Annotated in this window: 53 protein-coding genes and 1 pseudogene; 18 read left to right on the forward strand and 36 right to left on the reverse strand. The window is 64.8% G+C overall.

The window, feature by feature from the left end:
• The 9 genes from AC628_RS14560 to AC628_RS14600 form a co-directional block, all read right to left on the reverse strand.
• Positions 1–476, reverse strand: a 476-nt coding sequence (locus tag AC628_RS14560; RefSeq protein ID WP_143201605.1) for an NAD(P)/FAD-dependent oxidoreductase, incomplete at its 3' end; no start/stop codon positions are given.
• 2 nt (positions 477–478) lie between these two features.
• Positions 479–1,396 (reverse strand): SDR family NAD(P)-dependent oxidoreductase, encoded by a 918-nt coding sequence (locus AC628_RS14565; protein WP_074127493.1) that lies wholly within the window; start codon positions 1,394–1,396, stop codon positions 479–481.
• A gap of 255 nt (positions 1,397–1,651) precedes the next feature.
• On the reverse strand, positions 1,652–1,798 hold the full coding sequence (locus AC628_RS14570) for a hypothetical protein (RefSeq protein WP_245321174.1): 147 nt from the start codon (positions 1,796–1,798) through the stop codon (positions 1,652–1,654).
• A 261-nt stretch (positions 1,799–2,059) separates the two neighbouring features.
• The gene (locus AC628_RS14575) at positions 2,060–2,539 is read right to left on the reverse strand and encodes a MaoC family dehydratase (RefSeq protein ID WP_050418862.1); all 480 of its coding nucleotides are present in this window, start codon (positions 2,537–2,539) and stop codon (positions 2,060–2,062) included.
• Positions 2,540–2,550: 11 nt separating this feature from the next.
• Entirely contained in the window at positions 2,551–4,275 is a 1,725-nt protein-coding gene (locus AC628_RS14580; protein ID WP_074127532.1) for an AMP-binding protein, read from the reverse strand.
• A 143-nt stretch (positions 4,276–4,418) separates the two neighbouring features.
• A complete protein-coding gene (gene mmsB, locus AC628_RS14585; protein ID WP_074127494.1) occupies positions 4,419–5,306 on the reverse strand; it encodes a 3-hydroxyisobutyrate dehydrogenase in 888 nt (295 codons plus the stop codon).
• A 25-nt stretch (positions 5,307–5,331) separates the two neighbouring features.
• Complete coding sequence (locus tag AC628_RS14590) at positions 5,332–6,411, reverse strand: enoyl-CoA hydratase/isomerase family protein (RefSeq protein ID WP_074127495.1); 1,080 nt, start codon at positions 6,409–6,411, stop codon at positions 5,332–5,334.
• On the reverse strand, positions 6,408–7,553 hold the full coding sequence (locus AC628_RS14595; protein ID WP_074127496.1) for an isobutyryl-CoA dehydrogenase: 1,146 nt from the start codon (positions 7,551–7,553) through the stop codon (positions 6,408–6,410). The genes AC628_RS14590 and AC628_RS14595 overlap by 4 nt, the downstream gene beginning before the upstream one ends.
• Positions 7,554–7,678: 125 nt before the next feature.
• Positions 7,679–9,175, reverse strand: coding sequence for a CoA-acylating methylmalonate-semialdehyde dehydrogenase (locus AC628_RS14600; RefSeq protein WP_074127497.1), 1,497 nt, complete (start codon positions 9,173–9,175; stop codon positions 7,679–7,681).
• Between the two features lie 120 nt (positions 9,176–9,295).
• Between AC628_RS14600 and AC628_RS14605 the strand changes: the two genes are divergently transcribed.
• The gene (locus AC628_RS14605; RefSeq protein WP_074127498.1) at positions 9,296–10,210 is read left to right on the forward strand and encodes a LysR family transcriptional regulator; all 915 of its coding nucleotides are present in this window, start codon (positions 9,296–9,298) and stop codon (positions 10,208–10,210) included.
• Positions 10,211–10,351: 141 nt separating this feature from the next.
• Here the strand turns inward: AC628_RS14605 and AC628_RS14610 are convergent, their stop codons facing one another.
• Positions 10,352–10,963 (reverse strand): TetR/AcrR family transcriptional regulator, encoded by a 612-nt coding sequence (locus AC628_RS14610; RefSeq protein WP_074127499.1) that lies wholly within the window; start codon positions 10,961–10,963, stop codon positions 10,352–10,354.
• A 60-nt stretch (positions 10,964–11,023) separates the two neighbouring features.
• The gene (locus tag AC628_RS14615; protein ID WP_074127500.1) at positions 11,024–11,575 is read right to left on the reverse strand and encodes a PaaI family thioesterase; all 552 of its coding nucleotides are present in this window, start codon (positions 11,573–11,575) and stop codon (positions 11,024–11,026) included.
• 132 nt (positions 11,576–11,707) lie between these two features.
• Between AC628_RS14615 and AC628_RS14620 the strand changes: the two genes are divergently transcribed.
• Complete coding sequence (locus AC628_RS14620; RefSeq protein WP_074127501.1) at positions 11,708–12,478, forward strand: enoyl-CoA hydratase; 771 nt, start codon at positions 11,708–11,710, stop codon at positions 12,476–12,478.
• 72 nt (positions 12,479–12,550) lie between these two features.
• Here AC628_RS14620 and AC628_RS14625 read toward each other — a convergent pair whose 3' ends face one another.
• Complete coding sequence (locus AC628_RS14625; protein ID WP_074127502.1) at positions 12,551–14,134, reverse strand: hypothetical protein; 1,584 nt, start codon at positions 14,132–14,134, stop codon at positions 12,551–12,553.
• Positions 14,135–14,676: 542 nt separating this feature from the next.
• Here AC628_RS14625 and AC628_RS14630 point away from each other — a divergent pair.
• Positions 14,677–15,018: a molybdopterin dinucleotide binding domain-containing protein gene (locus AC628_RS14630; protein ID WP_283806578.1), complete on the forward strand. Its 342-nt coding sequence runs from the start codon at positions 14,677–14,679 to the stop codon at positions 15,016–15,018.
• Positions 15,019–15,132: 114 nt separating this feature from the next.
• Here AC628_RS14630 and AC628_RS14635 read toward each other — a convergent pair whose 3' ends face one another.
• On the reverse strand, positions 15,133–16,392 hold the full coding sequence (locus AC628_RS14635; RefSeq protein ID WP_074127533.1) for an MFS transporter: 1,260 nt from the start codon (positions 16,390–16,392) through the stop codon (positions 15,133–15,135).
• A 266-nt stretch (positions 16,393–16,658) separates the two neighbouring features.
• Here AC628_RS14635 and AC628_RS43990 point away from each other — a divergent pair, with 266 nt between their 5' ends.
• From AC628_RS43990 to AC628_RS14650, 4 genes are all read left to right on the forward strand, one after another.
• Positions 16,659–16,826, forward strand: a complete 168-nt coding sequence (locus tag AC628_RS43990) for a hypothetical protein (RefSeq protein WP_168193377.1) — start codon at positions 16,659–16,661, stop codon at positions 16,824–16,826.
• 111 nt (positions 16,827–16,937) lie between these two features.
• Positions 16,938–17,450, forward strand: coding sequence for a ParB N-terminal domain-containing protein (locus tag AC628_RS14640; protein ID WP_074127503.1), 513 nt, complete (start codon positions 16,938–16,940; stop codon positions 17,448–17,450).
• A gap of 422 nt (positions 17,451–17,872) precedes the next feature.
• Positions 17,873–19,069: an acetyl-CoA C-acyltransferase gene (locus tag AC628_RS14645; RefSeq protein WP_074127504.1), complete on the forward strand. Its 1,197-nt coding sequence runs from the start codon at positions 17,873–17,875 to the stop codon at positions 19,067–19,069.
• Between the two features lie 276 nt (positions 19,070–19,345).
• Positions 19,346–20,644, forward strand: coding sequence for an MFS transporter (locus tag AC628_RS14650; RefSeq protein ID WP_074127505.1), 1,299 nt, complete (start codon positions 19,346–19,348; stop codon positions 20,642–20,644).
• Positions 20,645–20,680: 36 nt separating this feature from the next.
• Here AC628_RS14650 and AC628_RS45295 read toward each other — a convergent pair.
• Positions 20,681–20,829 (reverse strand): annotated as a pseudogene (locus AC628_RS45295) (acetoacetate decarboxylase); the annotation flags it as partial.
• Between the two features lie 84 nt (positions 20,830–20,913).
• Between AC628_RS45295 and AC628_RS14660 the strand changes: the two are divergent.
• Positions 20,914–22,077 (forward strand): patatin-like phospholipase family protein, encoded by a 1,164-nt coding sequence (locus tag AC628_RS14660; protein ID WP_074127506.1) that lies wholly within the window; start codon positions 20,914–20,916, stop codon positions 22,075–22,077.
• 115 nt (positions 22,078–22,192) lie between these two features.
• Here the strand turns inward: AC628_RS14660 and AC628_RS14665 are convergent, their stop codons facing one another.
• Complete coding sequence (locus tag AC628_RS14665) at positions 22,193–23,752, reverse strand: acyl-CoA carboxylase subunit beta (protein WP_074127507.1); 1,560 nt, start codon at positions 23,750–23,752, stop codon at positions 22,193–22,195.
• Positions 23,682–24,656, reverse strand: a complete 975-nt coding sequence (locus AC628_RS14670; protein WP_074127534.1) for an IclR family transcriptional regulator — start codon at positions 24,654–24,656, stop codon at positions 23,682–23,684. Before AC628_RS14670 ends, AC628_RS14665 begins: the two co-directional genes overlap by 71 nt.
• Before the next feature lie 130 nt (positions 24,657–24,786).
• Here AC628_RS14670 and AC628_RS14675 point away from each other — a divergent pair, with 130 nt between their 5' ends.
• Positions 24,787–25,008: an acyl-CoA carboxylase biotin carboxyl carrier protein subunit gene (locus tag AC628_RS14675; RefSeq protein ID WP_050418842.1), complete on the forward strand. Its 222-nt coding sequence runs from the start codon at positions 24,787–24,789 to the stop codon at positions 25,006–25,008.
• A 272-nt stretch (positions 25,009–25,280) separates the two neighbouring features.
• Positions 25,281–27,140, forward strand: a complete 1,860-nt coding sequence (gene glsA, locus AC628_RS14680; protein WP_074127508.1) for a glutaminase A — start codon at positions 25,281–25,283, stop codon at positions 27,138–27,140.
• 170 nt (positions 27,141–27,310) lie between these two features.
• Here glsA and AC628_RS14685 read toward each other — a convergent pair whose 3' ends face one another.
• The 15 genes from AC628_RS14685 to AC628_RS14755 form a co-directional block, all read right to left on the reverse strand.
• A complete protein-coding gene (locus tag AC628_RS14685; protein ID WP_074127509.1) occupies positions 27,311–27,838 on the reverse strand; it encodes a carboxymuconolactone decarboxylase family protein in 528 nt (175 codons plus the stop codon).
• 476 nt (positions 27,839–28,314) lie between these two features.
• On the reverse strand, positions 28,315–28,674 hold the full coding sequence (locus tag AC628_RS14690) for a Zn-ribbon domain-containing OB-fold protein (protein WP_074127510.1): 360 nt from the start codon (positions 28,672–28,674) through the stop codon (positions 28,315–28,317).
• A complete protein-coding gene (locus AC628_RS14695) occupies positions 28,671–29,807 on the reverse strand; it encodes a thiolase family protein (RefSeq protein ID WP_074127511.1) in 1,137 nt (378 codons plus the stop codon). The genes AC628_RS14690 and AC628_RS14695 overlap by 4 nt, the downstream gene beginning before the upstream one ends.
• Before the next feature lie 163 nt (positions 29,808–29,970).
• Positions 29,971–31,137 carry an acyl-CoA dehydrogenase family protein gene (locus AC628_RS14700; protein WP_016847185.1) on the reverse strand — a complete coding sequence of 389 codons (1,167 nt, stop codon included), beginning with the start codon at positions 31,135–31,137 and terminating at the stop codon, positions 29,971–29,973.
• Positions 31,138–31,147: 10 nt separating this feature from the next.
• Positions 31,148–32,347 (reverse strand): CaiB/BaiF CoA transferase family protein, encoded by a 1,200-nt coding sequence (locus AC628_RS14705; RefSeq protein WP_074127512.1) that lies wholly within the window; start codon positions 32,345–32,347, stop codon positions 31,148–31,150.
• Positions 32,348–32,531: 184 nt separating this feature from the next.
• The gene (locus tag AC628_RS14710; RefSeq protein ID WP_074127513.1) at positions 32,532–32,735 is read right to left on the reverse strand and encodes a hypothetical protein; all 204 of its coding nucleotides are present in this window, start codon (positions 32,733–32,735) and stop codon (positions 32,532–32,534) included.
• 144 nt (positions 32,736–32,879) lie between these two features.
• Positions 32,880–34,418, reverse strand: coding sequence for a class I adenylate-forming enzyme family protein (locus tag AC628_RS14715; protein ID WP_074127514.1), 1,539 nt, complete (start codon positions 34,416–34,418; stop codon positions 32,880–32,882).
• 1 nt (position 34,419) lies between these two features.
• A complete protein-coding gene (locus tag AC628_RS14720) occupies positions 34,420–35,592 on the reverse strand; it encodes an acetyl-CoA acetyltransferase (protein ID WP_074127515.1) in 1,173 nt (390 codons plus the stop codon).
• Positions 35,593–35,636: 44 nt separating this feature from the next.
• Positions 35,637–36,287: a bifunctional 4-hydroxy-2-oxoglutarate aldolase/2-dehydro-3-deoxy-phosphogluconate aldolase gene (eda, locus tag AC628_RS14725; RefSeq protein WP_074127516.1), complete on the reverse strand. Its 651-nt coding sequence runs from the start codon at positions 36,285–36,287 to the stop codon at positions 35,637–35,639.
• Positions 36,284–37,240 (reverse strand): sugar kinase, encoded by a 957-nt coding sequence (locus AC628_RS14730; protein ID WP_074127517.1) that lies wholly within the window; start codon positions 37,238–37,240, stop codon positions 36,284–36,286. Before AC628_RS14730 ends, eda begins: the two co-directional genes overlap by 4 nt.
• A gap of 26 nt (positions 37,241–37,266) precedes the next feature.
• Positions 37,267–38,253, reverse strand: coding sequence for a D-erythronate dehydrogenase (denD, locus tag AC628_RS14735; protein ID WP_074127518.1), 987 nt, complete (start codon positions 38,251–38,253; stop codon positions 37,267–37,269).
• A 50-nt stretch (positions 38,254–38,303) separates the two neighbouring features.
• Positions 38,304–39,227, reverse strand: a complete 924-nt coding sequence (locus AC628_RS14740; protein WP_050418827.1) for a carbohydrate ABC transporter permease — start codon at positions 39,225–39,227, stop codon at positions 38,304–38,306.
• A gap of 65 nt (positions 39,228–39,292) precedes the next feature.
• On the reverse strand, positions 39,293–40,252 hold the full coding sequence (locus tag AC628_RS14745; protein ID WP_094193784.1) for a carbohydrate ABC transporter permease: 960 nt from the start codon (positions 40,250–40,252) through the stop codon (positions 39,293–39,295).
• Between the two features lie 110 nt (positions 40,253–40,362).
• Complete coding sequence (locus tag AC628_RS14750) at positions 40,363–41,682, reverse strand: ABC transporter substrate-binding protein (RefSeq protein ID WP_074127519.1); 1,320 nt, start codon at positions 41,680–41,682, stop codon at positions 40,363–40,365.
• 77 nt (positions 41,683–41,759) lie between these two features.
• Complete coding sequence (locus tag AC628_RS14755; RefSeq protein WP_074127520.1) at positions 41,760–42,827, reverse strand: ABC transporter ATP-binding protein; 1,068 nt, start codon at positions 42,825–42,827, stop codon at positions 41,760–41,762.
• Positions 42,828–43,033: 206 nt separating this feature from the next.
• Here AC628_RS14755 and gntR point away from each other — a divergent pair, with 206 nt between their 5' ends.
• From gntR to AC628_RS14775, 4 genes are all read left to right on the forward strand, one after another.
• Positions 43,034–44,062: an HTH-type transcriptional regulator GntR gene (gene gntR, locus AC628_RS14760; protein ID WP_074127521.1), complete on the forward strand. Its 1,029-nt coding sequence runs from the start codon at positions 43,034–43,036 to the stop codon at positions 44,060–44,062.
• 212 nt (positions 44,063–44,274) lie between these two features.
• Positions 44,275–46,113: an IlvD/Edd family dehydratase gene (locus AC628_RS14765; RefSeq protein WP_074127522.1), complete on the forward strand. Its 1,839-nt coding sequence runs from the start codon at positions 44,275–44,277 to the stop codon at positions 46,111–46,113.
• A 124-nt stretch (positions 46,114–46,237) separates the two neighbouring features.
• Positions 46,238–46,969, forward strand: coding sequence for an SDR family oxidoreductase (locus tag AC628_RS14770; protein ID WP_074127523.1), 732 nt, complete (start codon positions 46,238–46,240; stop codon positions 46,967–46,969).
• Positions 46,970–46,991: 22 nt separating this feature from the next.
• Entirely contained in the window at positions 46,992–47,738 is a 747-nt protein-coding gene (locus AC628_RS14775) for an SDR family NAD(P)-dependent oxidoreductase (RefSeq protein ID WP_074127524.1), read from the forward strand.
• Here AC628_RS14775 and AC628_RS45970 read toward each other — a convergent pair.
• Together AC628_RS45970 and AC628_RS14780 are read right to left on the reverse strand one after the other, a co-directional pair.
• Entirely contained in the window at positions 47,735–48,109 is a 375-nt protein-coding gene (locus AC628_RS45970) for a LysR substrate-binding domain-containing protein (protein WP_349510116.1), read from the reverse strand. The genes AC628_RS14775 and AC628_RS45970 overlap by 4 nt on opposite strands.
• Positions 48,000–48,602 (reverse strand): LysR family transcriptional regulator, encoded by a 603-nt coding sequence (locus AC628_RS14780; protein WP_349510117.1) that lies wholly within the window; start codon positions 48,600–48,602, stop codon positions 48,000–48,002. Before AC628_RS14780 ends, AC628_RS45970 begins: the two co-directional genes overlap by 110 nt.
• A 94-nt stretch (positions 48,603–48,696) precedes the next feature.
• Between AC628_RS14780 and AC628_RS14785 the strand changes: the two genes are divergently transcribed.
• From AC628_RS14785 to AC628_RS14800, 4 genes are all read left to right on the forward strand, one after another.
• Positions 48,697–49,611, forward strand: a complete 915-nt coding sequence (locus AC628_RS14785) for a DMT family transporter (RefSeq protein WP_074127525.1) — start codon at positions 48,697–48,699, stop codon at positions 49,609–49,611.
• Positions 49,612–49,696: 85 nt separating this feature from the next.
• Entirely contained in the window at positions 49,697–50,377 is a 681-nt protein-coding gene (locus AC628_RS14790) for a site-2 protease family protein (protein WP_074127526.1), read from the forward strand.
• A gap of 102 nt (positions 50,378–50,479) precedes the next feature.
• A complete protein-coding gene (locus AC628_RS14795; protein ID WP_074127535.1) occupies positions 50,480–50,887 on the forward strand; it encodes a hypothetical protein in 408 nt (135 codons plus the stop codon).
• Positions 50,888–51,082: 195 nt separating this feature from the next.
• On the forward strand, positions 51,083–52,303 hold the full coding sequence (locus tag AC628_RS14800) for an ABC transporter substrate-binding protein (protein WP_074127527.1): 1,221 nt from the start codon (positions 51,083–51,085) through the stop codon (positions 52,301–52,303).
• Positions 52,304–52,482: 179 nt separating this feature from the next.
• Here AC628_RS14800 and tolA read toward each other — a convergent pair whose 3' ends face one another.
• The 3 genes from tolA to exbB form a co-directional block, all read right to left on the reverse strand.
• Positions 52,483–53,277 carry a cell envelope integrity protein TolA gene (tolA, locus tag AC628_RS14805; RefSeq protein ID WP_074127528.1) on the reverse strand — a complete coding sequence of 265 codons (795 nt, stop codon included), beginning with the start codon at positions 53,275–53,277 and terminating at the stop codon, positions 52,483–52,485.
• Between the two features lie 12 nt (positions 53,278–53,289).
• Positions 53,290–53,754, reverse strand: a complete 465-nt coding sequence (gene exbD / locus AC628_RS14810) for a TonB system transport protein ExbD (RefSeq protein WP_074127529.1) — start codon at positions 53,752–53,754, stop codon at positions 53,290–53,292.
• A gap of 3 nt (positions 53,755–53,757) precedes the next feature.
• A partial coding sequence (gene exbB, locus AC628_RS14815; protein WP_074127530.1) for a tonB-system energizer ExbB occupies positions 53,758–54,569 on the reverse strand: 812 nt, incomplete at its 5' end.

A 54,569-nucleotide genomic window follows, 5' to 3' on the forward strand; every position in this document is an offset into this window, starting at 1 on the left:
GCGAGCACCGTGGCGCCGGCATTGACCGCGCGTGGGCCGTCCGGCGTCTCGAACAACAGTCCGCCCCGCGCGTCCCATCCAACCCAGCGATGCCGGAATGCGAACGCGACGCCCGCAGCGTCGAGCCGCCGCAGCCAGGCACGCAGCAGAGGCGAGGCCTTGAACGCCTTGGGAAACACGCGGCCGCTGCTGCCGACAAACGTCGGCTGGCCCAGCGCCGTGCACCAGGCGCGCAAAGCGTCCGGTGGAAACGCCTCGACCGCGACTTTGAGGCGCGGCATCGCCTCGCGATAGCGCGCAAGGAAATCCGGCAGCGGCTCGGAGTGAGTGAGATTGAGCCCGCCGCGACCAGCTATCAGGAACTTGCGGCCGGCCGACGGCATCGCGTCGTAGACGGTGACGGCAACGCCACCTTGGGCGAGCACTTCCGCCGCCATCAGGCCGGCAGGTCCGGCTCCGATGACGGCGACGGTCATGCTCAGAGCTTGATCCCGGCCCGCGCGGCGGCTTGGGCGACATACTTCTGCGTCTGCTCGAACGCGCCCTGCAGCGCCTTCGCGGTCGACATGTCGCTGATCGCGGCAAAATGCGCGGCGACGCCGTCCGGCGTCCACTCCGACTGCGGCAGGTTGACGCCTTCGGTCTCCAGCACGCGGATCACCGCGAACGAGCCGGCGCCGGCACCCATGATGGTGCGCGTCGGCGCGTCTTCGCTGAGCAGGAATTCGACCGCCGGCGTGATCGCCTCCGGCTTCATCAACTGCAGCGCCTGCGGCGGCAGCAGTTCCTCGGTCATGCGGGTCGCCGCCGTCGGCGAGATGGTGTTGACCTTGATGTTGTTCTTGCGGCCCTCTTCGGCGAGCACGTTCATCAGGCCGACCATGCCGGCCTTCGCCGCGCCGTAATTGGCCTGGCCGAAATTGCCGAACAGGCCCGACGACGAGGTCGTCAGCACGATGCGGCCGTAGTTGCGCTCGCGCATGCCGGCCCACACCGCCTTGCAGCAGTAGAACGTGCCGGTCAGATGCACGTCGAGCACCTTGGCCCAATCGGCAACCTCCATCTTGGCGAACGACTTGTCGCGCAGGATGCCGGCATTGGCACAGAGCAGATCGACGCTGCCCCATTCCTTGGTGGCGCGCTCGACCATTGCGGTGACCTGCTCGAAGTTCGAGACGTCGGCGCCGTCGGCCATCGCGGTGCCGCCGGCCTTGCGGATCTCCTCGACCACGGTCTCGGCCGGCGACAGCGAGCCGCCGGTGCCGTCGCGCGCGCCGCCGAAATCATTGACCACGACCTTGGCGCCGCGGCTGGCGAGCCCCAGCGCATGCGCCCGCCCAAGACCATTGCCCGCGCCGGTGACGATAGCGACGCGTCCGTCAAACCTGATTGCCATGCCGAAAATTCCTGTTCTTCCCTTCTCCCCTTGTGGGAGCAGGTGGCGCGCAAGCGCGCCGGATGAGGGGTTCTCTCCACGGATGAGCACGCGGAGAGAGACCCCTCACCCGGCTTCATCTCGCTCCGCTCGATTTCGCCACCCTCTCCCACAAGGGGAGAGGGTGCATGCCCGAGCGGCATGAAAAGGTTGAGGACTTTTGAGCAGCGATGGATGGCCGGGTCAAGTGCGGCACTGACCGGCCAAGGGGGCGCGTTAGACCGCTGGGGTCATCGATCCGCAGGGCTTCAGGCTTTTGAGCAGGTGCCCGCTCCAGCACTCGTGATGCTCCTGGGCGTAGCTCATCGAGCCAATCAGAAGCAAACCGACTACGACAAGTCCGGCGACGATGTTTTGCACCATGGCTGCCACTCCCGGGACCGCACCGCCTGAAGGGGGCATGATGGACACCAGGGGCCGAAGCCGTCAATGCACTACTTGGACTTAGCAGCTTGGATCAAGCAGGTTCGCTCCACCTCTTCCGCTTGCGGAAAAGGTGGAGCTACTCAACCATCTGCTAGAGCCCTTTCCGTTCCGTTCCTATTGAATCGGAACGGGGCTCTGGATTCCAGTTCGGACGCGTTTTCTTCACGCGAACCGGCGTCCACTTCGCTGGAAAGCGCTCTAGCTGAAATAGATCAAGCCGAGCCAGTCGGCGACCAGCGCGGGCTTGTCCTCGCCCTCGATCTCCACCGTGACATTGGTGCGCGACAGCAGTTCCTTCGGCTTGCGCAGCGTGGCTTCGGCCAGCACGAAGCGGCCGCGGACACGCTTTCCGGAGCGCACCGGCGAGATGAAGCGCAGCTTGTCGAAGCCGTAATTGACGCCCATCGCGGTGCCCTCGAGCACCGGCATCACCTCGTAGGACATGATCGACAGCAGCGACATCGTGAGGAAGCCGTGGGCGATCGTGGTGCCGAACGCGGTCTCCTTCTTCGCACGCTCGGGATCGACGTGGATGAACTGGTGGTCCTCGATCACGTCGGCATAGGTATCGATGCGGCCCTGATCGAGCAGATGCCACGAGGACACGCCGATCTCCTTGCCGACCATGCCCTGGTAGGTTTCCAGCGACACCGGCGGCTTCTTCCAGACTTCATTCATTGGCTAACCTCCTAACCGGAGGTCCGCACCTTCTGCAGCTCCGGAAATTCTTCCTCGCGGAACTCGGCTCCGCGCAACGCATCGTTTCTGACATCGTCATGTTCGAGCCGGCGCAACTGCACCCGACGGATTTTTCCAGAAATCGTCTTGGGCAGCTCGGTGACCAGCTCGATCTTGCGGATGCGTTTAAACGGTGCGAGCCGCGTGTGCAAATGTTTGAAGATCGACAGCGCCGTCTCCGGGCTGCGCTCGACGCCGGAGACCAGCAGCACATAGGCCTTGGGGACCGCGAGCCGGATCGGGTCCGGACTCGGCACCACGGCGGCCTCGGCCACCGCATCATGCTCGAGCAGCACGCTCTCGAGCTCGAACGGCGAGATGCGGTAGTCGGAGGATTTGAACACGTCGTCGGTGCGGCCGACGAAGGTGAGATAGCCCTCGTCATCGGTAAACACGACGTCGCCGCTGCGATAGATCTCGCCATCGGTACCGATCAGCCTGCCGTCGTCGCCCTGATAGCCCTGCATCAGTCCCGCCGGCCTGGCGGCGCCGAGCAACAAGGTCACCTCGCCCTCCTTCGCGGCGTGGCCGTCACTATCGGTGACCTGCACCCGATAACCCGGCAGTGGACGGCCCATCGAGCCGACCTTGACCTTCTGCCCCGGCGAGTTGCCGGCCAGCGCCGTGGTCTCGGTCTGGCCGTAGCCGTCGCGGATGGTGAGGCCCCAGGCCGATTTGACCTGGTCGATGATCTCAGGATTGAGCGGCTCGCCGGCGCCGCAGACCTCGCGCAGCGAGACCTTGAAGCTTGCGAGGTCTTCCTGGATGAACATCCGCCACACCGTCGGCGGCGCGCACAGCGTGGTGACGCCGCAGCCGCCGATGATCGAGAGCAGGCTCTTCGCCTCGAAGCGTGGCTGGTTGGCGATAAAGATCGTCGCGCCGGCATTCCACGGCGCGAAGAAACAGCTCCAGGCATGCTTGGCCCAGCCGGGCGAGGAGATGTTGAGATGGACGTCGCCGGGCTGCAGGCCGATCCAGTACATGGTCGAGAGATGGCCGACCGGATAGCTGCGCTGGCTGTGCCGCACCAGTTTCGGCTTTGCCGTAGTGCCCGAGGTGAAATACAGCAGCATCGGGTCGTCGGCCTTGGTCGGGCCGTCGGCGGTGAAAGCGTCCGACGCCTTCGCTGCATCCTCGAACGGCAGCCATCCGTCCTGCGGCTGCGTCGCGCCGACCACGACGCGGACGAGCTTGTCGCTGCCGAGGCCTGCGAACTTCGCGACCTGATCCTGCGTCGCAACCACCGCCTTCGCCTTGCCGCGATCGAGCCGGTCGCGCAGTTCATCCGCTGTCAATAGCGTGGTCGCTGGGATCACAACGACGCCGAGCTTCATCGCCGCCAGCATGGTCTCCCACAGCGGCACCACATTGCCGAGCAGCAGCAGCAGATGATCGCCGCGCTTCAGCCCCTGCGCCCGCAGGAAATTTGCCACTTGATTGGAACGGCGCGACAGCTCGGCGAACGACAGCTTGGTCTCGTTGCCGCTGGCGGCATCGACGATCCATAGCGCCGCCCGGTCACGGCTGTCGGCATTGCGCGCGAGCTCGGCGTCGAACCAGTCCAGCGCCCAGTTGAACGGCACCGGATCCGGCCAGCGGAATCCCTTCACCGCCGCGTCGTAGTCGGTGCGGTGCTTGAGCAGAAAGGCGCGTGCGTCCTGAAATGTGGTCATCTTCTTCCGAGCCCGTTGATTGGCAACCAGCGTCACCGTCAAGCGTAGCCCGGATGGAGCGAAGCGCAATCCGGGGGCGGTCGCGCCGATCGAGAAAGCTGTCCCGGATTTCGCTGCGCTCCATCCGGGCTACGAGCGGTCAGCTACTTCCCAGCGAGGCTGCGAACGTGCTGGATAATTCCGGAAAAGTCGACCCCGCCATGGCCCGACGCGTCGAAGGTCTTATAGAGCTCCTGCGCATGCTTGCCGAGCGGCGTCACCGCGCCGGCGGCATTGGCGGCATCCTGTGCCAGCGTCAGGTCCTTCACCATCAGGTTGGAGGCGAAACCCGGCTTGTAATCATTGTTCGCGGGCGACGTCGGAACGGGACCGGGAACCGGGCAATAGGTCGTCAGCGACCAGCACTGCCCCGACGAGGTCGAAGCGACGTCGAACAGCGCCTGGTGCGACAGGCCGAGCTTCTCGGCGAGCACGAAGGCCTCGCCGACCGCGATCATCGAAATGCCGAGGATCATGTTGTTGCAGATCTTGGCCGCCTGCCCCGCGCCGCCGGCGCCGCAATGCACGATCTTCTTGCCCATGTTGGCCAGCATCGGCTGAGCCGCCGCGAAGGCCTGCGCCTCACCGCCGCACATGAAGGTCAGCGTCGCGCCCTTGGCGCCGCCGGTACCGCCGGAGACCGGCGCATCGACCGAGGCCATGCCGTGCTTGGCAGCGAGCGCATGCGCCTGCTTGGCGCTCTCGACGTCGATGGTCGAGCAGTCGATGATCAGCGCGCCCTTAGCCATCGCGGGAAGCACTTCGTTCCAGACGCCGAGCACATGCTTGCCGGCGGGCAGCATGGTGATGACGATATCGGCGCCCTTCACGGCAGCAACGCCGCTCTCGGCGATCGCGGCACCGTCGCTTTTGGCCTGATCGCGGGATGCAGCGACCAGATCGAACGCGGTCACCTTGTGGCCGGCCTTGACCAGATTGGCCGCCATCGGCCCGCCCATATTGCCGAGCCCGATGAATGCGACGTTTGCCATGGGAAGTCCTCCGCTTGCGACGTTTCTATTTGCTGTCAGGAAATTTCAGTTCGTCGGCGCCGATCTCGGCGAAGTAAGGCGCCAGCATCTCCGCCGTCACATCCTCGATCCTGGGCGGCGACCATTTCGGATTGCGGTCCTTGTCGATCACGGCGGCGCGCACGCCCTCGCGGAAATCGTCGCTGGCGAACACCTCGAGCGCCGCGCGATATTCACGCACCAGGCACTCCTCCAACGTCTCGGTCGCCCGCGCCAGCCGCAGCAGTTTCAGCGTCACCACCATGCCGCGCGGCGATTTTTCGCCGAGCGTCTTCAGTGTAGCCTGCGCAAACTCCGAGCCGTCGCGCTCAAGCGCAGCGACGATGTCTTCCATTCGGTCGAAGCCGAACAGGGCGTTGATCGTCGGCCGCTTCCCCGCCAAGGGAACCCCGGCATGAGCCACCGCAAAACGGTTGATAAGGTTGGTGACGTCGACCGCGGTCGCTCCCCGACGTACTCTTGTCAGCGCCTCTCGTAGCTCCGGCAATTCGGTCGCTGGGACTATGGTATCAGCGAATCTGGCATGGATCGCGTCCATACAGTTCATGGGCTGACCTGTAAGACCAAAGTAAGTCCCGATCTCGCCCGGCGAACGCGACAGCAGATAGGTGCCGCCGACATCGGGGAAGAAGCCGAGGCCGACCTCGGGCATCGCGAGTTTGGTTCGCTCCGTCACCACGCGGTGGCTGCTGTGCGCCGACAGCCCGACGCCGCCGCCCATCACGATGCCGTCCATGAAGGCGACATAGGGTTTTGGGAATTTCTTGATCCGCGCGTTGAGAATGTACTCGTCACGCCACAGGATCTTGCCGAGGTCACCCTTGACCTTCGAGCTTTCCCAGAGCGCGCGGATGTCGCCGCCGGCGCACAGGCCGCGCTCGCCGGCGCCTTCCAGCACGATGACCGAAACCTCGGGATCGGCCTCGAACGCGTCGAGCGCCCTGTCGATGTCGTGGAACATCTCCAGCGTCACGGCATTGATCGCCTTCGGCCGGTTGAGCCGGATAATGCCGGCCGCGCCCTCCTTGCGTGCGATCAGATCGCCTTCCGCGGCAACATCGTTCATCGCGCGCCCTCGATCAATTTGCGCGACACGATCAGCCGCATGATTTCATTGGTGCCTTCGAGGATCTGGTGCACGCGCAGATCGCGCACGATCTTCTCGACGCCGTATTCGCTGAGGTAACCGTAGCCGCCGTGCAGTTGCAGCGCCTGGTTGGCGACCTCGAAGCCGACATCGGTGCCGAAGCGCTTCGCCATCGCGCACAGCATTGAGGCGTCGGAGTCCTTGCGATCGAGCGCCGCCGCCGCACGCCACAGGAAGGTGCGCGCGGCTTCCAGCTCGGTCGCCATGTCGGCGATCTTGAATTGCAGCGCCTGGAATTCGTCGAGGCGCTTTCCAAAGGCCTTGCGGTCCTTCATGTAGGCCAGCGCCTTGTCGAGCGCCGCCTGCGCGCCGCCGAGCGAGCACGCCGCAATGTTGAGACGGCCGCCGTCGAGGCCGGCCATCGCGATCTTGAAGCCGATGCCCTCCTCGCCGAGCCGGTTCTCGACCGGCACGCGGGCATTCTCGAAAATCACGGCGCGGGTCGGCTGCGCGTTCCAGCCCATCTTGCGTTCGTTGTTGCCGAACGACACACCCGGCATCTTGCCGTCGATCACGATGGTCGAGACGCCGCCCGGGCCATCGCCGCCGGTGCGAACCATCGCCACCAGCAGATCGGTGCTGCCGGCACCCGAGATGAACTGCTTCTGGCCGTTTAGCACGTAGTGATCGCCGTCGCGCACCGCGCGGGTGCGCAACGCAGCCGCATCGGAGCCGGCGCCTGGCTCGGTCAGGCAGTAGCTCGCGATCAGCTCCATGGTGCAGAGCTTCGGCAGCCATTGGTGGCGCTGGGTGTCGTTGCCATAGGCATCGATCATCCAGGACGCCATGTTGTGGATCGAGATGAAGGCCGACGTGGTCGGGCAGCCGGTCGCCAGCGCCTCGAAGATCAACGCGGCGTCGAATCGCGTCATCGCCGAGCCGCCGACGTCGTCCTTGATATAGATGCCGCCGATGCCGAGGCCTGCCGCCTCGCGCATCACATCCACCGGAAAGTGCTTCTTCTCGTCCCACTCGAGCGCGTGCGGCGCGATCCTCGAAGCCGCAAACGCCCTTGCCATGTCGCGAACCGCGATCTGGTCCTCGTTGAGAGCGAACTGCATCGCGCCGCCTATACTTGAAGGTTACCCCATCGTCATTGCGAGGAGCGAAGCGACGAAGCAATCCATTCCTCCACGCGGGGGATAGATGGATTGCTTCGCTGCGCTCGCAATGACGGCCCTGGAAATCACTTCATCGTCGGGATCGAGAACTCCGCACCGTCCTTGACGCCGGACGGCCAACGCGAGGTCACGGTCTTGGTCTTGGTGTAGAAACGGACCGCGTCCGGACCATGCTGGTTGAGATCGCCGAAGCCCGACTTCTTCCAGCCGCCGAAGGTGTAGTAGGCGATCGGCACCGGGATCGGCACGTTGACGCCAACCATGCCGACATTGACCTTGGCGGCGAAGTCGCGCGCGGCGTCGCCGTCGCGGGTGAAGATCGCAACGCCGTTGCCGTAGTCATGGTCGGACGGCAGCGCCAGCGCCTCGTGATAGTCCTTGGCGCGGACCACCGAGAGCACCGGGCCGAAGATCTCTTCCTTGTAGATCCGCATGTCCTTGGTGACGTTGTCGAACAGCGAACCGCCGAGATAGAAGCCGTTCTCGTAGCCCTGCATCTTGAAGCCGCGGCCGTCCACCGCGAGCGTCGCGCCTTCCTTGACGCCGATGTCGATGTAGCTCTTCACCTTCTCGACCGCCTCGCGGGTCACCAGCGGGCCGTAATCGGCCGACGGATCGACCGAGGTGCCGATCTTGAGCGATTCGACGCGCGGGATCAGCTTGTCCATCAGCCGGTCTGCGGTGGTCTTGCCGACGGGAACGGCGACCGACACCGCCATGCAGCGCTCGCCAGCCGAACCGTAGCCGGCGCCGATCAGCGCATCGACCGCCTGGTCCATGTCGGCGTCCGGCATGATGATGGCGTGGTTCTTGGCGCCGCCGAAGCACTGGCAACGCTTGCCGGTCTGCGCAGCGCGCTCATAGATATACTGGGCAATGGGCGTCGAGCCGACGAAGCCGATCGCCTTGACGTCGGGATCGTCGAGGATGGCGTCGACCGCTTCCTTGTCGCCGTTGACGACGTTGAGGATGCCGGCCGGCAGGCCAGCTTCGATCATCAGCTCGGCGAGCTTCATCGGCACGCCGGGATCGCGCTCCGAGGGCTTCAGGATGAAGGCGTTGCCGCAGGCGATCGCGGGCGCGAACTTCCACATCGGGATCATCGCCGGGAAATTGAACGGGGTGATGCCGGCGACGACGCCCAAGGGTTGCCGCATCGAATAGATGTCGATGCCGGGGCCGGCACCCTCGGTGTACTCGCCCTTCATCAGATGCGGGATGCCGCAGGCGAACTCGGCGACCTCGAGGCCGCGCTGGATGTCGCCCTTGGCGTCGGGAACCGTCTTGCCGTGCTCGCGGGCCAGCAATTCGGCGAGCTTGTCGTAGTCGCGCTGCACCAACTCGACGAACCTCATCATGACGCGGGCGCGGCGCTGCGGGTTGGTGGCGGCCCATTCGCCCTGCGCGGCTTTGGCGTTCTCGACCGCGGCGCGGACTTCGGCCTTCGAGGCCAGCGCGACCTTGGCCTGGACGTCGCCGGTCATCGGCTCGAAAACGTCTGCGGTACGGCCCGAGGTGCCCTTGACCTCCTTGCCACCGATAAAATGTCCGATTGAGCGCATGGATAAACCTCCCTGAAGGACCTGAATCGCCAGCCGGCCGGCGGGATCACTTTACAAACCCTATTGACCCTGCATTTTATAGGATTCAAGTCCGATAAATTGCACCATAGATGTGCGGAAATGCTGGATCAAGGCGGCGGCACAATCGACTGGGACGACTTCCGCTTCGTGCTTGCCATCGTGCGCGGCGGGTCGGTTTCGGCTGCCGCCAAGCAGCTCGCGGTCGATCATGCCACAGTGATCCGCCGTGTCGACCGGCTGGAGCGCCACCTCTCCGCAAAACTGTTTGATCGGCGCAAGACCGGCTACCTGCTGACCGAGGCCGGCCAGCGCGTCGCCGACAGCGCGGAAGCGATGGAATCCACCATCGTCGCCAACCAGGAGGCGGTCGGCGGCTCCCGCGCCCACCTTACCGGCACGGTGCGGATCGGCGCGCCCGACGGCTTCGGCAGCCACTTTCTGGCCTCGCGCCTGGTGAAGTTCACCGAGCGGTATCCCGATCTCGATCTGCAGCTCGTCGCCACCGCAAGGCTGTTCTCGCTGTCCAAGCGCGAGGCCGACATCGCGATCAGCCTGACCATGCCGAAGGAAGGCCGCATCGTCGGCCGCAAGCTGCTCGACTACACTCTCGGGCTTTATGCCGCACCTGCCTATCTGGCGCAGGCGCCCGCGATTGCCGCGCGTGCCGACCTGCCGCGGCATCGCTTCGTCGGCTATATCGAAGAGCTGCTGTTCACGCCGGAGCTGGACTATCTGCCGCAGGTCTCGCCGAAGATTTTCGCGAAATTCCGCAGCGCCAACCTGATCGCCCAGCTCAACGCCACCATCGCCGGCTTCGGCATTGCCGTGCTGCCGCACTTCATGGCATCAGCCCATCCCGAGCTGCAGCCGGTGCTGCGCGACGAGGTGCGGATCTCCCGCACCTTCTGGCTCCTTATGCACGCCGACAGCAAGGACCTCGCCCGCATCCGCGCCGTGGCGGATTACATCTACGAGACCGTAGAAGCCGAGCGCGTGCTGTTCAGCGGGGTGTGAGGCGGGCACACCCTATCTCCGTCATCCTGAGGAGCGCGTAGCGCGTCTCGAAGGATGTACGGCCCGGCTGCTGGCCATGCATCCTTCGAGGCGCGCAAGAGCGCGCACCTCAGGAGGACGGGTTCAAGAGCGGAGCGCGCCCTAATTCACCTTGGCCTTCTTCGCCGGCGCCTTCGCCGCCGCCCGCCCGAGCGCCGCTTCGCGGCCCGCGCTCAGGATTTCGTCGGACATCTCGCCGTTGCCGGCGATCCGCGACATCACGATGGTGCCCATCATGGTCGCCAGTGTCGCCATTGCCTGCTTGCGCGCGGTCTTGCGCGGCACGTCCTGGATCTGGTCGGTAATCATGTCGATCATCTGGTCGAGCTTGAGCGCAAAGGCCTTGCGGGTCTTCGGGCTTTCGCGGGCGATCTCGGCGCCGAGCGCCGGCACCGCGCAGCCCTGGCCGGGATCGTCGCGATGAGCAGCCGAAAGGTAACCGTCGACGATGGTCGAAAGCCGCTTCTCCGGCGCCACCTCTGCGGTGACCTTGCGCCAGCGCTCGGTGGCGCGGTCCATGGCGTAGTTGAACGCCTCGATCACCAGCGCCTCGCGCGAGTCGAAATGCGCGTAGAAGCCGCCATGGGTCAGCCCGGCGTCCTTCATCAGGTCGGCGACGCCGATGCCATGGGCGCCCTTCTCGCGCAGCCGCGTCGCGGCCTTCTTCACGATTCGCGCGTGGGTCTCCTGCTTGTGTTCTTTCGAATAGCGCATGCCGATCTCATGGAATGTTTCTAATCATATAATAGCAGGTTTGCGCCGGGAATGCTGCAGTTATTTCGTCTTGTTCACCCCCTGGGGTTCCGCGCCGAGCATGGAAAACGTCGCAGTCGCGTGCACTGCAAGATTGCCCCTGCCGTCGCGGACGAAGCCTTCGGTGTAGCTGGTCTGGCGGCCGAGCTTGATCACCTTGCCCTCGGCCGAAATGGTTCCGGAACGCGCCGACAGCGGGCGCAGATAGGTCAGCTTGAGATCGAGCGTGACCGAGGTCTGCCCCGCCGGCAGCACGGTCGAGATCGCACAGCCCATCGCGGTGTCGAGCAGCGCCGCGGCGGTCGCGCCGTGCAGCAGGCCGATGGTATTCTCCAGGCTCTCATGCGGCTCGAGTTCCATCACGATCCGCCCCTCCTCGACCGCGGCCACGCGGAATCCGATCAGTTTGGCCATCGGCGGCGGCGGCAACACGCCGTCGCGGATCGCACGCATCGCCTCGATCCCGGACATCGGCATCGCCGCCTTTGCCACCGGTCCGGGCGCCTGCCATTCCACCACGCGCGTGCGCGTCAGCTCGGGGGAATGAGGATCCGATATCTCGGCGGCGGTCATGACGGCTCCATTTATATGATTAATATAATTCTATATATCTGCATCCGCCGGCGCAACCGCTGCGCCCATGCTTGACAGCGACCTGCTTTGTCCGGGACATGGCGCGATCAATTCCTGCGCCGGAACCATTCGATGGACATGCTCAATCCCCACTGCGGCATCGGCCGCGACGACAGAGGCGTCGTCCGCCTCACCATCTGCAATGCCGGCAAGCTGAACATCGTCAGTTCGGCTGTGACCAACGGCGTGCGCGAAGGCTTTGAGCACCTGGCCGCCGATCCGACCATCCGCGCGGTGATCCTGGCAGGCGAAAGCGAGCGCAGCATGATCGGGGGCGCTGACATCAAGGAGATGGCGACGCTCGACCAGAAATCCGCCGAAGCCTTCATCAGCCGCCTGCGCGACCTCTGCGAGGCCGTGCGCAAATTCCCCGCGCCCGTCATCGCCCGCCTGCCCGGCTGGTGCCTCGGCGGCGGCCTCGAGGTCGCGGCCGCCTGCGACGTGCGCGTCGCGGCGCATGATTCGATGTTCGGCATGCCCGAGGTCAAGGTCGGCATTCCCTCGGTGATCCATGCCGCGCTGCTGCCGCGGCTGATCGGCTGGGGCCGCGCCCGCTGGCTGATGATGACCGCGGAGAACATCGACGCACCGACCGCGCTCGCCTGGGGCCTGGTCGACACCGTTGCAAAACCCGGCGGCCTCGATGAGGCCATCGAGCACACCGTCAAGGCGCTCTTGGAATGCGGCCCCCAAGCGCTGCGGATCCAGAAGGATCTGCTGCGGCAATGGGAAGAGCTGCCGCTGACCGAGTCGGTCAACCTCAGCGTCGGCGTGTTCGGAAAGTCGTTCCAGACCGGCGAGCCGCAGCGGTTGCTGCAGGGGTTCCTGGATCGGAAGAAATAGGAAACAGGAAGACGCGAATCGAGGCGTTCAAACCTCGATCCGCGTCGTTGTTGGTCCGGATTTCCGTGCGCCTCAGTCCGCGGACTCGACGAAGGGCGGCATGAAGTAGCCGGGCTGGACGCCAAGCTGGAACCGACCGATCGACCGGTAATCACCGAGATTGTTGCTCGGCTGCGGCGTGTTGTAGCCCGCGAACACGATCGTCACGGTCCGCTCGTCGGTCAGCACCGCCTGCGGATCGTAGACCCGGCCGCTGAAGAAGTTCGTGGTGTAGCCCTCGCCCGGCGGTACAAAGGGCGCGACTTGCGCGGCCGTCAGGGCGTCTGCGCCATGAACGTTCACGAGCGGCGCGTTCAGTGGATACGGCCGCGGGCCGACGGGATCGACGACCTTGTCCGTGGACAGGATCGGATTGTCGAAGCCGTTGACCACGTGCCACTTCAGGAGATCGCCGGCGCCGCGAACCGGATTGTCGGTTTCGGCGTAGCCAATGAAGTGGAAGCCGTCGGAGTCGTTGTCCAGGCAGTTTCCGGCGCCGAAGAACATGCCGAAGCGTCCGTCATGGATGCGCAGGATGCTGCCGCTGCCGAGCCAGCGAATGCCGTTCAGCGCAACCGTGGTCTGGTCGTTGAGGCCGGTCGCCGCGCCGACGTCGCTGAAGTTCACGCCATCAGACGTCGTTGCAATACGAATCGTGATCACGTCATGGTTGGCCTTCCGCGGCTTCTTGTTGACGAGGTTGGTCAGCGCGAAGGCCGGCGTTGGCGAGCACACCTGGTTGGCCGGGAAACTCTTGTCGCCGGGGCTGAGGTTCTTGGAGACGTAGACGACGGCGGTCTTCTCGCCCATGTGCACGGCGCCGAGAATGGCGTCGGGATCGATCAGGCCGGTGGTCGCGCCCGCCGTGGCCTCGAGCTTGGGATAGCCGCCGGACGCAAGCGGGCTGACAAATCCGAATTCCGGAACTCCGAACAGCGAGAAGTCCTCGCCGCGATGCAGCGGATGGACCACGAGCTGATCGCTGTCGATGTGACCATCGGCGCGGTTGAGGTGATAGACGCGCTGCTTGCCCTTCACGGACAGCACGAAGGCATGGCCAAGCCCGTTGTCGGCGGCATTTGCGCTCGACGAGCCGTACGCCGTCTTCACGCCATTGACGTTGACGTTCTGGTTGTCCGGATCGGTCGCATCCCACGGGCAGTAGGGGTTGAGCGCCAGCGCCTTGCCCCTGAACTGCCAGGTCGCGCCCCAATCCGTCGAGATCGCAGCGACCGTCGCCTCCTGCTCGTTGCGCGGGCGATAGTCGAACAGGCCTTCGAGGACGGCGCCGCGACGGCGAACGAACGGAAAATAGTAGGGCTGCATCACGCTCTTGCCGTGATTGATCGTGGTCTCGCCGCTCGCCGAGCAATAGTCGGCATAGGGCGTCCCATAGAGGGCCGGATTGTAGGGCGGCGTGAGCGTGCTCGGCGGCACGATGCCGGAAGCGTCGTGATGAAAATGATGTCCGGACTGATGCAGCGTCCACGGTCCGTGTTCGATCACAGATTGTGTCAGGCTGTCGGGAAGGTATGAGAGCGTGGAGCCGGCATGGGCGGTCGATGCGGCCGCAAGCAAGACACCGGCGGCGGCAGTGCAAAAGAGCAAGCGCGTCATGGAGCTGAGCCTTTTTGTCAGGAGGAGCAATTCGATAGATCAAGCAATGCGGAGAGCACCCCGCGGAAATGCGAGGCGGTGCAAGCCGGTCCTAACACCGGGCTCCAACAGGTATGTGACGCCGGGATGTCCTCCACAGCCAACGCGGGTGGGCTTTTGTTCATCGAACGGCGGTCTCGTCGTCCGGATGGAGCCAACGGGTCGCGCGAACGCGCGCCCGATGACAGGCTCCGCGAAATCCGGGGACGCGCCATCCGCGGATCGAGTCATCTCGGATTGCCCTCTCAACGGAGCGCGCGTTCGCGCGACCCGTTGGCTCCATCGAGGCTACGCGTCTATGCATTTGACGGACTGTTGACCGCCGAGCCCAGCCAACTAGTCTAACCTCCATCACGAACCAGCTGTCTCGGATCGAGAACGTCGATCTGAGCGCTGGTGTCTTTGACGGCCAAAACCAACAATCAGTTTCGGGGCAAACGCACGGGGTCACCACTCAAGAGCTGCAGGAGGACATATGGTCCAAAAGCGCGAAGCTCGCCACCATCCGCAGCCACGACCAGTACAACACCACGATCTACGGCTTGAACGACCGCTATCGCGGCGTGTTCGGCCCGCGCGACGCGCTGTTCGCGAACGAGGCTGATCTCACCGCGCGCGGCCTCGCCCACGGCGACCTCGTCGAGATCGAAACCGCGCTGCCATCCGGCGAGCCGCGCCGTCTGACGCTGACCGCGATCGTCTACGACATCGCCCGCGGCTCGGTCGCCGCCTATTATCCGGAGGCGAACGGCCTCGTGCCGCTCGACTACCAGGACAAGGAAAGCGGCACGCCGTCGTACAAATCGGTGCCGGTGCACATCCGCCGGACCGTCCAGGCGGCGTGATCACCGTTCGCCCGTAGCCCGGATGGAGCGCAGCGCAATCCGGGGATATCCACGGATCGAGTTATCCCGGATTGCGCTTCGCTTCATCCGGGCTACCAGTATCACGCGTGCCCCTCACCTCGCATTCGCCGGCGCATGCACCGGCCACAGGTCGGCCCGCCAGTGCAGCGCGATCGCGAGCATGGCGATGAAGCCGGCGGCGGCGAGCAGCGTGCCGGTCGCGGTGTAGCCGATCAGGTCGATCAGGCTGCCGGCCGCGAGCAGGCCGAGCGGCAGGCCGTAAATCACCATCATGCGGACGCCCATCACGCGGCCGCGCAGATGCGCACTGGCGTTGCGCATCAGCATCACCGCGGCCGAGATCATCGACATGCTCTGCGCGATGCCGGCCAGCAGCAGGCAGGCCATCGCCACCGGCATCGTCCGGAGTTCGACGAACACCAGGAGCATCGCGTACCAGGCGAGCGTCGCGCCGATCAGGAGCCGCGCGATGCGGACGCCGCCGGCCATGCTGAGCGTGATCGAGCCGATCAGCGAGCCCACCGCAAAGCTCGCGGAGAGATAGCCGAGCCCGGTCTGGTCGGTATGGAAGATGTCGCGCGCGACGTAGGGCAACAGGCCGTTGGTCAGCGGAAACGCGGTGAGGTTGGCGAGGAAGGCGACGCACAGCGCGGCGCGCATGCCCGGGCCGCTCCAGGCATAGACGATGCCCTCCTTGAGGTCGCGCAGCAGCTTTGAGCCCGGCAGGTCGATATCAGACTGATCGGTGGCGCCGTGTGACTTCGGCCGGCCCATGCAGAGCATCAGGATGGCCGCGACGAAATAGAAGCTGGCGATCCCGACATAGACATAGCCGATGCCGAGCGCGGCGAATAATCCCGCCCCGGTCAAGGCGCCGGCGATGCGCGCCGAGTCCTGCGTGGTGCGCGCCAGGCTGATGGCGCCGACCAGTTGCTCCGCCGGCATGATGTCGGCGAGCAATGCGCCGCGCACGCCGAGGTCCGACGGGCGGATCAGCCCCATGATCGCGACGATGATCATGACCTTCACGGGCGCCAAATGCCCGGTCAGCGCCAGCGCCATGATGCTGCCGGCCAGCGCCGTATAAGCAAAGCGCATCACGGCCAGCAGATCGCGATGCCCCATGCGGTCGCCGATCATGCCGACCACGGGCGCCACCAGCGTGCCGACATATTGCAGCGAGGCGAGCACGGTCAGCAGCAGCACCGAGCCGGTCTCGACCATGATGTACCAGCCGAGCACCAGCGTCTCGACCTCGAACGCCCACGAGGTGAGCAGATCGGACGGCCACTGGAAGCGATAGCTGCGGATGCGGAATGGCGCGAGCGCGGAGGTCCGTGTGGTCCCGCTCACGACGCGATGACGCGTGTCACGGCGTGTCCTGCCCTTTTCTTGGTTCTTCTGGGACTTGAATCCGGGGTGTTGATTCTGTTGCGAAAATTCCTTGGTCTGTAGCGTAGCGCCGACGGTATCCGTGTCAATCGAAGCCACCGCATGCGGCCATGCGCGGTGGTAGCGGCGTGCTGCACTGCCCACCCGCGCGCGCTGCCGGACCATCCGTCTTCTCCGCCCCGTGAGATGATGTGCTACAATGCCGGTCCGAGACCGCGGAGGACACCATGACAGCCTTCGAAGTTTTCGCGATCTACGTGACGCCCTTTGTGATCATCGCGATCGCAATCCGGCTAGCGATGAAGCGCTATGCCGTCGATCTGCCCGACGTGCACAAGCAGGCAGGCTCCGCGCCGAAGCGGCGATTCTTGCTCGGCGCCTGGCGGTCGGATTAGGCATGAAGTCGAGCGCTCGAGGCCCCCGCTCCGATTTGCAAGGTTCCAGCCACGGCGTAGCGCTGCATCCTTGAACCTGTTTTGGATCGCCCCTGAGGAGGAAGTGACAGCGTGCCTGGCCCGGAAAGCCTTCCAATCGACCAGATCTACGTTCCCTTGAAGAAGAGGAAGACCCTTAGGCTTGAGGTCGTTCAAGAGATAGCGGCCAGCATTCTGGAAATTGGACAACAAGTCCCGATTCTCGTTCGGCCAGATGAGAGCCGGCTCGTCTTGCTCGAGGGATTGCATCGGCTCGAGGCCTGCAAAGCGCTGGGCGAGACCACGATTATCGGAGTGCTGGGTTCGGCAGAGACTGCTCACCACAAGGCGCTGCTATCCGACACTGCTGAAACCGAGGCAGAGCGGGACAAGATGGCGCGATTGAAAAAGCTGCGCCTCGAAAAGGAGGCTGCGGATAGATCGACCGCATCCGCGGCCGCGACCATGAAAGCTGAACCGACCGAGCTCCGGTCAATGCGTTCCGGCAACAACATCCGACGAGAGCCCTCCCGCGATCCGGCACCGAAAACGAAAACCTTGTCGGAATGGCTCGCGCAGCAAAAGCGCGATGGTGGCCGCTATTGATGGCCGGCCAGTATGTGCCGGCCATGCGCTCCGGCGTCTAGGCACCCCTGATTCAGGCAGCCCAGCCTGCCGCGGCGCGCCCTTCATCTTCTCGATGTATTCTGGCCGGAAGCAATACATGCGGTAAAAGCTGTCAGCCTCTCACAGCGCATGCAACACATTCAGTGTCGTCCCTGCGAAAGCAGGGACCCATAACCACGAATGGTTATTGGTGCACGATGTCGGTGCGACGAGCCCCCTTCATCCGCCGCGGAGAATGGGTCCTGCTTTCGCCAGGACGACAGCGGAGATCGGGGTGAAACGTCCCATATCAACTCATGCGAACACGACATTTTGTCATGGGAGGCGCGGTTGCATTTTTTGCGTTTCATCATATGATGCATATAATTCAATCAGATTCCCGCATGGAACGGAGTTCCGCCATGGCATCCAGCGCCGATCCCGTCGTCATCCTCTCCGCCGCCCGCACCCCGCTCGGCCGCTTCATGGGCGAGCTCACGCCGCTCGCCGCCCACAAGCTCGGCTCGCACGTGATCGGCGCGGCGCTGGAGCGCGCAAAGCTCGCGCCCGAGCGCATCGACGAGGTGTTCATGGGCAATGTGCTGCCGGCCGGCCAGGGCCAGGCCCCTGCCCGCCAAGCTGCGCGCGGCGCCAAGCTGCCCGATGCCACTGGCGCCACTACCGTCAACAAGGTCTGCGGCTCCGGCATGAAGGCGACCATGCTGGCCCACGACATCATCAAGGCGGGCTCGGCCGAGATCGTGCTGTCCGGCGGCATGGAGAGCATGAGCAACGCGCCGTATCTGTTGCAGAAGGCACGCGGCGGCTATCGCGCCGGCCACGACCGCATCATCGACCACATGATGATGGACGGGCTCGAGGACGCTTATGAGACCGGCCGCTCGATGGGCGATTTCGGCGAGGCCACGGCGGAGGCCTATCAGTTCACCCGCGCCGACCAGGACGCTTTCGCGATGGAGACGCTGAGCCGCGCCCGCAGAGCAGTCGAGAGCGGCGCCTTCAAGGCCGAGATCGCGCCGATCACGCTCAGCGAGAAAGCCGGTCCGCGCATCATCGCCAATGACGAGCACCCGCTGAAGGTCGATCCGGCCAAGATCCCCGGCCTGAAGCCAGCGTTCCGCGCGAACGGCACCATCACCCCGGCCGCCTCCTCGGCGAATGCCGACGGCGCCGCGGCGCTGATCCTGGCAAAGCGCTCGCTCGCGGATCGCGACGGCCTGCCGGTGCTGGCCGAGATCAAGGGCCATGCCACCCATAGCCAGGAGCCGCAGTGGTTCACCACCGCGCCGATCCCGGCGATCAGGAAACTGCTCGACAAGGTCGGCTGGAGCGTTGGCGATGTCGACCTGTTCGAGATCAACGAGGCGTTCGCAGTGGTCGCGATGGCGGCGCAGCGCGACCTCGGCATCCCCAGAGACCGGCTCAACATCAACGGCGGCGCCTGCGCGCTCGGCCATCCGATCGGCGCCACCGGCGCGCGGCTGATCGTCACGCTGCTGCACGCGCTGGAAGCGCAGAACCTGAAGCGCGGCGTTGCCGCACTGTGCATCGGCGGCGGCGAAGCCACCGCGATCGCCGTCGAGCGGATGACGCACTGACCGCGTCGTCCGCGTCATTGCGAGCGAAGCGACTTGTCCGTCGAAGCCTTGGCGAAGGCGGAAGCAATCCATCGATCCGCTTACGCGGAGCTATGGATTGCTTCGTCGCTTCGCTCCTCGCAATGACGGTTGCGGACGGAAAGGCGTCCGCGGGCAGCAGAACGGCCCGGATACGCGAGTCCGAAAACGAGGGAACAATGTCATTTTAGACATGGCTTCCTCGTGCCATATTGCGCATCACGAACAGACCCCTCATTGCATTTGATCTGGAACATAATGATCTCGAACTGGCTTGCTTCCACCCTCGCCCGCCGCAACATCCACTATGGCTGGGTGATGGTCGCCGTGACCTTCCTGGCCGCGCTGATCTCGGCCGGCACCGTGGGCGCGCCCGGCGTCTTCATCGTGCCGCTGCAAAAGGAGTTCGGCTGGTCGACCGCCGAGATCTCCTCGGCGCTGTCGATTCGCTTCATCCTGTTCGGGCTGATGGCACCGTTCGCCGCCGCGCTGATGAACCGCTACGGCCTGCGCAACGTGACCCTGGCGGCGCAGCTGATCGTGGTTTCCGGCCTTGTCGGGTCGCTGGCGATGACGCAGGTCTGGCAACTCATCCTGCTGTGGGGCGTCGTGATCGGGATCGGCACCGGCATGACGGCGCTGGTGCTCGGCGCGACCATTGCCACGCGCTGGTTCGTGGCGCGGCGCGGCCTCGTGATCGGCATGCTCACCGCGAGCGTCGCGACCGGGCAGCTCGCTTTCCTGCCGCTGCTCGCCACCATCACGGAGCGCCATGGTTGGCGGGTTGCGCTTGGATTCGTCTGCGTCATGCTCGGCATCGCCGCCTTTGCGGTGCTGATGCTGCTCCGCGACCGGCCGAGCGACGTCGGCCTGCGCCCGTTCGGCGATGCGGGCACCGCGCCGCTTCCCGCGGCGCCGCCGGCCAATGCGCCGATCATGGCGGTCGCGCTCGGCACGCTGCGCGACTCCTCGAAATCGTCGGTGTTCTGGATCCTGTTCGCGACTTTCTTCGTCTGCGGCGCCTCGACCAACGGTCTCGTCCAGGTCCATCTGATCCCGATGTGTCTCGATTTCGGCATCCCGCAGGTGCAGGCCGCGAGCCTGCTCGCCGCGATGGGCATCTTCGACTTCTTCGGCACCATCATCTCGGGCTGGCTGTCGGACCGTTACGACAACCGCTATCTCTTGTTCTGGTACTACGGCCTGCGGGGCCTGTCGCTGCTGTACCTGCCCTACTCCGATTTCACGTTCTACGGCCTGTCGCTGTTCGCGATGTTCTACGGGCTCGACTGGATCGCGACCGTGCCGCCGACGGTGCGCCTCACCGCGCAGCGGTTCGGCGCCGAGCGCGCCAATCTGGTGTTCGGCTGGATCTTCGCCGGCCACCAGCTCGGCGCCGGCGCGGCCGCGTTCGGCGCTGGCGTGTCGCGCACGGTGTACTCCAGCTATCTGCCGGCGTTCTTCATCGCCGGCGCGCTCTGCGTCTGCGCGGCGGTGATCACGCTCGCAATCGCACGGCCGAAGCCGGTGGCAGAGCCGAAGCCGGCGGCGGCCTGAGGCAGCTGCCCGCCTTGGTCTGTGCCGGCGACAGCTCTACTCCGCCGCAAGGCCAGTCGGCGCTGCCGCTTCGGCTGCTTCCTTGTTGTAGTCGTGCACGACGCGGCCGAAGGCAGCGTCAGGTCGGCGATGTAGTGATGCGCGCCGACCACGCGCTTGACCGGGAAGTCGGCGACCGGCGCGGATGCGCCGTGCGCCGGCGCAACGCTTGTCATCACCGCGTCATCGGCGCCCTGAATTCTCGCCGCGATTTTTTTGGAGTGTCTGATATGGACGCGCGAACCCCTCATGCCGACGATATCGAGCACGCGACACCCGGCTGGCGTCCCCAAGGATGCGATCGCGTGGCGCTGGTGCTGCAGGGCGGCGGCGCGCTCGGCGCCTATCAGGCCGGCGTCTACCAGGCGCTGCATGAGTGCAACATCGAACCCGACTGGGTCTGCGGCGTCTCGATCGGCGCGATCAACTCGGCGATCATCGCCGGCAATCCGCCCGACAAGCGGCTGGAGCGGCTGCACACCTTCTGGGACCGCATCACCAACCGCAAGATCTGGCACTACACGCCTGATGGCGACATCTTCCGCAAGGCGCGCAACTTCACCAGCTCGTGGCTGACGACGACGCTGGGGCAGCCCGGCTTCTTCACCCCGCATCAGACCAATCCGTGGTTCAGCCCGGCCGGCGCCCGCACCGCCACCAGCTATTACGACACGACGCCCTTACGTGAATCGCTGCTCGAACTGGTCGATTTCGGCCGCATCAATTCCAAGAAGATGCGCTTTGCGGTCGGCGCGGTGAACGTGCTCTCCGGCAACTTCATCTATTTCGACAACGCCCATGACGAGATCATCCCCGAGCACATCATGGCGAGCGGCGCGCTGCCGCCGGCGCTGCCGATGGTGAAGGTCGGCACCGATCATTTCTGGGACGGCGGCATCGTCTCCAACACGCCGCTGCAGCATCTGCTCGACCAGGAAGACAACATGAATTCGCTGGTGTTCCAGGTCGATTTGTTCTCGGCGCGCGGCGCGCTGCCGCGCGACATCCAGGACGTGATGGCCCGCCACAAGGACATCGTGTATTCGTCGCGCACCCGCTACAACACCGACGTCTACCGCAAGACCTACAATCTGCGCACCGCCCTGCATAACGCGCTGGGAAAGATTCCCGACGAGCAGCTCTCGGACGACGAGCGTCAGCTCAAGAAGGCGAACAGCCGGCTGCCCGGCATCACGCTGCTGCAGCTGATCTATCAGCAGAAGGCCTATGAGGGCGACGCCAAGGACCACGAATTCTCCGGCACCTCGATGCGCGAGCACTGGGTGAGCGGGCACGAGGACACCAAGCGCTCGCTGAAGCGCCGCGAATGGATCAAGATGCCCGAGAACGGCATGGGCATCGTGATCCACGACGTGCATCGCGAGGCGGAGTAGGATGTGTCGTCTCTTCCGCCGTCATTGCGAGCGAAGCGAAGCAATCCATGTGACCGCTTGCGGAGATATGGATTGCTTCGTCGCTGCGCTCCTCGCAATGACGGCTAGATGATCTTTACGGCCGCGTCGACATGTTGCTCGGCGGCCCCACCTTGCGAATCGGCTCGGCGAGGCGCGCGAACTCGCAGAGAAGCGAGCGCGTCTTGCGCGGATCGATCACCTCCTCGACCCAGAATTTCTCGGCCGAGCGGAACGGCGAGCGCAGCTTGTTGAGGCGATCCTCGATCTCGCGCAGCTTGGCGGCGGGATCTTCGGCCGCATCGATCTCGGCGCGGTAGGCGGCTTCGATGCCGCCCTCGAGCGGCAGCGAGCCCCAATAGGCCGACGGCCAGGCATAGCGCATCGAGAAGCGGTTGGCCGGCTGATGCACCACGCCGGCAACACCAAAGGCATTGCGGATGATGATGGTGCACCACGGCACGGTGCTCTGGTTGACCGCGGCCATCGCGCGCACGCCGTGGCGAATGGTCGCCGACTTCTCCGCCTCGAGCCCGATCATGAAGCCGGGGCAATCCATCAGATAGACCACCGGCAGATGGAAGGTCTCGGCGAAGTCGACCCAGCGCACCACCTTCTGGCACGCATCCGAGGTCCACGAGCCGCCATAGTGGAAGGGATCGCTGGCGAGCAGCAGCACCGCCCTGCCCTCGATCCGCGCTAGTCCCGTGATGACAGGCCGGCCGAAATTGGCGGCGACCTCGAAGAACGAGCCCTTGTCGACGACCGCCTCGATGATCGGCCGCATCTTGTAGACCTGCCGGCGGTTGCGCGGCACGGCCTTCATCAGCGATTCCTCGGCGCGCTCCGGGTCATCGGTGCAGGGAATGGTCGGCGGCAAATCGTAGACCGACGACGGCAGGTAGGACAGGAAGCGCCGCGCGTAGTCGAACGCCTCCTCCTCGGTGTCGACGGCCTGGTCGATCCCGCCGGCACGGGTCTGGATGTCGGCGCCGCCGAGCTCCTGCTTGGTCAGATCCTGGCCGAGCCGCTTCACCACCGGGGGACCGGCGACGAACATCGCGGAGCTCTTGGTCATGACCGAGTAATGCGTGGCCGCGAGCCGCGCGGCGCCGAGGCCTGCGACCGAGCCGAGCCCGAGGCCGACCACCGGCACGCGCGCCAGATTGGCGGTCGTGTACCAGTACCAGCGCGTGCCGCCGACGCCACCGGGCAGATTGGCGGCGCCCCTGGTCTCGATGGTCTTCACCGAGCCGCCGCCGCCGGATCCCTCGATCACGCGGATGATCGGCAGGCGGAAGTCGTGCGCCATCTCCTCCGCCATCAGCGGCTTGGCGGAAATCGATGCATCCGCCGAGCCGCCGCGCACGGTGAAATCGTCGCCGACCACGACCACGGTGCGGCCGTCGACCCTGGCGCGGCCGAACACGCAGTTCGCCGGCGTCAGATGCTTGAGTTCGTTGCTCTCGTCGTATTCGGCGATGCCGGAGATGGCACCGACCTCGTGAAAGCTGTTCTGGTCGACAAGCTTGTCGATGCGCTCACGAACCGTGAGCCGGCCCTGGTCGCGTTGCCGCTTGACCTTGTCAACGCCTCCCATCTCCCGCGCGAACGCTTCGCGCCGGGCGAGGTCGTCGAGTTCCGGCTTCCAGTTCATTCACTACTCCCGTCTTGATGATTTTGTTGTTGTTATGGGCGGTCACCGGAAGCGACTTGCGTTCGATCCGATTGCTGAAGATGTCGCCATCGGCGCCTTCGAGCAGGCTGCCGAGTGCAGCGGCGAGGTCGACCATTTGCGGTGCGACCTCGCGATGCAGCCGCGCCTCGTCATACATCGCCGAGAGCAGGCCGATCGTGGTGACCACATAGGTCTGATATTGCGGCGACCACAGCGGCACCGCGACGCCGTTGATGTGCGGGCTCCACAGGCCGCAGGCGACGACATAGCCATGCTCCTGCAGATGCCGGCGGTTGGCCGCGATGCGCGGCGTCAGCATCTTGGCACCCTCGGGCAACTCGCCTTCCATCTCTGCGATCAGCGCATCACCGATCGCGGGATCAAGCGCCGCGGTGTAGGCATGGCCGGCGGCGGTGGTCGCCATCGAGATGCGGCTGCCGGTCGCCTCATGCAGGCCGAGCGCGTTCGCCGCGCGGGCGAACTCCAGATAGACCAGATGAAACCGGTCGGGGATGACGAAGCCCACGGTGCCGGGCAATTGGTCCGCGACATCCTGCAAGCGCAGCCGGATCAGATTGCGAAGCTGCAGCCCCTTCATCATCGTGGTGCTCATCGCGACCGCGCTCGGCCCGATGCGATATTTCTGATCGCGCGGCAGATAGACGAGTTGTCCCATCCGCGTCAGCGTGTGCGTCAAGCGCGACACCGTCGAACGCGGCAGACCACAGCGGTTCGAGATCTCGAGATTGCCGAGCCGCGCTTCATGTCCTTCGAAGCACCGCAACACATCGAAGGCGCGCGACACCACCTGAATCACATCGCCATCGCCAGTCTCGCTGGCGAGCATTCCCTGCCTGCTAAGCCGTTCCGAGCGCCGTCCCATCTTGTTTGGCTCCATTCCGTCATGCGGAATAAAATTCCACTTGCAGATGAAGCTACCTCAGGCAATCTGCCGCCACAACAAAAAGCCGTTCGCCGGATGAAATTTCCGCAAGACGGTATCGGAGAGTGGAATGCCAGAGATCAAGGTTGTGACCGAAGTTGCCGGGCGCGTTTGCGCGCTTCCTGTTGAAGCCGGCAGCAGCATCGGCGATGGCGACGAGATTGCATTCGTCGAGGCGATGAAGATGGAGATACCGGTCACATCGACGGCAGCAGGCAAAATCAAGTCAATTCTGGTGAGGATTGACGATGTTATCGCCGAAGGCCAGGCGATCGCGATCGTCGAGACCTGACGGCGGGCGTGCCGCCGCCTCGCGCGGATCAAATTCCCAGATGCCGCATCCTGGGTGGTGGTTGCCTTGCACCCAACGCAACGGCGCACGCTGTTTCGCTTTCGAAACATTCCCGATCAAGAAGTTTCGTATGACGAAACAAATGCCGAGCAATCGCTCGTTTTGTGAACATCTGTTCGAAAGTCGGCATCCTCTCGAGCCGGCCGCCTCACGGCTGACGTCGAGGCGCGCTCGGTTGCGCGCGCCCTGATTGCGTTGCACAACAGGAGGCGATGAAACGATCGCCTCCTCCCGTCACCGCCAGCACCGTCAACTGGGCCCGCTCGCAGCCGCCGCTGCTGCAGTTTCTGCACACTTGTTACGCGGACTTCCTCCCGGAGGCCGCCGGCGCGGTTGCCGACTACATCCCCGAGCTCGGCAAGGCCGATCCTGCCCATTTTGGCATCAGCCTGGCGACCCTCGACGGCCATGTCTATGAGGTCGGCGACACCAGGGTGCCCTTCACCATCCAGTCGATGTCAAAGCCGTTCGTGTTCGCGCTGGCGCTGGACACGCTGGGCGCCGAGCGGGTGGAAAGCGTGATCGGCGTCGAACCATCCGGCGACCCCTTCAATTCGATCCGGCTCAATGCCGACAACCACCCGTTCAATGCGATGGTGAACGCCGGCGCGATCGCCTGCTCCGGCCTGCTCCATGCCGACAAGGGCGACGGCGCGCTCGACTACATCCGCCATGCGCTCGGCCGCTTCGCCGGCCGCGAGCTCGATGTCGACGAGGCGGTCTATGCCTCCGAGAGCGCCACCGGCGACCGCAACCGGGCGATCGGCTATCTCTTGCGCACCAACAGCGTGATCACCGAGAACGTGCCTGCGGTGCTCGACGTCTATTTCCGGCAATGCGCCATCCTGGTCACCGCGCGCGACACCGCCGTGATGGCGGCGACGCTGGCCAACCGCGGCATCAATCCCTTGACCGGCGAACAAGTGGTGACGCCTTACGCGATTGCGCGCACGCTGTCGGTGATGACGTCGTCCGGGATGTACGACTACGCCGGCGAATGGATTTACCGCGTCGGCATCCCTGCCAAGAGCGGCGTCGGCGGCGGCATCCTGGCGGCCCTGCCGGCGCGGCTCGGGCTCGGTAGCTACTCGCCAAAACTCGACAAGCACGGCAACAGCGTGCGCGGCATCAAAGTGTGCGAGACGCTGTCGGCGCATTACGACCTGCACATGCTGAACCGCAGCGACGACGCCCGCCACAGCATCATCGCCGACTACAATATCGGCAAGAACCCGTCGCGCCGGGTGCGGCGGCCGCAGGAACAGGAGATCCTGGCCAGGCACTTCCAGGAGGTGCGCGTGATCGAGTTGGTCGGCACGCTGTCGCTCTCCAATGTCGACTACGTCTCGCGCCGCCTCGCCGGCAGCCCGCGGCCGGAATTCGTGATCTTCGACCTGCGCCGTGTCACCGCGACGACCCGCGCCGGCGCAAGGCTGGTCGCGGAGGCCTTCCAGGAGTTGGCGGAGCTCGGCGTCACGGTGATCCTGTCCGGCATCAAGCGGACCTCGCGCGAATGGACCACGATCAGCGAGTGGACCAACCGGCTCGGCAACATCAGGGATTTCTACCTGCTCGACACCGCGATCGAATGGGCTGAGGACCAGATCGTCTACCGCTATGGCGGCTCGATCGACTTCCTCGAGACGACAGAGCTTTCCGAGCAGCCGCTGCTGGCCGGATTGAGCGAAGCCGAGATCGCCGACCTCGCCGCGCTCTGCACGGTCAACACTTATCAGCCCAATGAGAAGATCATCACCGCGGGCACCGAGGCGGCCTCGTTGTTCTTCCTGCGCAGCGGCGTCGTCCACGTCACCCTGCCCGACGGCATCCGGCTCGCGACGCTGACCGCCGGCATGGCGTTCGGCGAGATGGCGCTGCTGGAGCCGAAGCGCTCGGCGGATGTGGTGGCCGACATGTCGGCGACCGCCTATGAGGTCGCGATCGCGGATTTCGAGCGCTTCCGCGAGCAGCACCCGCGCGCCGGCGAGCGGATCATGCGCAACCTCGCGCAGATCCTCGCCGAGCGGCTGATCGTGGCTAACGCGAAGGTCGATCTGCTGACGTCGGGGTAGCTCTTTCCTCTCCCTCGCCCCGCTCTTGCGGGGAGAGGGTTGGGGTGAGGGGCTGCATCCGCAAAATAGCTTCGAGTTGGACTCGCGGAGGCTCCCCCTCACCCGAACCGCATTCCGCTTCGCTGCATGCGGTCCGGCCTCTCCCCGCACGCGGGGCGAGGCAAAGAAAGTCAGCTCACCACTTCCGTCACCGGCTGCATATCGATCTCGAACGTCTCGAGAAATTTCGACGTCATGATGTAGAAACCGACCGAGAGCTGCAGCTCGATCAGCGCGGCCGGCGTCAGCAGCGCCGCGATCGCCTTGAAGGTCGCGTCCGTCGGCTTCTTCAGCTTGACGATCTCGTCGGTGAAGGTCAGCGCGGCGCGCTGCACTTCGTTGAAGCAGGTCGCGGACTGCCAGTTCTCGAGCGCTGCGTTCTGCTCGTCGCTGACGCCGACATTCTTGCCGATGCGCTTGTGCGCGACGATCTCGTAAGGCGCCTCGCAGAGAATGCCGGTGCGCGTGATCGCAAGCTCGCGCACGATCGGATCGAGCTCGCCCTTGTGACGGATCGCGCCGCCGAGCCGGCAGTACTGCTCAAAATAGCTCGGCGAATGCGCCATCATGCGGAAGATGTTGGCGTTGCGGTTCTTGTCGAGGATCTCGCGGGTGCGCGGGCTTGCCTTCGCGGGATCGGAGTAATCGATACGGGCCATTTCCTAACCTTGATCTTGCTGTCGTTTCTGTCGGGTTCGAAACAGTATCTGCCGGCCGTCGCAGGAGCAACACGCCCGAGTCAAATTGCCGCCGCATTCAAAGACAACCCTGCCACAGTCGATATTCGCTGAGTGGGGACTCATCAAAGCGGATGCTCGACGCGGGGTGTTCCGAGTAGAAAAATCTGGCCGTCGCGCGCTCTTCGAGCGCAACGATGAGTCACGCCCAAGTCTAGGGGAAACGCATGAAGGAAGCCACCAAGAGGGCGGCCTCGGAAGCGCTTGCGCAAATGCTGGCGGTGACGGCAATGCTCGTCATCGCCAGCTTTGTCTTTTACTGGCACTGAGGCATGATCCCGAAAAGTGTGTAGCGGTTTTTGGAAAGATCATGCCTAAACAAGTCATCCGCAACTGGAGGGGCGAGAGCGAACCAATTCAGCCTGGTTTCGCGTTCTGACTGGATCGTTCAGCCCCTCTCATTTCGCCTTTGCGAAATACGGCACCAGCCGTCCGGCAAATTGCGTGAAGCGCGCCGAGACCTTGTCGCCGATGGCGAGGTCGTTGTCGCCATGCGCCATCATGCGAAAGCCCTCGTCGGCATCGACCAGCACGATGTTGTAGGGCACATGCGCCCGCGTCTCCGGCGTTGCGGCTCGGCAGACCAGCGATGTCGCATACACCGTCCCTGCCCCGCTCGCGCGATGTTCGGCGAGATCAGGCGAGCCACACGCCGCGCAAAAACTGCGGCGGAAATATTGCCGCGCGCCGCAGGCGTTGCAGGTCTGATAGACGATGGCTTCCGCGCCCTTGGTCCAGTCAGCGATCGGTCCACTCATCGCACGCGCTCCAGGAACATGCTGACATGCGACGACAGCACGCCGCCGTCGCCGTGCAGCAGCGCAACCGAGGCGTCGCGCACCTGGCGGTTGTCGGCGCGGCCGGTCATCTGCAGATGAGTCTCGACCAGATGCGCCATCGCGCCGCCGACGCCGCAATGTCCATAGCTGAGCAGGCCGCCGTGGGTGTTGAGCGGCACCTCACCATCCCCGTTGAAATAGCCGGCGCGCACCCGCGCCGCCGCCTCGCCGCGCTTGGCGAGGCCGAGATCTTCCAGCAGCATCGCGAGCGTGATCGTGAAGCTGTCGTAGACTGCGGCGTAACGCACGTCCGAGATCGCGATGCCCGACGCCTGCTTCGCTTTCGCGATCGAAATCTCCGCACCGAGTTCGCTGAGCGCAGGCGCCGCCGTGACGTGCTGATGGGTATGCGCCTGGGCGCAGCCGCGGATGCGGACCCGGCGCTCGCCGGTCGGCTCGCGGCTGATCACGCAGGCCGCACCGCCGTCAGACACCGGGCAGCAATCGAGCAGTTTTAACGGCATCGCCACCGGCTTCGAAGCCATCACATCGGCAACCGTGATCGGCTCGTGGAACTGCGCGCCTGGATGCGTCAGCGCGTGCTTGCGCATCAGCACGGCGAACTCGGCGAGGTCCTCCTGCGTCAGCCCGTATTCATGCATGTAGCGGGTCGCGACCAGGCCGTAATAGGCCGGGATCGTCGGCCCCAGCGTCACCTCGTAGTCGGGATGCCCGACCTGGGCCAGCGCCTGAATCGAGGCGTCACGGCTCTGCCCGGTCAGCCGGTTCTCGCCGCCGACCACCAGCACGTGCTTGGCCACGCCGGCATCGACCAGATGATGCGCCAGCATGGTCATCGCAAGCCCGGTGGCGCCGCCGACCTGCACGGCGTGAGCGTAGGATGGGCGGATGCCGAAATGCTCGGCGAACACCGTGGCCAGCATGATGTGCGGCGAGACCGTGGAATAGCCGCACAGGATGCCGTCGATGTCGGCGCGTTTCAGCCCGGCATCGGAGATCGCAAGCTCGGCTGCCTTGCTCATCAGGTCGAGCGAGGACAGGCCCTCATGCTTGCCGTAGGATGTGAGGCCGACGCCGGTGACGAAGCTCATCTTTTCACCTCCCCTTGCAAAGGGGAGGTCGGCTTGCGCGAGCAAGCCGGGTGGGGATCTGTCTCCGCACCCTGCGATCTCCGCTGTGGCTGACCCCCACCCTGCCCTCCCCCTTTCAGGGGGAGGGAAAAGACAACGATGTGTGTGCGCGAGCTCATTCTCATCAATACGACTTCGGAAGGCCGAGCACCTTCTCGCCGATGAAGCTGAGGATGAGCTGCGGGCTGATCGGCGCGATGCGCGGGATCAGCGACTCCCTCAAGTAACGCTCGACGTGGTACTCCTTGGCATAACCGAAGCCGCCATGGGTCATCACCGCCTGCTCGCAGGCATGGAAGCCGGCTTCCGCCGCAAGATATTTCGCCGAGTTCGCCGCGGGGCCGCATGGCAGATTCTGGTCATATTGCCAGCCGGCGCGCAGCACCATCAGCCAGGCCGCCTCCAGCTCCATCCAGCACTTCGCCAGCGGATGCTGGATCGCCTGGTTCATGCCGATCGGACGGTTGAACACGATGCGACCCTTGGCATATTCCGACGCCCGCTTCAGCGCGATCTGGCCGAGGCCGACGGCTTCCGCCGCGATCAGGATGCGCTCGGGGTTCATGCCGTGCAGGATGTATTCGAAACCGCGACCTTCCTCGCCGATGCGGTCCTCGACCGGGATCTCGAAATTCTCGAAGAACAGCTCGTTGGAGTCGACCGGCTTGCGGCCCATCTTCTCGATCTCGTGCACGGTGACGCGCTTGCGGTCGAAATCGGTGTAGAACAGGCTGAGGCCATGGGTCGGGCTGCGCACCTCCTCCAGCGGCGTGGTGCGCGCGAGCAGCAGGATCTTGTTGGCGACCTGCGCGGTCGAGATCCAGACCTTCTGGCCGTTGACGATGTATTTGTCGCCCTGGCGAACGGCGCGGGTCTTGAGCTGCGTAGTGTTGAGGCCGGTGTTGGGCTCCGTCACCGCGAAGCAGGACTTGTCGCGGCCATCGATGATCGGCGGCAGCATGCGCTGGCACTGCTCCCTGGTGCCGAACACGACAACCGGATTGAGCCCGAACACGTTCATGTGCACGGCCGATGCGCCGGACATGCCGGCGCCGGATTCGGAGATCGTGCGCATCATGATCGCGGCATCGGTGATGCCGAGGCCGGAGCCGCCATATTCCTCGGGGATGCAGATGCCGAGCCAGCCGGCATCCGCCAGCGCCCGATGGAAGTCGGCCGGATAGCCGCCCTCCTTGTCCTTCTTCAGCCAATAGGCCTCGTCAAAGCGCGAGCAGATTTTTGCCACCGCGTCGCGGATCGATTCCTGGTTGGCGGAGAGTGCGAAATCCATCTGTCGTCTCCTATGCCTTCAGCGCCTTGGCCGCGCCGTCGCGCAGCATCGCCGCGATCTCCTCAGTCGAGAAACCCGCCTCGCGCAGGATCGCTTCACTGTGCTCGCCGAGCCGCGGCGCCAACCGGTGCGGCTCGACCTTGGTCTCCGACCATCGCGCCGACGGCGTCATGCTGCGGATGCGGCCTTCGGTCGGATGTTCGACGACGGGGAAGACGCCGGTCGCGACCATATGCGGGTCCTCGAGCAGGCTCTCGAGATCGTGCATCGGCATCACGGGCACGTCGGCCTTCTCGAGGATCGCGTTCCATTCAGCCGTGGTCTTGGTCTGCAGGATGCGCGCGAGCTCGGCGTACACGACATCGATGTTGGTGGCGCGGCCGGCGAAGGTCGCGAATTTCGGATCGCTGCGCAGATCGTCGCGGCCGGTCGCCTTGAAGAAATTCTCCCACTGCTTGTCGTTGTAGACGATCACGCAGATATAGCCGTCGAGCGTCTTGTAAGGCCGCCGGTCCGGCGAGAGGTGGCGGGCATAGCCGCCCTTGTCGAGCGGCGGATCGTAGGTCAGCCCGCCCATGTGGTCGCCCATGACGAAGCCTGCCATGGTCTCGAACATCGGAATGTCGACGCGCTGGCCCTGCCCGGTGCGGTCGCGATGTACCAGGCTCGCGCAGATCGCGCCGACCGCGGTGAGGCCCACGATACGATCGACCAGCGCATTCGGCACGTAGCGCGGCACGCCGTCCGAGGTCTGCGCCATCAGCGCCGGCAGCGCAGTCGCGCCCTGGATCAGATCGTCATAGGCGGGCTTCGCGGCATACGGCCCGTCCTGGCCGAAGCCGAACACGCCGGCATAGATCAGCCGCGGATTGACCTTGGCGACGACGTCGTAGCCGAGTTGCAGCCGCGCCATCGCCTGCGGGCGCACATTGTAGACCAGCACATCGGCCTTCGCGATCAGCCGCAGCACGGCCTCGCGCCCCGCCGGCTTCTTCAGGTCGAGGCAGATCGAGCGTTTGCTGCGGTTAGTGTTGAGGAACACCGGTCCCATGCCGGGATGCCGGGTCGGGCCGATCTGCCGCGTCACGTCGCCGTCAGGCGATTCCACCTTGATGACATCGGCGCCGTAGTCGCCAAGCATCTGCGTGGCGTAGGGTCCCATCAGCACGGTCGTCATGTCGACGACCTTGATACCCTGCAATGGTCCCATCGTGCTGCTCGCTCCCCGGCTGTTCTGGATTGAAGCCTAGTAACGGGAGGTTTTCTCGGAGATCAAGCTGCGCCGGGCGTATGGGCGCATGCGCGGTGGCGGCCGGCGGTTTCCGCGAAGCGGAACGCGTGCATTGCATCAGAGCCGGTGGAGGGTGGGCACGGCGCACGCGCCCTTGCCCATCCTACTGGCCACCCGTCATCACCTCGCGCGCCTTCAGGAGCTTCTCCAGTTCCGCGTTCTGCTGCTCGAGCCGCTGGGCGATGCGCTCCTCGACTTCGGCGCCGGCGGCGCCTGCGGCCTGCTCGATCAGCTGCCTGATATTGTCCCGGAGGATCGCGATGCGATCGTTCACTTCCGACAGCGACAGAGACGTCTCGATTCCCATGGTCCGTTCTCCCGGTGACTGGGCGCAGGCAGCTTAGCGCGACGGGAGGCGGCGGCCTATCCCCTAACCGCTTTAGTCACCCCCATCCCTACTGTGCATGGGGTTGTTTTCGATGTTTTCGATTCAACCCGGCCTCATCGCGCCTTAGCCCATGCCCTTGGCCATCATCTCCCGCAGCGCGGTCTTCAGCACCTTGCCATAATTGTTCTTTGGCAGGGCATCGAGATAGACATAGCGCTTCGGCCGCTTGAAGCGAGCGATCGAGGCAAGGCAATGCGCGTCGAGCCTGCCGTCGTCGGGGGTGGCGCCATCCTCCAGCACGACGCAGGCGACGACGATCTCGCCCCATTCCGGATCCGGCACGCCAATCGCCGAGACCTCACGGACGTCGGGATGCGTCAACAGCGCTTCCTCGACCTCGCGCGGATAGATGTTGGTGCCGCCGGAGATGATGACGTCCTTGGAGCGGTCCGACAGCGTCAGGAAGCCGTCGGCATCGAGCCGGCCGACATCGCCGGTGCGCAGCCAGCCGTCCTTCAGCGTCTCGGCGTTGGCCTTCGGATTGTTCCAGTAGCCGAGCATCACGGTCGCGCCCTTGACCTCGATCTCGCCGGTCTCGCCTGCGGGCAGCGGCTTGCCGTCCTTGCCGGTGATGCGCACGGTGACGACGCTCTGTGCGGTGCCGACCGACGCCAGCCGTTCGAGATAGCGCGGATGATCGCTCTGGGCGTGCCAGCCGCGCGACAGCGCCGTGATCGTCATCGGCGACTCACCCTGGCCGTAGATCTGCACGAAGCGCTGGCCCATCGTCGCCATCGCGTCCAGGATGTCTGCGGTATACATCGGCCCGCCGCCATAGATGATGGTGCGCAGCCCCTCGCCGTTCTCGCCGCGCTTCCTGGCGGCATCGACCAGGCGGCGCACCATCGTCGGCGCCGCGAACATCACGACATTGTCGAGCTGGCGGCCGAGGTTGAGCACCTCGTCCGGATCGAAGCCGCCGGACTCCGGAACGACGTGGCGGCCGCCCATCCGGACATGGGGGAAATTGTAGAGGCCGGCGCCATGCGAGATCGGCGCCGCATAGAGCGAGGCATCGTGCGGCGTCGCGGGATCGACGTCGGCCAAATAGCACAGCGACATCGCCAGCAGATTGCCGTGGCTGAGCATCACGCCCTTGGGACGGCCGGTCGTGCCCGATGTATAGAACAGCCAGGCGAGATCGTTGCTTTCGCGCGGCAGCGGCGCGGGCGCGCCCTCGCCGCTCCGTATCGTTTTGTACGCGTCGCTGTCGACCGACAGCAGGGTCATGCCGGCTGGGCAATCGTCCTTGGCTTCCGTCAGCGCACCGATCGTGTCATCGGAGACGAAAGCGAGTTTTGCGCCGCCATTGCCGCAGATCCACGCCGCCTCACGACCGTGCAGCTTGGCGTTGATCGGGATCGCGGCCGCGCCGATCCACCAGATTCCGTAGAGGCATTCGAGATATTGCGTGCAGTTCGAGGCAAACAGCGCGACATGGTCGCCGGCGGCAACGCCGTGATCGCGCGCCAGCGCCGCCCCGATCGAGGCGGCGCGGCGGGCAAAGGTCGCGTAGTCGGCGTCGAGGTCGAAGCCGGTCAGCAGCGCCGGCGCATCGGGACGTGCCCGCGCCGTCGCCGCCAGCCATTCGGCAATGTTCAAGCTACTTCGCCGGCTCGAGAATCGAGACGTAGTTGGCGACCGCAGCGCCGCCCATGTTGAAGATGCCGCCGATCTGCGGGTTCTTGAGCTGCATGCCCTCGGGCCCCTGGCCTGCGAGTTGCATCGCGCTCATCACGTGCATGGAGACGCCGGTGGCGCCGATCGGATGGCCCTTGGCCTTGAGGCCACCGGACGGATTGACCGGCAGCTTGCCGTCCTTCTGGGTCCAGCCTTCCATGATCGCGCGGGCGCCCTGGCCCTTCGGCGTCAGGCCCATCGCTTCATATTCGATCAGTTCGGCGACCGTGAAGCAGTCATGGGTTTCGACGAAGGAGAGATCGGAGAGTTTCAGGCCGGCCTTGTCCAGCGCGCGCTGCCAGGCAACGGTGCAGCCTTCGAACTGCAGGATGTCGCGCTTGGACATCGGCAGGAAATCCTGCGCGTGGGCGGTGGCGCGGATGTTCACCGCCTTGCCCATGGATCTGGCGGTCTCGGCGTCGGTCAGCACCAGCGCGGCGGCGCCGTCGGAGACCAGCGAGCAATCGGTGCGCTTCAAGGGACCCGCGACGAACGGGTTCTTCTCGCTCTCGGCGCGGCAGAACTCGAAGCCGAAATCCTTGCGCATCTGCGCATAGGGGTTGGCGACGCCGTTCTTGTGGTTCTTGGCGGCGATCATCGCCAGCGCGTCCGACTGGTCGCCGTATTTCTGGAAATAGGCCTGCGCGATCTTGCCGAACACGCCGGCGAAGCCGCCGACCGTATCGCCGTCCTCGGGCAGATAGGACGCCTTCAAGAGGTTCTTGCCGATCTCCGGGCCCGGCGTCCTGGTCATCTGCTCGACGCCGACAACCAGCACGATCTTCGCGGCACCCGCCTCGATGGCGCGGATGCCCTGGTGCACGGCGGCCGACCCGGTGGCGCAGGCGTTCTCGACCCGGGTGGTCGGCTTGAAGCGCAGTGCCGGATTGGCCTGCAGCACCAGCGAAGCCGTGAAATCCTGCGGCGAGAAGCCGGCGTTGAAATGGCCGAGCATGATCTCATCGACATCGGACGCGGCAATGCCGGCATCGGCGAGCGCCTCATTGGCGACCTTGACCACGAGACTCTCGACGGTCTCCGCGTCGAACTTACCGAATGGCGTGTGCGCCCAACCCACAATGCTGGCTGCTGTCATGGCCGTATCTCCCTGTTCCTGTTCGGGAGTTATGTAGCGTATCTTTAGCCAGCTTTCAGCGTTTTCATCGCCTTGGCGCACATGGCGGTTATGCCGGGCCAGTTGCCGGCGCGGATATCGGCCGCCGGGCACAGCCAGGAGCCGCCGACTGCCAGCACATTGGGCTCGGCGAGCCAGGTCGCCGCATTGGCCTCACCAATTCCGCCGGTCGGACAGACCCTGACGTTCGGAAATGGACCGGCCAAGGCGCGCAGTGCCTTGATACCGCCGGCCTGCTCGGCGGGGAAGAATTTGACGACGTCGAAGCCGTGCGCCAGTGCCTGCATCAGCTCGGACGCGGTCGCGATCCCCGGTGCGAAAGGCAGCCGGCTGGCGGCGACCGCCTTCAGCAGCTCGGGCGTCGCGCCCGGGCTGATCCCGAACCGCGCGCCGAGCGCCTCGGCGCGGGCCAGATCGTCGGCATTGAGGATGGTGCCGATCCCGACCACGGCGTCGGGCACCTCGGCGATGATGGCCTTGGCCGCATCGACCGCGACCGCGGTGCGCAGCGTCACCTCCAGCGTCCGCACGCCGCCCGCGACCAATGCCCTGGCGAGCGGCACGGCGTCGGCAAGCCGCTCGATGGTCAGCACCGGGATCACGGTGGCCTGGCGGATCAGCTCGGCGATCTGGTCCTGCTTCGATGTCGTTGTCATAGCGAGGCCTTGCGGGATGGTGGGGGACGAGGCGCCTTCCTGGGCGGCATGGCGTAGCGTGGAATGATCGCACCGGGATAGCACACCACGACGCCGGCCAGACGATGGCCGGCGCGCGCCGCCTCTGTGGGCTCGGCGCCACCGAGACGTGCGGCGAGATAGGCCGCGGCGAAACTGTCGCCGGCCGCCGTGGTATCGACCACCGGTTTGATCAGCGGCTCCGCCCTCACCTCGTTTGTCCCCGCGGGGGAGCGCACGATGCAGGCAGGCTCGGCGAGCTTCAGCACGACCTCGGGGCTCGAGATGCCGGCGAGCAGCGCCGTGTTGCTCTCGCCGGGATAGAGCGGCGCCAGGTCTTCGGTCGAAGCGAGCACGATATCGGCGGTCTCGAACGCGCTGCTGAACACCTTCCGCGCGACGGTCAGGTCCGGCCAGCCGCGCGCGCGGAAATTGGTATCGAACGCGAAGCGCGTGCCCAAGAGCCGCGCCCGCTTCAGCGCCGCCATCAGCCGCTCCCGTCCGTCCTCGCGCAGGATCGAGAGCGTGATCGCCGAGAGATAGACGAGGTCGTACGTCGCGAGCGAGTTCAGGAGATCTTCCGTCTCGGGCAGGTCCATCAGCTCGCGCGCGGCGGCGCTGTCGCGCCAGTGGAAGAAGCGCCGCTCGCCCTTGTCGTCGGTCTGGATCAGATAGAGCCCGGGCAGCTTGCCCGCCAATCGCGCGACATGCTTGGTCCCGATGCCTTCCGCCGCCCAGCCGGCGATCATCTCATCGCTGAGCGGATCATCGCCAAGCGCCGTGATGTAATCGATGTGGACGCCGAGCCGCGACAGATAGACCGCGGTGTTGAGCGTGTCGCCGCCATAGGATCGCGAATACAGCCCGCCGGGCTGGCCGCCCGGCGCCTGACGCAGCTCGATCATGCATTCGCCGATGCTGGCAACCCTGGTCATACCAAGACCCGTGCGCCTGAGCGGAGCTAGGCGGCGAACTTGCCGCCGAGTTCGTCCTCGATGTGGATGCGGATGATGTCGTCGAACGTCTTCTCGGCGGTGGTGAAGCCGAGCTTCAGCGCGCGGTCGGTAGCGAAATCGCGCGGCCAGCCCGAGACGATGCTGATGATGGTCGGATCGGGCACCCGCTTGATCCGCGCGGTGACGTTCTTGCCGGCGACGCGCTCCAGCGAGGCGATCTGCTCACCGACGGTGACGGACATCCCGGGCATGCTGAGATTGCGCCGCGGCCCCATCGCATTGAGGTCCATCGTTCCCGCATGGATGAGGAATCCGACCGCTGACTTCGGCGAGGCGTGCCAATGCCGGACATCCTCGGACACCGGCAGAACAGCCTCCTCGCCCGCCAGCGGCTCGCGGATGATGTTGGAGAAGAAGCCGGACGCCGCCTTGTTCGGCTTGCCCGGGCGCACGCAGATCGTCGGCAGGCGGATCGAGATGCCGTCCAGCAGACCCTTGCGGGTGTAGTCGTTGATCAGGAGCTCGCAGATCGACTTCTGCGTGCCATAGCTGGTCAGCGGCGTGTGGAAGAACTCGTCGCCGATCTTCTCGGGGAACGGGGCGCCGAACACCGCGATCGAAGACGTGAACACCAGCCGCGGCTTATAGCCGCCGCCGACGGCGCGGATCGCGTCGATCAGATAGCGAGTGCCGTCGAGATTGATCCGGTAGCCCTTGTCGAACTCGGCTTCCGCCTCGCCCGAGACGATCGCGGCGAGATGGAAGATCACGTCGGGGCGCTCGGCGATCAGGGGTGCAGCAGCGCCGGCATCGGCAAAATCGGAGGCGACGACACTGACCGGGATCGCGGCGTTCGCAGGCTTCTGCGGCGCAACCACGTCCTGCAAGGTCATCCTGGTGATGTCCTGCTTGCCGAGACGGCCCTCACGCAGCAGACGCTCGGTCAGCTTGCGGCCGACCATGCCGGCGGCGCCCAGAATCAGAATGTGCACGACCCTGCTCCTTTTCTTCTCTTGTTCGAATTCAGATGCGGGCCTTGCGCCTATTCCTTCACGGCACCCGTCATCGCCGAGACATAATGCTCAACGAAGAAGGCGTAAAGAATAACCAGCGGCAGCGAGCCGCATAGCGCCCCTGCCATCAGGGAACCCCAGCGATAGATGTCACCGTCAACGAATTCGTTGACGATGGCGACCGGCACGGTCTTGTTCGGGGTCGATTGCAGGAATGTCAGCGCATAGATGAACTCGTTCCAGCACAGCGTGAAGCAGAAGATGAAGGCCGAGATCAGGCCGGGAATGGCGAGCGGCAGCACGATCTTGATCAGGATCTGCCAGCGGCTGGCGCCGTCGATCAGCGCACACTCCTCGAGCTCGAACGGAATGGTCTTGAAATAGCCCATCAGAAGCCAGGTCGAGAACGGGATCAGGATCGTCGGATAGGTCAGGATCAGCGCCAGCGGCGAATCGAACAGGCCGTACTGGAACACGACCGTCGCGAGCGGAATGAACAGGATCGACGGCGGCACCAGATAGGCCAGGAAGATCAGGCCGCCGACGACGTTGGCGCCCTTGTAGCGCAGCCGCACGATCGCGTAGGCCGCGAGCACGCTGGCGATGATCGACAGCACGGTGGCGCCGATCGCCACATACATCGTGTTCCAGAGCCAGTGCGGATAGTAGCTCTCGAACAGCAGCTTGTGGATGTGCTTGAAGGTCGGATTCCAGGTCCAGAACGGATTGTACCTGTCGAGGTCGAGCAGCTGGTCGTCCGGCTTGATCGCCGTCAGCCCCATCCAATAGAACGGGAACAGCAGGATGATGACGATGATCGACAGCGGGATGTAGAGCGTCACGATCCGCCGCGGCACCGACTGCAGGTAGCTCATGCCCTCGCTGTTATCGACGCGCGCCGGCGTCGACAGGATGGACTTGAGGTCGGCCTTCTGTGCGGGGAGATCAGTCATTGTTTTCTCCCGGGCGCGCGCGGGGCTTGCCCCGTTCGCGCAAAGATACCAGCAAGCGGCGGAGATCAGTCATTGCTCTCTCCCTGTTGCCACTTCCGGCGCTGCAGGCCGAACCAGGACACCATGATCGCGGCGAGCAGGAACGGGATCATCGCGCTTGAGATCGCAGCCCCCTCGCCCAATTGTCCGGCGATGATCGCGCGCTGATAGGACAGCGTCGCCATCAGATGGGTGGCGTTGACCGGGCCGCCGCGGGTCATCGCCCAGATCAGCTGGAAGTCGGTGAAGGTGAACAGCACCGAGAACGTCATCACGACGGCGATGATCGGCGTCAGCAAGGGATAGGTGATGAAGCGGAACATCTGCCAGCGCGAGGCGCCGTCGAGCGTCGCCGCTTCATAGAGCGACGGCTGCACGGTTTGCAGGCCCGCCAGCAGCGTGATCGCGACGAACGGCACGCCGCGCCAGATATTGGCGAAGATCACGCAGATCCGGGCCCAGGTGCTGTCGCCGAGGAAATTGATGTTTTGCGTGATCAGGCCGAGATGCTTCAGCGACCAGGAGATGATCGAGAACTGGGAATCGAAGATCCACCAGAATGCCAGCGCCGACAGCACGGTCGGCACGATGAAGGGGATCAGCACGGCGGCTCGCAGCAGCGCCTTGAACGGCATGCGCTCGTTGAGCAGCAGCGCGAGATAGAGCCCGACCGCGAATTTGATGGCGCTGGCAATGGAAGTGTAGAGCAGCGTGTTGAACACCGACAGCCAGAAGATCGAATCGTCCCACAGCCATTCATAGTTCTCGGTGCCGATGTAGTGACCGACACGCCCGATCCGCGCATCCGTGAACGAGAGCCAGATCCCGAGCCCCAGCGGATAGGCCAGGAAGAAGATCAGGAACGCCATCGCCGGCACCATGAACCAGAAGCCGAGCCAGTTCTTGTTGTGGCGGAGCTTGTCCCAGGCGGTCGCTTCGCGGATTTCGGTCTTCGCACGTCGCGGCGCGAGCGCAATGTCAGCCATAGGCGATATCCCGATTGCTCAACGGATTGAGCATGACCACGCAATATTCCAGTGATGTCATTCCAAATGATGGTGCGAGCGGCGGCGATCCGCCGCCCGCGCCGATCACATCAGCGATAGATACGCTTCAATTGCCGCTCGGCTTCCACCATCGCGGCCTTGCCGTCCTTGGCACCGGTGCAGTAGTTCGCGAACATGTCGACCACGATGAAGTCGGCGATTGCGGTCGCCGCCTTCTCGCCGGGCGTGCCGATGCCGGAGGCCGGGAGCGTGCGCTTGGAGGCCTGCGCGAACACGGCGTTCTTGGGGTCCGCCGTCCACACCGGCGCCGACTCATACGCATTCAGCGTTTGCGTAAGGTAGCCCTGAGCGCCATCCAGCCACTTGTCGTACTGCTCTTTCTCCAGCATGAACGCGACAAACGCCTTTGCGGCATTCGGATATTTGGTGAAGTTGAACGCAAGGATTGGAAACGCCAGCTGCAATTCCGTCGGCTTGCCGATCGGGCCGATCGGGTGCAGCGCGTGATAGGTGTCTTCGGCAAGTTCCTTCTTGGTGGGATCGGTTTTGGCGGCCACGTAGATGGAAATGCCGTTGAGCGTGCAATAGAGCTCACCCGCCAGGAACGCCTTGTTGTTGGAGGAGTCGTTCCAGGACGCGACGCCCGGAATGAAGGTCTCCGACAGCGCCTTGGCATATTCCAGCGCCTTCATCGTCTCCGGCGAGTTGATGATGACCTTGTCGTCCTTGTCGACGGTCCAGGCGTTGTGGCCCCAGAGCAGCCAGTGCAGCCAGCCGTTGGCGTCGCCGCTGGCATGTCCCAGCGCAAAGCCGGCCGGCGTGTTGTTCGCCTTCAACGCCTTGCACATCTCGAGGAAGCCCGGAAAATCCTTCGGGAATTCCTTGAAGCCCGCCTTGTCGGTCGCCGACTTGCGATAGGTCATATACCCGCCGTTGGTGGCGACGGGGATGCCAAGCCAATCATTGGCGAGCTTGCAGGTCTTGGCCGCCGCATCCGTCCAGCCGCCATATTTGTTGCCGAGATAGTCGGCAACGTCGTTCATCTTCAGGACCTTGGTCGGGAACAGCTGCGGCAGCGTGTGCAGGCCCCAGGCGAGGTCGAGACCCGAGCCGGTGTTGGCGGCAACCGAAGCCTTCGGCTGCACGTCCTCGAAGGACTCGCTGAACACGTTCATCTCGGTGCCGGTTGCCGCCTTGAAGGCCGCCACCATGGCATTGAACGCGTCGTCTTCCGCGGGCACGAAGCGCTTCCAGCGCATCACGGTGAGCTTGGCGCCGGGCTCCGCCTTCCAGGGCGCGCTCTGCGCCCAGGCCTTGGCGAAGTCAAGCAACGCCGGCCCGGTGAGCATCCCGGCTGCGGCCAGCGCGGTGCCGCCCTGAAGTAGCGAGCGGCGAGTCAAATCGTGCATCGTCTTCCTCCCAATAAATGTGTTTTTATTGTTTTTTGATCTGGCCTGTTGGTCGGCCACTATGATCGATCAGTCCGTCAGCTATTCAGTCGTTTCCCCGTCGCATCGTCGAACAGATGAACCAGGCCCGGATCCGGCTTGAGCCGAACCTTGTCGCCGGGATTGAACAGATGGCGCTCGCGGAACACGGCGACGACCTGCTCGCCGCCGAGCTTGGCGAACACCTGGGTCTCCGAGCCGGTCGGCTCGACCACCACGATCTCGGCCTCGGCGCCGTCATCGGCGATGGTGAAATGCTCCGGCCGCACGCCGTACACCGCAGGCTTGCCATCGGAATTGGCCGGCGCGGATTTCAACGGCAGCTTGACCCCGTTCGGCCCCTCGAAATAGGCGGCGCCGTTCACCTTCACATTGCCCTTGAGGAAATTCATCGCGGGCGAGCCGATGAAGCCGGCGACGAACTGGTTCGCCGGCGTGTCGTACAGCTCGAGCGGCGAGCCCATCTGCTCGACGATGCCGTCATGCATCACCACGATCTTGTCGGCCATGGTCATCGCCTCGATCTGGTCGTGGGTGACGTAGACCGTGGTGGTCTTCAGCCGCTGGTGCAGTTCCTTGATCTCGGTGCGCATCGCCACGCGCAGCTTGGCGTCGAGGTTCGACAGCGGCTCGTCGAACAGGAACACCTGCGGATCGCGCACGATGGCGCGGCCCATCGCGACGCGCTGGCGCTGGCCGCCGGAGAGCTGGCGCGGATAGCGCTCGAGCAGCGGCGTCAAAGCGAGGATTTCCGCTGCGCGCTTGACGCCGGTCGAGATTTCCTCGGCCTTGGCGCCACGCAGCTTCAGCGAGAAGCCCATATTGTCGGCAACCGTCATGTGCGGATAGAGCGCGTAGTTCTGGAACACCATCGCAATGTCGCGCTCTTTGGGCTGGACATTGTTGACGACGCGGTCGCCGATCGAGATCGTTCCAGAGGTGATGTTCTCAAGTCCCGCCAGCATGCGCAGCAGGGTCGACTTGCCGCAGCCCGACGGGCCGACCAGAACGACGAACTCGCCGTCCTCGATCGGGATCGACACGCCGTGCAGGACTTCAAAATTGCCGAACGATTTCCGCACGTCGCGAATCTGGACCGACGACATCCACTTCCCTCCCTCAAGTTCCCGACGGCGTACGACGAGTGCCGCCACCGCTCTGTTTTGTTCCGGCCACGCTGGGTGCGCGGCTCTGTTGGACTGACGATATTGTCCGCAGTTTATCCGGTTTTGGCAATCGTTCGATTAGCAATCGCTTGGTAGCGCTGTCAATATCGGTTTGTCTGCGACGAACGTCGTGATATGAGCGGCAAATGGCCCGAAAGCGCATCACGCCTGGCAAGATCCGGCTCGCCGAAGTCGCGAAGCTCGCCGGCGTCAGTCCGATTACGGCCTCGCGCTTCTTCAGGAATCCGGAAGCACTCTCGGCCGGCAAGCGCGCCCGGGTCGAGAGTGCGGCAAAAGAACTCGGTTACGTGCCCAATCTCGCGGCACGCGCGCTTGCGTCGCAGCGTACCGAGGTGATCGGTGTCCTGATCCCGTCGCTGACCAACAACGTGTTCGCCGACGTGCTGCGCGGCATCTATGACGCGCTCGACGGCAGCCGCTACAGCATTCAGCTCGCCAACACCCGCTACAGCATCCTGCAGGAAGAGCGGCTGCTGCGTCTTTTTCTGGCACAGAAGCCGGCCGGGCTGATCATTACCGGCATCAACCAGACCGCCGATTCCCGCCGCGTCATGGAGGCAGTGGATTGCCCGATCGTGCAGATCATGGAGGTCGGCCCCTCGCCGATCGACATGATGATCGGATTCTCGCATTTTGACGCGGCAAAAGCCGCAATCGCCCACCTCCTCGCGCAGGGCTACTGGCGGATCGGCTTCCTCGGCGCGCGGATGGATCCGCGGGTGCAACGGCGGCTGGACGGCTATCGCGCCGCGATGACCGAGGCCGCGCTGTTCGATCCGCAGCTCATCGTCACGACGGCCATACCGACCTCGGTGACGCTGGGCGGGACGCTGTTTGCCGACCTGCTCGCCAAAGCGCCCGACATCGACGCGGTGTTCTGCGTCAATGACGATCTTGCACTCGGCGCGCTGTTCGAATGCAAGCGCCGGCACATGGCGGTACCGGAGCAGATGGCGATCGTCGGCTTCAACGACCTCGAATTCATGGCCTCGAGCGAGCCGACGCTGAGCAGCGTGCGCACCAATCGCTACGAAATGGGCAGAAACGCTGCCATGATGGTGATCGAGACGCTGGAAGGCCGCCGGCCCGCTGAGCCCGTCGTCGACCTCGGCTTCAGTGTCATGGAACGGCAAAGCTCGGCGCGACGCAGCTGACATCCACCCGACGCCAGCCCGTCACAAGGGACGCGAAAAATGACAAAATGATAGCGCAACCAAGTGCCTTCAACTAAGGTCCAATCCATCCAGTGAAACACCTCTGCGTGATCGCCTGGGTTTGTAATACCCGACGATTTGCGCAAGGTAGAACAACGTTGAACCAGAGCCCTTGAATGGGCCCAGCAAGATTTGCATTGCGGGAGAAACCAATGACAAAACCCCACACCAACGGGCACAGCGCCGCAGGCGAGACCACAAAGGGCAAGGGCCGCAGGCTCCGCTCCCAGGAATGGTTCGACAACCCGCACAATCCGGGCATGACCGCGCTCTATCTCGAGCGCTACCTCAATTACGGCCTGACCCGCGAGGAATTGCAGTCGGGCAAGCCGATCATCGGCATCGCGCAGACCGGCAATGACCTGTCGCCCTGCAACCGGCATCACCTCGAGCTTGCCCACCGCGTCCGCGAAGGCATCCGCGCCGCCGGCGGCATCGCCATGGAGTTTCCGACCCATCCGATCCAGGAGACCGGCAAGCGCCCGACCGCGGCGCTCGACCGTAACCTCGCCTATCTCGGCCTCGTCGAGGTGCTGTTCGGCTATCCGCTCGACGGCGTGGTGCTGACCACCGGCTGCGACAAGACCACGCCGGCCTGCATGATGGCGGCGGCGACCGTGAACCTGCCGGCGATCGTGCTGTCGGGCGGCCCGATGCTGAACGGCTGGCACGAAGGCCAGCGCACCGGCTCCGGCACCGTGGTGTGGAAGGCGCGCGAGCGGCTCGCCGCGGGCGAGATCGACTATGAGCAGTTCATCGAGATCGTGGCCTCCTCGGCGCCCTCGGTCGGCCATTGCAACACGATGGGCACCGCCTCCACGATGAACTCACTCGCTGAGGCGCTCGGCTTCTCGCTGCCGGGCTGCGCCGCGATCCCGGCGCCCTATCGCGAACGCGGCCAGATCGCCTACGAGACGGGAAAACGCATCGTCGACATGGTCTGGGAAGACCTCAAGCCGTCGGACTTCCTGACGCGCGAGGCGTTCGAGAACTGCATCGTGGTCAACTCAGCGATCGGCGGCTCGACCAACGCACCGATCCACATCAACGCGCTGGCGCGCCATGTCGGCGTCGAGCTGTCGATCGACGACTGGCAGAAATACGGCCACGACGTGCCGCTGCTGGTGAACATGCAGCCGGCCGGCTTCTATCTCGGCGAGGAATACCACCGCGCCGGCGGCGTGCCGTCCGTCGTGCGCGAGCTGATCAAGCACAAGCGCATCCATGAGGGCGCCCTCACCGTCAACGGCCGCACCATGGGCGAGAATTGCAAGGAGGCGCCGCAGCCCGATGGCGACGTGATCTGGGGCTACGACAAGCCGCTGGTGAAGGACGCCGGCTTTCTGGTCTTGCGCGGCAATCTCTTCGATTCCGCGATCATGAAGACCAGCGTGATCTCGAAGGAATTCCGCGACCGCTATCTGTCCAACCCGAAGGACCTCAACGCCTTTGAGGGCCGCGCCGTCGTGTTCGAAGGCCCCGAGGATTACCACAACCGCATCGAGGATGCCGCGCTCGACATCGACGAGCACTGCATCCTGTTCATCCGCGGCACCGGCCCGATCGGCTATCCCGGCGGCGCCGAGGTCGTGAACATGCAGCCGCCGGCCGCGCTGATCAAACGCGGCATCCTGTCCCTGCCCTGCATCGGCGACGGCAGGCAGTCCGGCACCTCGGGCTCGCCGTCGATCCTCAACGCCTCGCCGGAGGCCGCCGCCGATGGCGGGCTCGCGATCCTGAGGAGCGGCGACAAGGTGCGCATCGACCTCAACAAGGGCAGCGCCAACATCATGATCTCGGAGGATGAGCTACGCACCCGCCGCGCCGAGCTGAAGGCCAAGGGCGGCTTCCCGCACCCGGCCAACCAGACGCCGTGGCAGGAGCTCTACCGCCAGACCGTCGGCCAGCACGCCACCGGCGCCTGCCTCGAGCTCGCGACGCGTTACCACGACATTGCCGGCAAGGTCGGCGTGGCGCGGGACAATCATTGATACTTCGACGTCATTGCGAGGAGCGCAGCGACGAAGCAATCCATAGCTCCGCAGCGGAGGAATGGATTGCTTCGCTCCGCTCGCAATGACGAAACAAAATCAAGGCGAACTCTGGGAGATATGAATGTCCGATCGACTGAAGGGAAAGCGCGCCGTCGTCACCGCCGCGGCGGCCGGCATCGGGCGCGCATGCGCGATCGCATTCGCGCGTGAAGGCGCGACCGTGATCGCCACCGACATCAATGAGAGCGGCATCGCCACGCTGGGCAAGGAAGGCATCGCCGAGACTGCCCGGCTCGACGTTCGCAGCACCGCTGACGTCAACAGCTTCGCCAAGCGCGTCGGCAAGATCGACATCCTGCTCAATGCGGCGGGCTTCGTGCATCACGGCACCATTCTGGAGTGCTCCGACGAAGACTTCGACTTCTCGTTCGATCTCAACGTCAAGTCCATGCACCGGACCATCAAGGCGTTTCTGCCTGCGATGCTGGAAGGTGGTGGCGGCAGCATCGTCAACATTTCGTCCTGTGCGGCATTGCGGCCGCCGGCCAATCGCTACGTCTACAGTGCGTCGAAGGCCGCGGTTTCGCTGCTCACGCGCGCGGTCGCGCTCGACTTCATCACCCAGGGCATCCGCTGCAACGCGATCTGCCCCGGCACCGTTGAGACACCCTCGATGCTGGAGCGCGCAGCTGCGGCGGGTCCGGACGGACGCGAGAAGTTCGTCGCCCGCCAGAAGATGGGCCGGCTTGGCACCGCCGAGGAGATCGCGGCCATGGCTGTGTATCTTGCGAGCGACGAAGCCGCTTTCACCACCGGCGTCGACATGGTCGTCGACGGCGGCTTCATGCTCTGACGGGCACGCAAAGGCATCCAGCATGAACAAGATCGATCTCAACGGCCGCTGCGCCGTCGTCACCGGCGGCGCGCAAGGGTTCGGCCGCGCCATTACCGAGCGCTTCGTCGCATCCGGCGCCAAGGTCGCGATCTGGGATTTCGACCAGCCGCTCGCCGAGAAGACCGCGCGGGCGATCGGCGAGGACGTGATCGCGATCAAGACGGATGTCACCGATCCCGCCGCGGTCGACGCCGCGCGCGATCAGACGCTGACAGCATTCGGCAAGATCGACATCCTCGTCAACAACGCCGGTATCACCGGCGCCAACAAGCCGGTATGGGAAACCGATCTCGACGACTGGCGCCGGGTGATGCGCATCAATCTCGAAGGTCCCTTCATCTGCTGCAAGGCGATCGTGCCGACCATGATCGGCCGGAAATACGGCCGCATCGTCAACATCGCCTCGATCGCCGGCAAGGAAGGCAACCCGAACGCCGCGCATTATTCGTCGTCGAAGGCTGGCCTGATCGCGCTGACGAAATCGCTCGGCAAGGAACTCGCGCAGCACGACATCCTGGTCAATGCGGTGACGCCGGCCGCGGCGAAGACCGCGATCTTCGACCAGATGACGCAAGCGCATATCGACTTCATGCTGTCGAAGATTCCGAAGGCCCGCTTCGTGCAGGTCGAGGAACTGGCTTCGATGGTGGCGTGGCTGGCGTCGGAGGACTGCGCCTTCTCGACCGGCGCGGTGTTCGACATCTCCGGCGGACGGGCGACGTACTAGCTCGCCCGCTTCGCGGGCTGCCGAAGCGCGGCAACCAGGTGATCTGCCAATAGTGATGCCGCGCGCGAAAGATTTGGCGCGCGGTGCAGCCGGATCTCGGCCCGCGGCAGCGGCGGCATGCCGTCACGCGCCGTCAGGCGCCGCAGCGCTGGCGGAAAGGTGCCCGACTTGACCACGGTCACTGCAAGGCCCTGCGCCGCGATCGCTTCGACCGCGGACAGGCTGTGGCTGACAAAGGCGAGACGCCATGGCCGGCTGGCTTCATCCAGCGCCTGCATCGCCCAGCTCCGGAACAGGCAGCCCTGCGGATAGAGCGCGACCGGCAGCGGATCGAGCTCCTCGACGCGATGCGATGCGCTCGCGGCCCACACCGCCTGCTGTGCGCAGCAGCTCGCCCTCGCCGCGCCCTTCCTGGTGCATCGCGATCACAAGGTCATAGGCTTCGCCGAGCCGGTCCGTCATCGACGATGTCAGCCCGGTCTCCATCTCGACATGGATCAGCGGATAGTTGGCGACAAATTCCTTGAGCAGTGGCGGGACGATCAAAGTGCCGTAGTCATCCATCACGCCGAGGCGAACCTGCCCGTCGGTGCCGTGCTCGCGCACCCGGCCGATCGCTTCGGCGTTGAGGCTCAAGATGCGGCGGGCGTAACCCAGCAGCCCCTCGCCGGCTGCGCTGAGGTCGACGCTGGATGTGCTGCGGTGAAACAGTTCGGCCTGCAGCCGTTCTTCCAGCCGCTTCACCTGCATGCTGACGGCGGATTGGGTCCGGTTCAGCGCCGACGCGGCCCGGGTGAAGGAACGATGGTCAGCCACAGCGACAAAGGCTTGCAGGAGATCCGGGTCGAGGACGGGCGCGCTCATAACGAACCGTGATTTTACCGATCATATTTATTCCATTCCATGGATACCTCCCCTTCCCTAGATTGCGCAAGCGAAACAGGGGTGATCGAACGGGATGGGCGAAATCTGGGGGGTATTGGCCGCGGTGCTGTCGAGTGCGATCGGCGGAACCTCGATCGGGGCGACGCGGTTCCTGGTCGGCGCAATCGATCCATTGGCGATCGGCGCATTCCGGTTCGGCATCGGCGTCCTGCTGCTGCTGCCGCTGGCATTGCTGCAACGTGGAAGCTGGCCGCCGCGGCGCGACTGGCTCGGCACAGCCGGTCTCGGCCTGCTGTTCTTCGCGGGCTTTCCGATCCTGTTCAACGCCTCGCTGATATCAACGACCGCGGCGCGGGGCGCGCTCGCGCTCTCGACCTTGCCGCTGCTGACCATGCTGGTCGGCGCAGCGCTCGGTACCGAGCCACTCACCGCGCGCAAGGCCACGGGCGTGCTGGTCACCATCCTGGGTGTCGCGATGGCGCTGCTCTCCGGTCTTGCCACGGCTCCGCCGGGCGCCTGGCGCGGCGATCTCTTGATGGTCGCGGCCGCGCTGTGCATGGCGCTCTACAGCATCTGGTCGAAGCCCTTCATCCGCCGCTCTGGCCCGATCCCCTTCACCACGCTCGCGATGGCTGCCGGCGCCGTGGTCCTGATCACGGCCTCGCTGCTGCGCGGCAGTTTCGCGCCGGTTGCCGATTTCGGCGCGCCGCAATGGTTCGGCGCAACCTATCTCGGCGCGTTCGGCGCGGCGCTCACCTTCTATCTCTGGGCCTTCGCGCTGGAGCGGACGACGCCGACCCGGGTGGCGATCTCGGTCACCGTCAATCCGATCGCGGCATCGCTGGTCGGCGCGGTCCTGCTCGGCGAGCCGCTGAGCTGGAATCTGATGGCCGGCATCATCACCGTGTTCGCCGGCATCTGGATCGCGACCACCCAGCCGCAACGGGCACGCACGGCGCAGCCCGTCATCGCACCCGACGTGCGGTGATCCGCGGCAACGCTTGCCCGATCGACTTGCGCAAATCCGTGCTAGCCTGACCTCCGGTCCCAAGTGAATCCGAGGCGGCACGCAATTGAACATCTCCCTCTACGGCGTCTCCGTCTGGGTGCTGCCGGTGATCATCGCCATCACCTTCCACGAGGCCGCGCACGGCTTCGTCGCGCACCGGCTCGGCGACGACACCGCCTGGAAGCTCGGCCGCGTCAGCTTCAACCCGCTGAAGCATATCGACCCGTTCGGCACGCTGGTCCTGCCCGCGGTGCTGCTGTTCGCGCATTCGCCGTTCCTGTTCGGCTACGCCAAGCCGGTGCCGGTGAACTTCCGCAAGCTCAACCATCCCAAGCTCGACATGGTGTGGGTGGCGTTGGCCGGCCCGGTCACCAACATCATCCTGGCGATCGCCGCCGCGCTGGCATTCCACGCGCTGCCATTGGTTCCGGCAGATGCGGCAAAATGGACCGCGGACAATCTGAAAAACGCGTTCCTGATCAACATCGTGCTCGCGATCTTCAACATGATGCCGATCCCGCCGCTGGACGGCGGCCGGGTCGCGGTCGGGCTGCTGCCGCGGCCGCTGGCGATCCCGCTCGCCCGGCTGGAGCCCTACGGCATGCTGATCCTGATCGGGCTGTTGATCCTGCTGCCCGTGATCGGCCGGCAGATCGGCCTAAATCTTGATGTTATTTCAACGATACTAGGAACTCTGACCGGCTATGTAATCAACGCCCTTCTCCTTATTACCGGAAACACATAGCCTTGATTTGCACATGACCTGATCGGAAAATCGGTACCCAATTTTCCGGATCATGCGCGGGGACAGGAACGCTTCGAGGCCATGGTGATCAAAGCTGCCGATATGCTGATTGCACGACGCGCCGACACCCGCGCGCGGGCCGACTTTGCGACCTGGAAGATGATGGCCAAGCTGAACGGCGCTTCCGCTTTGCCGCCCGACGCGCAGAATTTCCTGGCCATCTACAAGAAGCTCACGGAACAGATGACCGACGCCGAGGCCAGCGAGGCGACGATCCAAGAGATGTATCGCACCTACTACGCGGAGATGGGCGGTGCCGGAAAGGCGCCCGAGGTTCCGGCGCGCACGCGCGAACCGGTCGCCGACACCGGCAACGTCACCGCGTTCCGCCGCCTGCCCGCCAAGAAGACGACCACCTCCGATCCGAACGCCAAGCGTCCGATGCCGGTGGCGCTGATCTTCGCCTGCCTCGTCGTGGTCTACGTCGCGATCCGCTACTACTGGAAATAGCGCCGCCCGCGCTTCAACTCAGCCCGACACTCATGATCGGCGCGCGAACCCGCGGCATCGCGTCGCGCGTCTTCGGTCGCTAAATCGCCGCTGCATGGAATATCGCGCGCGCTCGATCGAAGCAGCGCCCTAGGCGATGCGCCCGATGCCGGGCATAATGCGGAACTCAAAAAACAAAATCATACTGGAGGGAAGATGAAGCGTTCCATTGCAGCCCTGATCGTGACCACGAGCCTCGTATTCGCCGGCACAGCGACGGCGCAGACGATGGACAAGGTCGCCAAGGTCGGCGCCCTCGGCGATCAGTCCGGTCTCTATCAGGATATCGGCGGTCCCGGCTCGACAGTGGCGGCGCAGATGGCGATCGAGGATTCCGGGCTGCTGGCCAAGGGCTGGAAGATCGACCTGATCTCTGCCGATCACCAGAACAAGCCCGATGTCGCGGTCAACATCGGCAAGCAGTGGATCGATGTCGAGAAGGTCGACGTGTTCGTCGATCTCGCGGCCTCCAATGTCGGCCTTGCGATCGCCAACCTCGCCAAGGAGAAGAACGTCGTCAATTTGAACTCGGGCTCCGCCTCGTCCGACCTCACGGGCGCGCAGTGCTCGCCGAACACGGTGCACTGGGTCTACGACACCTACATGCTCGCCAACGGCACCGGCAAGGCGCTGGTGAAATCCGGCGGCGACACCTGGTTCTTCCTCACCGCGGATTATGCGTTCGGCCAGGCACTGGAGCGCGACACCTCGAACGTCGTCACCGCGAATGGCGGCAAGGTGCTCGGCAGCGTCAAGCATCCGCTCAACAATGCGGACTTCTCGTCGTTCCTGCTGCAGGCGCAAAGCTCGAAGGCCAAGATCGTCGGCCTTGCCAATGCCGGCGGCGACACCACCAACGCGATCAAGCAGGCTGCCGAATTCGGCATCGTCTCGGGCGGCCAGAGGCTCGCCGGCATGCTGCTGTTCATCACCGACATCAACGCGCTCGGCCTCAACGTCGCGCAGGGGCTGAACTTCACCGAGACATTCTATTGGGACATGAACGACCAGACCCGCGCCTTCACCAAGCGCTTCATGGAGCGCTTCAAGAAGAACCCGCCAACCATGGTGCAGGCCGGCGTCTATTCGTCGTTGATCCATTATTTCAAGGCGCTGGAGGCGCTCGGCGGCAATCCGCATGACGGCCGCGCCGTGGTCGCCAAGATGAAGGAGCTGCCGACCGACGATCCGCTGTTCGGCAAGGGCTCGATCCGCGTCGACGGCCGCAAGATCCATCCGGCCTATCTGTTCGAGGTGAAGAAGCCGTCGGAGTCGAAATATCCGTGGGACTATTACAAGCTGGTCGCGACGATCCCGGCGGACGAAGCCTGGCTGCCGCTCGAGAAGAGCGTCTGCCCGCTGGTGAAGAAGAGCTGAAGCAGCGTCATTCCGGGGCTCGCCAACGGGTCCGCGCCAAGCGTGGCCGGACGACAGACTCCGCGAGAACCCGGAATCCATTGGGCGGCGAACTTCAATGGTGAAATGGATTCCTGGCTCGCGACTTCGTCGCGCCCCGGAACGACGGCGACCTCTGCCCGTCGCTCGGCCTTCGCTTGCTACTTCTTCGGCTTGCTGAACTTGAAGTCGAGGCTGAACGAAAACTGATCATCGGTCAGGTCGGCCGGGGGCGGCGGCACCGGATCGGAACGCCGCACCGTCGAGACCGCCGCGTCGTCATAGGCAACGTCACCCGATGATTCCATCACAGCAACGGACAACACCTTGCCAACGCGGTTGATCACAAGGGCCACCTTCACCTTGGCATCCTTGGACCTGTTCTCCGGGAACCTCTTGTGCAGGTCAAAATAGGCGCTGATCTTCTTGCCCCATTTGGCCGTCAGCGCGAACTTGTCCTTGCCGATCCCGGGATTGGGCGCCTTGGTCGTCTCCGACTGACGCGAAGCGTCTTCCAGCTTGGTCGGCGATTGGTCTTGGTGCTGCTCGGCGGCCTCGCTCGTCTCGGTCTGAACCTTGGCGACCTGCGCCTCGTCCTCCTTCGGCTTCTTGCTGTTGTCTTCCGTGACGAGGCGATCGGCGTCCTCAGTTTCGGTCGGCTTGGCCTGCGGAAGGTCGGTCTCCTTGACCTCCGCCTTCTGCTGGGTCATTTCCGGCGACGCTTCCTGTGCACGGTCCTCCGGTCCCGGCGGTGCCTGGTTATCCTCGTCGGTTGCGGAGGCAAGCTCGACGGCGTACTCTGCGCCGGCAGCGCCAAGCCCCTCATCGCCGTCGTCGCCGCGCAGATTCGTCAGCGCCAGCGCAGCGCCGCCGAGATGCAGCCCGACCGCCGTCACCGCGGCGATCACCCAGAGCCGCTTCGACGTCCGCAGATCGAGATCGGGGTTGGTGGACATCGCTGTGCGCCGTCAGGGTTTGGCCGGCTCGGCCGGCGCCGCCCCGGGCGCGCCCGGCACGCCCTCGAGCGTGACCAGCTTCACATGCGTGTAGCCGCCGGCCCGCAACAGCTCCATCACGCCCATCAGCTCGCCATAGGGCACCATGCGATCGGCGCGCAGGAATACGTATTTGTCCCGGCTCATGTCGGGCACCGCATCGAGCGAATTGATCAGCTCGGCCCGCTTCACCGCGTTCTCTCCGATCGCCAGCGTCAGGTCCGGCTTGATGCTGAGATAGGTCGGCTTGTCCGGCTTCTTCTGCGGCGTCGCGCTGGAGGTCGGCAGATCGATCGGCAGGTCGACGGTCGAGAGCGGCGCCGCCACCATGAAGATGATCAGCAGCACCAGCATGACGTCGATGAACGGCGTGACGTTGATCTCGTGGGATTCCGCGAAATCGTCGTCGTCGTCGTTCTCGGAGATCGAGACTGCCATCGCCTACTCCGCCGCGGCGGCGCGCCCATGCGCGCTGCGCGGAACCTCGCCGGGAATGCTGCCATGGGTGCGATCGAGATCGCGCGACAGCAGCCGTCCCGCGGCGCCCGAGGCGCGGTTGACGAGCTCGAGATAGACCTTCGTGACGCGCGAGAAATGGTTGTAGATGATCACCGCGGGGATCGCCGCGACGAGGCCGATCGCGGTTGCGAGCAGCGCTTCCGCGATGCCCGGCGCCACCACGGCGAGGTTCGTCGTCTGCGACTTCGAAATGCCGATGAAGCTGTTCATGATGCCCCACACGGTGCCGAACAGACCGACGAACGGCGACGTTGCGCCGATGGTCGCAAGCAGGCCCGTGCCGATGCGGATCTTGCGGGCTTCGGCGCGCACGATCTCGGCAAAGCTCGACGCCGCGCGCTCCTTGATGCCGGCGTCGCTGGAGATGCCCGCCGACAGACGCCCTTCGCGCATCGCGGCACCAATGAATGACGACAGCACGGTGCCCTTGGCGCCGAGCGCGAACTGCGCCTCCGCCAGCGACCGCGATTCAGCGATCTTGGCGAGCGCTCCGCGCAGCTTGCTTTGCGCGACGGTCAGCTCGACCATCTTGGCGATGAACACCGTCCAGGTCACGAGCGACGCGAAGGCGAGACCGAGCATCACCGCCTTCACGATGATGTCGGCGTTCAAGAACATATTCCATGGCGACAATTCATGCAGGCCGGTCGCGGTCGACTTCAGGGCCTTGCCGTCACCGCTCGCGGGCGCGGCCGGCGACGCATCGAGTGCCGCCGGTGCCGGAGCCGCCGGTG

It is taken from the genome of Bradyrhizobium sp. NAS96.2 (assembly GCF_001908235.1).
Classification (GTDB): Bacteria; Pseudomonadota; Alphaproteobacteria; order Rhizobiales; family Xanthobacteraceae; genus Bradyrhizobium.

Bases quoted from the DNA above. Each gene is read 5' to 3' on its own strand.
- AC628_RS14565 (WP_074127493.1), bottom strand. From the start codon at position 1,396: ATGGCAATCAGGTTTGACGGACGCGTCGCTATCGTCACCGGCGCGGGC.
- AC628_RS14570 (WP_245321174.1), bottom strand. From the start codon at position 1,798: ATGGTGCAAAACATCGTCGCCGGACTTGTCGTAGTCGGTTTGCTTCTG.
- AC628_RS14575 (WP_050418862.1), bottom strand. From the start codon at position 2,539: ATGAATGAAGTCTGGAAGAAGCCGCCGGTGTCGCTGGAAACCTACCAG.
- AC628_RS14580 (WP_074127532.1), bottom strand. From the start codon at position 4,275: ATGACCACATTTCAGGACGCACGCGCCTTTCTGCTCAAGCACCGCACC.
- mmsB (WP_074127494.1), bottom strand. From the start codon at position 5,306: ATGGCAAACGTCGCATTCATCGGGCTCGGCAATATGGGCGGGCCGATG.
- AC628_RS14590 (WP_074127495.1), bottom strand. From the start codon at position 6,411: ATGAACGATGTTGCCGCGGAAGGCGATCTGATCGCACGCAAGGAGGGC.
- AC628_RS14595 (WP_074127496.1), bottom strand. From the start codon at position 7,553: ATGCAGTTCGCTCTCAACGAGGACCAGATCGCGGTTCGCGACATGGCA.
- AC628_RS14600 (WP_074127497.1), bottom strand. From the start codon at position 9,175: ATGCGCTCAATCGGACATTTTATCGGTGGCAAGGAGGTCAAGGGCACC.
- AC628_RS14605 (WP_074127498.1), top strand. From the start codon at position 9,296: ATGCTGGATCAAGGCGGCGGCACAATCGACTGGGACGACTTCCGCTTC.
- AC628_RS14610 (WP_074127499.1), bottom strand. From the start codon at position 10,963: ATGCGCTATTCGAAAGAACACAAGCAGGAGACCCACGCGCGAATCGTG.
- AC628_RS14615 (WP_074127500.1), bottom strand. From the start codon at position 11,575: ATGACCGCCGCCGAGATATCGGATCCTCATTCCCCCGAGCTGACGCGC.
- AC628_RS14620 (WP_074127501.1), top strand. From the start codon at position 11,708: ATGGACATGCTCAATCCCCACTGCGGCATCGGCCGCGACGACAGAGGC.
- AC628_RS14625 (WP_074127502.1), bottom strand. From the start codon at position 14,134: ATGACGCGCTTGCTCTTTTGCACTGCCGCCGCCGGTGTCTTGCTTGCG.
- AC628_RS43990 (WP_168193377.1), top strand. From the start codon at position 16,659: ATGACAGCCTTCGAAGTTTTCGCGATCTACGTGACGCCCTTTGTGATC.
- AC628_RS14645 (WP_074127504.1), top strand. From the start codon at position 17,873: ATGGCATCCAGCGCCGATCCCGTCGTCATCCTCTCCGCCGCCCGCACC.
- AC628_RS14650 (WP_074127505.1), top strand. From the start codon at position 19,346: ATGATCTCGAACTGGCTTGCTTCCACCCTCGCCCGCCGCAACATCCAC.
- AC628_RS14660 (WP_074127506.1), top strand. From the start codon at position 20,914: ATGGACGCGCGAACCCCTCATGCCGACGATATCGAGCACGCGACACCC.
- AC628_RS14665 (WP_074127507.1), bottom strand. From the start codon at position 23,752: ATGAACTGGAAGCCGGAACTCGACGACCTCGCCCGGCGCGAAGCGTTC.
- AC628_RS14670 (WP_074127534.1), bottom strand. From the start codon at position 24,656: ATGGGACGGCGCTCGGAACGGCTTAGCAGGCAGGGAATGCTCGCCAGC.
- AC628_RS14675 (WP_050418842.1), top strand. From the start codon at position 24,787: ATGCCAGAGATCAAGGTTGTGACCGAAGTTGCCGGGCGCGTTTGCGCG.
- glsA (WP_074127508.1), top strand. From the start codon at position 25,281: ATGAAACGATCGCCTCCTCCCGTCACCGCCAGCACCGTCAACTGGGCC.
- AC628_RS14685 (WP_074127509.1), bottom strand. From the start codon at position 27,838: ATGGCCCGTATCGATTACTCCGATCCCGCGAAGGCAAGCCCGCGCACC.
- AC628_RS14690 (WP_074127510.1), bottom strand. From the start codon at position 28,674: ATGAGTGGACCGATCGCTGACTGGACCAAGGGCGCGGAAGCCATCGTC.
- AC628_RS14695 (WP_074127511.1), bottom strand. From the start codon at position 29,807: ATGAGCTTCGTCACCGGCGTCGGCCTCACATCCTACGGCAAGCATGAG.
- AC628_RS14700 (WP_016847185.1), bottom strand. From the start codon at position 31,137: ATGGATTTCGCACTCTCCGCCAACCAGGAATCGATCCGCGACGCGGTG.
- AC628_RS14705 (WP_074127512.1), bottom strand. From the start codon at position 32,347: ATGGGACCATTGCAGGGTATCAAGGTCGTCGACATGACGACCGTGCTG.
- AC628_RS14710 (WP_074127513.1), bottom strand. From the start codon at position 32,735: ATGGGAATCGAGACGTCTCTGTCGCTGTCGGAAGTGAACGATCGCATC.
- AC628_RS14720 (WP_074127515.1), bottom strand. From the start codon at position 35,592: ATGACAGCAGCCAGCATTGTGGGTTGGGCGCACACGCCATTCGGTAAG.
- eda (WP_074127516.1), bottom strand. From the start codon at position 36,287: ATGACAACGACATCGAAGCAGGACCAGATCGCCGAGCTGATCCGCCAG.
- AC628_RS14730 (WP_074127517.1), bottom strand. From the start codon at position 37,240: ATGACCAGGGTTGCCAGCATCGGCGAATGCATGATCGAGCTGCGTCAG.
- AC628_RS14740 (WP_050418827.1), bottom strand. From the start codon at position 39,227: ATGACTGATCTCCCCGCACAGAAGGCCGACCTCAAGTCCATCCTGTCG.
- AC628_RS14745 (WP_094193784.1), bottom strand. From the start codon at position 40,252: ATGGCTGACATTGCGCTCGCGCCGCGACGTGCGAAGACCGAAATCCGC.
- AC628_RS14750 (WP_074127519.1), bottom strand. From the start codon at position 41,682: ATGCACGATTTGACTCGCCGCTCGCTACTTCAGGGCGGCACCGCGCTG.
- AC628_RS14755 (WP_074127520.1), bottom strand. From the start codon at position 42,827: ATGTCGTCGGTCCAGATTCGCGACGTGCGGAAATCGTTCGGCAATTTT.
- gntR (WP_074127521.1), top strand. From the start codon at position 43,034: ATGGCCCGAAAGCGCATCACGCCTGGCAAGATCCGGCTCGCCGAAGTC.
- AC628_RS14765 (WP_074127522.1), top strand. From the start codon at position 44,275: ATGACAAAACCCCACACCAACGGGCACAGCGCCGCAGGCGAGACCACA.
- AC628_RS14770 (WP_074127523.1), top strand. From the start codon at position 46,238: ATGTCCGATCGACTGAAGGGAAAGCGCGCCGTCGTCACCGCCGCGGCG.
- AC628_RS14775 (WP_074127524.1), top strand. From the start codon at position 46,992: ATGAACAAGATCGATCTCAACGGCCGCTGCGCCGTCGTCACCGGCGGC.
- AC628_RS14780 (WP_349510117.1), bottom strand. From the start codon at position 48,602: ATGAGCGCGCCCGTCCTCGACCCGGATCTCCTGCAAGCCTTTGTCGCT.
- AC628_RS14785 (WP_074127525.1), top strand. From the start codon at position 48,697: ATGGGCGAAATCTGGGGGGTATTGGCCGCGGTGCTGTCGAGTGCGATC.
- AC628_RS14795 (WP_074127535.1), top strand. From the start codon at position 50,480: ATGCTGATTGCACGACGCGCCGACACCCGCGCGCGGGCCGACTTTGCG.
- AC628_RS14800 (WP_074127527.1), top strand. From the start codon at position 51,083: ATGAAGCGTTCCATTGCAGCCCTGATCGTGACCACGAGCCTCGTATTC.
- tolA (WP_074127528.1), bottom strand. From the start codon at position 53,277: ATGTCCACCAACCCCGATCTCGATCTGCGGACGTCGAAGCGGCTCTGG.
- exbD (WP_074127529.1), bottom strand. From the start codon at position 53,754: ATGGCAGTCTCGATCTCCGAGAACGACGACGACGACGATTTCGCGGAA.